The 57,671-nt window shown below is 45.5% G+C and carries 49 protein-coding genes (2 of these 49 cut by a window edge); 15 read left to right on the forward strand and 34 right to left on the reverse strand.

The window, feature by feature from the left end:
- From sufD to coaD, 8 genes are all read right to left on the reverse strand, one after another.
- A protein-coding gene (sufD, locus tag ABVC65_RS00320; protein WP_353582309.1) for a Fe-S cluster assembly protein SufD crosses the window boundary here: on the reverse strand, positions 1–1,031 show its 5' portion. It extends 247 nt beyond the left edge of the window; the window shows 1,031 of its 1,278 coding nt (coding positions 1–1,031); its start codon is at positions 1,029–1,031; its stop codon lies off the left edge, out of view.
- Positions 1,031–2,575 carry a Fe-S cluster assembly protein SufB gene (sufB, locus tag ABVC65_RS00325; protein ID WP_004125320.1) on the reverse strand — a complete coding sequence of 515 codons (1,545 nt, stop codon included), beginning with the start codon at positions 2,573–2,575 and terminating at the stop codon, positions 1,031–1,033. Before sufB ends, sufD begins: the two co-directional genes overlap by 1 nt.
- A gap of 143 nt (positions 2,576–2,718) precedes the next feature.
- Positions 2,719–3,756 (reverse strand): tyrosine recombinase XerC, encoded by a 1,038-nt coding sequence (locus ABVC65_RS00330; protein ID WP_116692579.1) that lies wholly within the window; start codon positions 3,754–3,756, stop codon positions 2,719–2,721.
- A gap of 42 nt (positions 3,757–3,798) precedes the next feature.
- Complete coding sequence (gene rnc / locus ABVC65_RS00335) at positions 3,799–4,719, reverse strand: ribonuclease III (protein ID WP_353582310.1); 921 nt, start codon at positions 4,717–4,719, stop codon at positions 3,799–3,801.
- A 521-nt stretch (positions 4,720–5,240) separates the two neighbouring features.
- Positions 5,241–5,435: a 50S ribosomal protein L32 gene (gene rpmF, locus ABVC65_RS00340; RefSeq protein WP_004113441.1), complete on the reverse strand. Its 195-nt coding sequence runs from the start codon at positions 5,433–5,435 to the stop codon at positions 5,241–5,243.
- Positions 5,436–6,046: 611 nt separating this feature from the next.
- Positions 6,047–6,688: a YceD family protein gene (locus ABVC65_RS00345; RefSeq protein WP_004121121.1), complete on the reverse strand. Its 642-nt coding sequence runs from the start codon at positions 6,686–6,688 to the stop codon at positions 6,047–6,049.
- 2 nt (positions 6,689–6,690) lie between these two features.
- Positions 6,691–7,620: a hypothetical protein gene (locus tag ABVC65_RS00350; protein ID WP_353582311.1), complete on the reverse strand. Its 930-nt coding sequence runs from the start codon at positions 7,618–7,620 to the stop codon at positions 6,691–6,693.
- Positions 7,621–7,708: 88 nt separating this feature from the next.
- On the reverse strand, positions 7,709–8,263 hold the full coding sequence (coaD, locus tag ABVC65_RS00355) for a pantetheine-phosphate adenylyltransferase (RefSeq protein WP_032838957.1): 555 nt from the start codon (positions 8,261–8,263) through the stop codon (positions 7,709–7,711).
- A 317-nt stretch (positions 8,264–8,580) separates the two neighbouring features.
- On the opposite strand from coaD, the gene ABVC65_RS00360 reads away from it, so the two are divergent.
- A complete protein-coding gene (locus tag ABVC65_RS00360; RefSeq protein ID WP_353582312.1) occupies positions 8,581–9,990 on the forward strand; it encodes a nicotinate phosphoribosyltransferase in 1,410 nt (469 codons plus the stop codon).
- On the opposite strand, the gene ABVC65_RS00365 is transcribed toward ABVC65_RS00360, so the two are convergent.
- Entirely contained in the window at positions 9,987–10,334 is a 348-nt protein-coding gene (locus tag ABVC65_RS00365; RefSeq protein WP_004113460.1) for a DUF3039 domain-containing protein, read from the reverse strand. The genes ABVC65_RS00360 and ABVC65_RS00365 overlap by 4 nt on opposite strands.
- Positions 10,335–10,473: 139 nt before the next feature.
- On the opposite strand from ABVC65_RS00365, the gene cysS reads away from it, so the two are divergent.
- The 7 genes from cysS to trmD all read left to right on the forward strand — a co-directional run bounded on the left by cysS (position 10,474) and on the right by trmD (position 17,937).
- Entirely contained in the window at positions 10,474–12,054 is a 1,581-nt protein-coding gene (gene cysS, locus ABVC65_RS00370; protein WP_353582313.1) for a cysteine--tRNA ligase, read from the forward strand.
- A gap of 72 nt (positions 12,055–12,126) precedes the next feature.
- Positions 12,127–13,827, forward strand: a complete 1,701-nt coding sequence (ffh, locus tag ABVC65_RS00375; RefSeq protein WP_004117337.1) for a signal recognition particle protein — start codon at positions 12,127–12,129, stop codon at positions 13,825–13,827.
- A gap of 51 nt (positions 13,828–13,878) precedes the next feature.
- On the forward strand, positions 13,879–14,961 hold the full coding sequence (locus ABVC65_RS00380) for an endonuclease/exonuclease/phosphatase family protein (RefSeq protein ID WP_353582314.1): 1,083 nt from the start codon (positions 13,879–13,881) through the stop codon (positions 14,959–14,961).
- Positions 14,962–15,810: 849 nt separating this feature from the next.
- Positions 15,811–16,272 (forward strand): 30S ribosomal protein S16, encoded by a 462-nt coding sequence (gene rpsP / locus ABVC65_RS00385; protein WP_004114571.1) that lies wholly within the window; start codon positions 15,811–15,813, stop codon positions 16,270–16,272.
- A gap of 2 nt (positions 16,273–16,274) precedes the next feature.
- The gene (locus tag ABVC65_RS00390; protein WP_004113470.1) at positions 16,275–16,508 is read left to right on the forward strand and encodes an RNA-binding protein; all 234 of its coding nucleotides are present in this window, start codon (positions 16,275–16,277) and stop codon (positions 16,506–16,508) included.
- A gap of 8 nt (positions 16,509–16,516) precedes the next feature.
- The gene (rimM, locus tag ABVC65_RS00395; protein ID WP_004114567.1) at positions 16,517–17,101 is read left to right on the forward strand and encodes a ribosome maturation factor RimM; all 585 of its coding nucleotides are present in this window, start codon (positions 16,517–16,519) and stop codon (positions 17,099–17,101) included.
- A gap of 32 nt (positions 17,102–17,133) precedes the next feature.
- A complete protein-coding gene (gene trmD / locus ABVC65_RS00400) occupies positions 17,134–17,937 on the forward strand; it encodes a tRNA (guanosine(37)-N1)-methyltransferase TrmD (protein ID WP_353582315.1) in 804 nt (267 codons plus the stop codon).
- A gap of 319 nt (positions 17,938–18,256) precedes the next feature.
- Here trmD and ABVC65_RS00405 read toward each other — a convergent pair whose 3' ends face one another.
- Entirely contained in the window at positions 18,257–18,844 is a 588-nt protein-coding gene (locus ABVC65_RS00405; RefSeq protein ID WP_353582316.1) for an RsmD family RNA methyltransferase, read from the reverse strand.
- A 225-nt stretch (positions 18,845–19,069) separates the two neighbouring features.
- Here ABVC65_RS00405 and ABVC65_RS00410 point away from each other — a divergent pair, with 225 nt between their 5' ends.
- A complete protein-coding gene (locus ABVC65_RS00410; protein WP_004113476.1) occupies positions 19,070–20,008 on the forward strand; it encodes a nucleoside hydrolase in 939 nt (312 codons plus the stop codon).
- Positions 20,009–20,036: 28 nt separating this feature from the next.
- Positions 20,037–21,458, forward strand: a complete 1,422-nt coding sequence (locus ABVC65_RS00415) for an MFS transporter (RefSeq protein WP_353582317.1) — start codon at positions 20,037–20,039, stop codon at positions 21,456–21,458.
- A 190-nt stretch (positions 21,459–21,648) separates the two neighbouring features.
- On the opposite strand, the gene ABVC65_RS00420 is transcribed toward ABVC65_RS00415, so the two are convergent.
- The 18 genes from ABVC65_RS00420 to infC form a co-directional block, all read right to left on the reverse strand.
- Complete coding sequence (locus ABVC65_RS00420) at positions 21,649–22,797, reverse strand: PfkB family carbohydrate kinase (RefSeq protein ID WP_101886566.1); 1,149 nt, start codon at positions 22,795–22,797, stop codon at positions 21,649–21,651.
- A 253-nt stretch (positions 22,798–23,050) separates the two neighbouring features.
- The gene (locus tag ABVC65_RS00425) at positions 23,051–25,438 is read right to left on the reverse strand and encodes an ATP-dependent DNA helicase RecG (protein ID WP_353582318.1); all 2,388 of its coding nucleotides are present in this window, start codon (positions 25,436–25,438) and stop codon (positions 23,051–23,053) included.
- 362 nt (positions 25,439–25,800) lie between these two features.
- Positions 25,801–25,995 (reverse strand): 50S ribosomal protein L28, encoded by a 195-nt coding sequence (gene rpmB, locus ABVC65_RS00430; RefSeq protein ID WP_004105392.1) that lies wholly within the window; start codon positions 25,993–25,995, stop codon positions 25,801–25,803.
- A 144-nt stretch (positions 25,996–26,139) separates the two neighbouring features.
- Complete coding sequence (gene fni / locus ABVC65_RS00435; protein WP_353582319.1) at positions 26,140–28,629, reverse strand: type 2 isopentenyl-diphosphate Delta-isomerase; 2,490 nt, start codon at positions 28,627–28,629, stop codon at positions 26,140–26,142.
- Positions 28,626–29,765 carry a diphosphomevalonate decarboxylase gene (gene mvaD / locus ABVC65_RS00440; protein ID WP_353582320.1) on the reverse strand — a complete coding sequence of 380 codons (1,140 nt, stop codon included), beginning with the start codon at positions 29,763–29,765 and terminating at the stop codon, positions 28,626–28,628. Before mvaD ends, fni begins: the two co-directional genes overlap by 4 nt.
- A gap of 66 nt (positions 29,766–29,831) precedes the next feature.
- On the reverse strand, positions 29,832–30,989 hold the full coding sequence (gene mvk / locus ABVC65_RS00445; protein WP_353582321.1) for a mevalonate kinase: 1,158 nt from the start codon (positions 30,987–30,989) through the stop codon (positions 29,832–29,834).
- Positions 30,990–31,787: 798 nt separating this feature from the next.
- Positions 31,788–39,509 (reverse strand): peptidase, encoded by a 7,722-nt coding sequence (locus tag ABVC65_RS00450; RefSeq protein WP_353582322.1) that lies wholly within the window; start codon positions 39,507–39,509, stop codon positions 31,788–31,790.
- A 765-nt stretch (positions 39,510–40,274) separates the two neighbouring features.
- A complete protein-coding gene (gene rplI / locus ABVC65_RS00455) occupies positions 40,275–40,721 on the reverse strand; it encodes a 50S ribosomal protein L9 (RefSeq protein WP_004121179.1) in 447 nt (148 codons plus the stop codon).
- Between the two features lie 16 nt (positions 40,722–40,737).
- Entirely contained in the window at positions 40,738–40,986 is a 249-nt protein-coding gene (gene rpsR, locus ABVC65_RS00460) for a 30S ribosomal protein S18 (RefSeq protein WP_004105399.1), read from the reverse strand.
- 207 nt (positions 40,987–41,193) lie between these two features.
- Complete coding sequence (ssb, locus tag ABVC65_RS00465) at positions 41,194–41,868, reverse strand: single-stranded DNA-binding protein (protein WP_004125246.1); 675 nt, start codon at positions 41,866–41,868, stop codon at positions 41,194–41,196.
- A gap of 94 nt (positions 41,869–41,962) precedes the next feature.
- Entirely contained in the window at positions 41,963–42,259 is a 297-nt protein-coding gene (gene rpsF, locus ABVC65_RS00470) for a 30S ribosomal protein S6 (protein ID WP_004112977.1), read from the reverse strand.
- Positions 42,260–42,463: 204 nt separating this feature from the next.
- Positions 42,464–43,480, reverse strand: coding sequence for a ribose-phosphate diphosphokinase (locus ABVC65_RS00475; RefSeq protein WP_004121184.1), 1,017 nt, complete (start codon positions 43,478–43,480; stop codon positions 42,464–42,466).
- A gap of 67 nt (positions 43,481–43,547) precedes the next feature.
- A complete protein-coding gene (locus ABVC65_RS00480; protein WP_004121187.1) occupies positions 43,548–44,570 on the reverse strand; it encodes a ribokinase in 1,023 nt (340 codons plus the stop codon).
- A 64-nt stretch (positions 44,571–44,634) separates the two neighbouring features.
- Positions 44,635–45,999 carry a PFL family protein gene (locus ABVC65_RS00485; protein WP_353582323.1) on the reverse strand — a complete coding sequence of 455 codons (1,365 nt, stop codon included), beginning with the start codon at positions 45,997–45,999 and terminating at the stop codon, positions 44,635–44,637.
- Between the two features lie 13 nt (positions 46,000–46,012).
- Positions 46,013–46,306: an ACT domain-containing protein gene (locus tag ABVC65_RS00490; RefSeq protein ID WP_004125242.1), complete on the reverse strand. Its 294-nt coding sequence runs from the start codon at positions 46,304–46,306 to the stop codon at positions 46,013–46,015.
- Positions 46,307–46,689: 383 nt separating this feature from the next.
- A complete protein-coding gene (gene rplT, locus ABVC65_RS00495; protein WP_004114536.1) occupies positions 46,690–47,073 on the reverse strand; it encodes a 50S ribosomal protein L20 in 384 nt (127 codons plus the stop codon).
- A 56-nt stretch (positions 47,074–47,129) separates the two neighbouring features.
- On the reverse strand, positions 47,130–47,324 hold the full coding sequence (gene rpmI / locus ABVC65_RS00500) for a 50S ribosomal protein L35 (protein ID WP_004112988.1): 195 nt from the start codon (positions 47,322–47,324) through the stop codon (positions 47,130–47,132).
- Complete coding sequence (gene infC / locus ABVC65_RS00505) at positions 47,305–48,039, reverse strand: translation initiation factor IF-3 (RefSeq protein WP_013399724.1); 735 nt, start codon at positions 48,037–48,039, stop codon at positions 47,305–47,307. Before infC ends, rpmI begins: the two co-directional genes overlap by 20 nt.
- 301 nt (positions 48,040–48,340) lie before the next feature.
- Here infC and ABVC65_RS00510 point away from each other — a divergent pair, with 301 nt between their 5' ends.
- The 5 genes from ABVC65_RS00510 to ABVC65_RS06550 all read left to right on the forward strand — a co-directional run bounded on the left by ABVC65_RS00510 (position 48,341) and on the right by ABVC65_RS06550 (position 52,118).
- Positions 48,341–49,078: a thiamine diphosphokinase gene (locus ABVC65_RS00510; protein ID WP_004121210.1), complete on the forward strand. Its 738-nt coding sequence runs from the start codon at positions 48,341–48,343 to the stop codon at positions 49,076–49,078.
- A gap of 175 nt (positions 49,079–49,253) precedes the next feature.
- The gene (gap, locus tag ABVC65_RS00515) at positions 49,254–50,309 is read left to right on the forward strand and encodes a type I glyceraldehyde-3-phosphate dehydrogenase (RefSeq protein ID WP_004117281.1); all 1,056 of its coding nucleotides are present in this window, start codon (positions 49,254–49,256) and stop codon (positions 50,307–50,309) included.
- 100 nt (positions 50,310–50,409) lie between these two features.
- Positions 50,410–50,910 (forward strand): Cys-tRNA(Pro) deacylase, encoded by a 501-nt coding sequence (gene ybaK, locus ABVC65_RS00520; RefSeq protein WP_353582324.1) that lies wholly within the window; start codon positions 50,410–50,412, stop codon positions 50,908–50,910.
- 71 nt (positions 50,911–50,981) lie between these two features.
- Positions 50,982–51,941 (forward strand): aldose 1-epimerase family protein, encoded by a 960-nt coding sequence (locus ABVC65_RS00525; RefSeq protein WP_353582325.1) that lies wholly within the window; start codon positions 50,982–50,984, stop codon positions 51,939–51,941.
- A gap of 102 nt (positions 51,942–52,043) precedes the next feature.
- Positions 52,044–52,118 carry a 50S ribosomal protein bL37 gene (locus tag ABVC65_RS06550; RefSeq protein ID WP_369803150.1) on the forward strand — a complete coding sequence of 25 codons (75 nt, stop codon included), beginning with the start codon at positions 52,044–52,046 and terminating at the stop codon, positions 52,116–52,118.
- A 455-nt stretch (positions 52,119–52,573) separates the two neighbouring features.
- Here the strand turns inward: ABVC65_RS06550 and ABVC65_RS00530 are convergent, their stop codons facing one another.
- The 6 genes from ABVC65_RS00530 to ABVC65_RS00555 form a co-directional block, all read right to left on the reverse strand.
- Positions 52,574–53,383 (reverse strand): zeta toxin family protein, encoded by an 810-nt coding sequence (locus tag ABVC65_RS00530; RefSeq protein ID WP_353582326.1) that lies wholly within the window; start codon positions 53,381–53,383, stop codon positions 52,574–52,576.
- Positions 53,384–53,401: 18 nt separating this feature from the next.
- Positions 53,402–53,875, reverse strand: a complete 474-nt coding sequence (locus ABVC65_RS00535; protein ID WP_004125429.1) for a helix-turn-helix transcriptional regulator — start codon at positions 53,873–53,875, stop codon at positions 53,402–53,404.
- Between the two features lie 131 nt (positions 53,876–54,006).
- The gene (locus ABVC65_RS00540; RefSeq protein ID WP_353582327.1) at positions 54,007–54,276 is read right to left on the reverse strand and encodes a hypothetical protein; all 270 of its coding nucleotides are present in this window, start codon (positions 54,274–54,276) and stop codon (positions 54,007–54,009) included.
- Positions 54,277–54,540: 264 nt separating this feature from the next.
- The gene (locus ABVC65_RS00545) at positions 54,541–55,539 is read right to left on the reverse strand and encodes a lipid II:glycine glycyltransferase FemX (protein ID WP_353582328.1); all 999 of its coding nucleotides are present in this window, start codon (positions 55,537–55,539) and stop codon (positions 54,541–54,543) included.
- Between the two features lie 70 nt (positions 55,540–55,609).
- Positions 55,610–57,286: an energy-dependent translational throttle protein EttA gene (gene ettA / locus ABVC65_RS00550; protein ID WP_004122991.1), complete on the reverse strand. Its 1,677-nt coding sequence runs from the start codon at positions 57,284–57,286 to the stop codon at positions 55,610–55,612.
- 133 nt (positions 57,287–57,419) lie between these two features.
- A protein-coding gene (locus tag ABVC65_RS00555; protein ID WP_004122989.1) for a DUF3180 domain-containing protein crosses the window boundary here: on the reverse strand, positions 57,420–57,671 show its 3' end. The gene runs 258 nt beyond the window's last position; the window shows 252 of its 510 coding nt (coding positions 259–510); its start codon lies beyond the right edge, outside the window; its stop codon occupies positions 57,420–57,422.

A 57,671-nucleotide genomic window follows, 5' to 3' on the forward strand; every position in this document is an offset into this window, starting at 1 on the left:
AAATTCGGCTCCGAATCAGCAATCGCGCCAGGAGTTAGCACCAAATTTCGGTTCAACTCGTACGAATCCGTGCCAGGAGCTTCTGGCTTAATCAGCGCGTTTCCAACCCACGTAGAATGCGCTCCTTTGCCGTAAAGCGCGCCCTTATACACTACTCGCGACTTGCATTCTGGGTGATTGTGCACAACCATCGTGCGATGCTCAACATGCTCGCCTGGGTCCACAAAATACATGCCAAGCATGTTCAAATCGCCCTTTTCGCCGCCAAAATCCTGATCCATGCGGATTCGCACAACGTCTCCGCCAAGAGTGACCATCGTGTGGCGCAAAGAAGCACCCTCACCCACGTGAATCCTATGATTTCCAACGTGCTTGCTGCCTGAATCCCACTCTTGAATGAACGTTGTAGAAACATGCGCATGCTTTCCAAGAATGATTTCCACGCCTTCTGCAAGCTTTGCAACTCCCGTGTGTTCTACGATAATATCCGCGTTTGTTCTGGGATCAGCTTCAATCACTAAGTGCAAAGCGTCTAATGATTTCGCAGCGTCTAGCGATTGCAAGTTATTCACATGAATTTGCAATATTACTGGCTTTGTAACTTCGCCACAAACATGCAAAACGTACGCCGACTTTGCAGAATTCCACGCAACAGCGGCCACGCGATCCGAAGTCTTCATTTCAGTGTGCGGAGCCTCACTTTTCGGCAAAATTTGCAGCGTTGCCTGCGAATCGCCATCAACGCCTTTTAGCGCTACTGTAACGTTATTAGACGGCTCAAAGCTCTCAAAAAACTCGGAAATTCGCTCAACTGGCGTATATCGCCAATCTTCCTGCTTTCTAGTTGGAATCGCAAAGTCTTGCACGTTAAAAGAGCGCACGGATTTATCTGCACTAGAAGGCATTGCAGCAGGAATTGCGTAAGGATCGTTAGGGTCTGCCACAGGAATATTAATTTCTTTTTCCGTCATTTTATTGCCTAAATTATCGCTCAAATTATCGCTCAAATTCTTTTTCAAATCTTCGCTCATCACCCCACGGATCCTTCCATTTGCAATTCCACAAGACGATTAAGCTCCAAAGCATACTCCATCGGAAGCTGGCGACTAATCGGCTCCACAAATCCGCGCACAATCATTCCCATAGCCTCTTTTTCTTCAAGCCCTCGACTCATCAAGTAGAAAAGCTGATCTTCGGAAACCTTGGAAACAGTTGCCTCGTGAGCCATAGAAACGTTATCTTCGCGCACGTCAACATGCGGATAAGTGTCAGATCTCGAAAAATCGTCAACAAGCAAAGCATCGCACACAACCGAAGAGCTGGAGCCGCTAGCACCCTTAACAATCTTCACAAGACCTCGGTAAGCTGAGCGTCCACCGCCGCGCGAAATCGACTTAGCAACAATCGTGGAACTCGTGTGCGGAGCCAAATGAATCATCTTTGCACCCGTATCCTGATACTGACCGCGGCCAGCAAAGCTCAAAGACATAGTCTCCGCTTTTGCATACGGCTCGGCGAGAATACAAGCAGGATACTTCATAGTAGCCTTGGAGCCAATGTTTCCATCAACCCACTCCATTGTGCCGCCTTCGCGCACGTAAGCTCGCTGAGTTACCAAGTTATACACGTTATTTGACCAGTTTTGTACAGTTGTATACCGCACTCGCGCATGCTTTTCCACAACGATTTCAACGTTTGCAGCGTGAAGAGAATCCGTGGAATAAATCGGAGCCGTGCAACCTTCAACGTAATGCACGTATGATCCTTCGTCTGCAATAATCAAAGTTCGCTCAAACTGACCCATGTTTGGCGTATTAATGCGGAAGTAAGCCTGAAGCGGAATATCCACATGCACGCCTTTTGGCACGTATACGAACGAGCCGCCACTCCAAGCCGCTGTGTTAAGAGCCGCAAACTTGTTGTCGTCAACTGGAATCACAGTTGCAAAATACTTTTTTACAAGCTCCGGATACTTTTGAACTGCTGTATCCGTATCCACAAAAATCACGCCTTGAGCTGCTAAGTCCTCGCGAATCGAATTGTAAATAACTTCCGACTCGTACTGTGCTGCAACACCTGAAACTAAGCGCTTTTTCTCCGCTTCTGGAATGCCAAGCCTATCGTAAGTTTTGCGAATATCTTCTGGCAAATCATCCCAAGTTTTCGCTTGATCGTGAACTGGGCGCACGTAGTACTTAAAATCGTCTGCGTCAAAACCGCTTAAATCCACACCCCAATCAGGCATCGGCTTTTGCAGAAACGCGCGATAGCCTTGCAAACGAAGGTTTAGCATCCACTCTGGCTCGTGTTTGTCGGCAGAAATTGCACGAACAACCGACTCATCAATACCCTTTTTAGCAGCTTCGCCTGCAGCATCAGAATCATGCCAGCCATAATTGTACTCACCAAATTCGGCAACGATTTGCTCGTCTTGGCGAATTTTCTCTTCATTTACGCGAGCGCGATCTGCCACATACTGGCTCATTTCAACGTCTGCGGCGCTGGATTCGTTTTGATTCGCTACATTCTCATTCAATGATGCGCTTGATTCAGGCTTATTTGAATCATCAACCACTGTTTTACCCTCCTATCAAGCTTATAAGTCGATTATACATTTAGCCACGCAACGCACGCTCCGAGATTTTTGACTTTGCGTCATTTTGCCACCAAACGTGACTCAAATCACATCTTTGCATTCTCTGCATAAACATTGTCTTACTACGCACGCGGGAAGGCTTGCGAGTAACGCTGTTTAAGAGCCTGAATAGAAACATGCGTGTAGCGCTGCGTTGTGTTAAGCGATGAATGCCCCAAAAGCTCCTGAACCTCGCGAAGGTCCGCTCCCCCGTTGAGCATATGCGTTGCAGCACTGTGGCGAAGTGCGTGCGGCGCCACATCGGGCACGTTTGCAGCCGCAGCGGCAGCGTGCACAATATCCCTAACAACGCGCTGATCTATACGTTTTGCGCGCACGCCCAAAAACAACGCTTGCGAGCTTGCGGCAGATTTTTCTTGCAGCGCATTTCGCCCACAGTCAAGCCACTTTTTACACGCTTTTGCAGCAGGAACACCGAATGGTACTACACGCTGCTTGTTTCCCTTACCTGTAACTTTTACAGTGTGATTTTCAAAATCCATATCTTGCACATTAAGACCCGTAAGCTCCCCCACTCGCATGCCCGTGGCATATAAAAGCTCTAAAATCGCAGCGTTTCTGAGTGCGATTGCATACTCTTGTTTCGTTTTTATTTGCGATTTTAGTGGCGTATTTTCTTGATGCTCGGTTGCTGGCGACTTATCCACAGCATAATCTTCAGAACGATCCTCAGCGCAATCCAACAATTTTTCCGCCTGCGCCTCGTCTAAAACCGTAGGAAGCTCATTAGCAATCTTAGGTGTATTAAGAATTTGCGCAGGATTCGCACTAATTAAACCAACGTGTGTAGTCCATGCAAAAAAACCGCGCACGGCTACCACTTTGCGAGCCAAACTAGAGCGCGCGTGATTCTTATTAAGCCAATACATCCATTGGCGCAGAACGCTTGTAGACACAGAATTCAAATCAGAAAAATCGTTTACACCACACCATTCAAGGCATTGCAAAACATCTACCCTATATGCGCGAAGAGTGCGACTTCCAAGGCCTTTATTTGAACGCAAATAATCAATATACCGATCGGATAAGTCGCCAGCAACCGTTGATGATACTAAACCATTGTCAAATAATAAATCATTATTATTACGACTGCTAGCCATAGAACCGCCTCGAATCGCCTATATTACAGCAATCAGAAAAATCTAATTACCGCTTTCTCCGCTAGACTTACGCCTTCTATCCAACATATGCCACGCTTTATCCGCTGCAGCAAGCTGAGCCTTGCGTTTACTGGAGCCGTCCGCCTCGCCGAGCAGCTCATCGCCGTTTTCGTGCACCAAAACCGCGCGCGCATGGAACACGGGCGCATAATCTGGTCCAGAAACAGACATTCGATACTGAGGCTCATCAAGCCCCATCTCGTGCGCCAAAACAGTAAGCGAAGTCTTCCAATCCAGAGCAGGACCTTCTGTAAGAACCTCCGCCAAAGTGTCGTCAATCAAACGATGCACTACAGCGCGCGCCTCGTCAATACCATGCTCAACAAAAGTCGCGCCAATAAGCGCCTCAACAATATCGCACAAAATCGAGTCTTTTTGAGCGCCGCCATGCTCCATCTCGCCATGACCCAAAAGAATATACGGCCCAACGTGCAACTTATCTCGCGCAACAGCGCTCAAAGCCCACTCCGAAACAGCCTTAGCGCGAAGCTTAGCCAACTGACCTTCCGTCATATCTGGGTGCGCAGAAAAAAGCGTTTCTGTAGAGACAAGCTCCAAAACAGCGTCTCCCAAAAACTCTAGACGCTCGTAGTTTTTAGTGCCTGGATGCTCGTGCGAAAACGAGCGATGAGTGAGCGCCTCCACAAGTAAATCTGGCGAAATCGTAGTACCGAGCGCGCGTAAAAGCTCCTGAGTAGGGTCTCCATCATGCGTATGTCCGTCTTTAGAACGCGTAACACCTATGCTGCTAGTTCTAGCATTTTCTGGATGATTTGGGTTCTGATAAGAGCGATTTTGAACGTCATTTTTATCATTACTTTTTACATCACTTTTTACATCATTATTGCCATAATGCTGATCTTTTGTATTGTTCCCACTCATATTTTCAACATTATAGCGCATGCGTTGAAGTCGTTGATTTACAACTATTAGCCACGAAATACTACAAGTTTATGCAGATTACGCTAAGAGTGGTGGAGATTCGAGATTTTTCGCAGCGAATGAAGCGTATCGCTCGCGCGGATTAGCCGCGCTCACGCCTTCGCTTGCGTTGAAAGCACCCCACAAGGTTGGCTCTGTGACTAAGGCTCAGGCTCACGCCTTCGCTTGCGTTGAAAGCACACTGTGCTTTCAACCTTAAGCAAGCTCAGCGCTCCGAATTACTTTTTCGCGCTACGCTCTAAGCGAAAAGGCAGGTCGTCGCGCCTGCATTTGTTTACCAAAACAGCAAAAAAGGGAACAAACGTGGGAAAGTGTTCTTGCGTTTGTTTACCAAATCGACCAAAACGTAAACAAACGCGGGGAGATGTTCTTGCGTTTGTTTACCAAATCGCACTAAAAGGGAACAAACACGGGAAAAACACAACGCAAAAACAAAAAACCCTGCCACCCGTCGATGGCAGGGTTCTTTTTTAAAATACAACCTACTTGGTGTGCGCAGAGCGAATTGCTTCGCGATACACGCGACCGCGGAAGTTACCGCAGGTTGGGCAAGCCATGTGAGACAACGCTGGCGAACCGCAGTTCGGGCAGGTAATAGTCTGCACGGCAGAAGCCTTCCAATTGGCGCGACGCGAATGAGTATTAGCGCGCGAGGTCTTGTACTTTGGCAGTGCCATAATCTTTCCTCTATTTCGTTCAACCGATTGAGCTTAAGCGTTCTGTATATTACAGCAAGCGCCATACATTATTCAGAAACACACTACATGGCAGGTCGTCGTTCGCGCGTTACAGCGCTCTATTCCTCGCGGCTATTAGTAGCCGCTCGGCTGATTTGGCATGTAAAGTCCACTGGACTTTACATTTGAGCCAAATCACGCTTTGAAGGAGCTTGAAATGCGTTATGCAATTTCAAGCTCAGTCAAAGCGCAAGTAAGGTAGAGATTCGAGATTTTTCGCAGCTAGCGAGGCGAGCCTCAGCGCCGAAGGTGGTGACTCGCCGAGAGAGCAAGAAAAATCGAGAGTCTCGGTGATTAAGCAATACGCAATTGTTCAGACTTGTAAGAGGGCTGGGTGATTCTTGGTCGAACAGTATAAGAGCGGCAGCCGATACCAAATAATCCAATGACACACGCCTACAAACAAATTTAAACCAAAAACAAAATCAAAGCCAAATCGGAACAACCGCAACAACAGAAAACACGTAAGAGGCGGAGCGTTGTGAGACAAGAAACACCCAGCCCTCAGCAACATTAAGCAGGAATCGCGCAACACCAAGCAAGGATTTTATTCAGGCAGATTGTTGTGCTTCAAGCTTTGCCTTAAGACCTTCAAGCGCTGCAAAACGAATATCCGTAATATCGTGATGATGCTCTGGATGTTCGTTCAAGTTTTCTCCGCACTGCGAGCAAAGACCCTTGCAATCTGGCTCACACAAAGGCTTAAGCGGCAGCTCACTAACCATTGTGTCTCGAATCAATGCCTCGATATCGGCAAAGTCGCCTCCGCCAACCAGCGGATACACGTTTCCAGAATCGTCGCCCTCGTCCCAAATATCAGCGTCTTCTAAATCATCATTATCGCCATTAGCTCTATTAGATTTAGAATTATTGAAACGCGCACCGCCCTTGCTTTCCACCTGCGCAAAGAACGCGCACACATCAACACTCCAATCCCTATGCAACGACATCAGGCATCTAGAGCATTCTGCGTGTACGCGCGCTGTAATCGTGCCCTGAAACATAAGCCCGTCCACTACGGAATCAAAGTTGCCGTCTACTGTAACATCGCTCCCTGGCTTCACGCCAATAACGCTGTCTCCTATACCTTCTGGCGCTGGAAACACACGATGTAACTGCATGCTACTTCCTGCTCGTGCCGCCATTTGCGCAACTGGTACCGCCCATAAAGACTGGGAGGGATGCGATGCCATTCTTAGTTCCTTTCTTCGCTTTCGTTTACAACTTCTCCATTAACTTGTCTGTTAATCTCGTCTTGCACATGCGCCGCCGCACGCCTGCGTTCTTCTAGAACTCGCTGACCCGCCTGAACATCCTGCTCTAGCTTGTCTAACTGCTGTTTTAAGCCTTCCATAACCGTAGCACTGTACTGATCCGCACCACGCGTGAGTTTATCAGCCTTTGCCTGCGCCTCGTTTACGATTCCTCGCGCCTGATTTCTTGCAATGGCAACCACGTTTTCTTGACCAGCCAAGAATTTAGCCCTCTCTTGTGCTTCTTCAACCATCTGAGCAGCCTGGCTTTGTGCAGAACTTACGATTGAATTTGCTTGAGCCTGAGCTGTGCGCAAGCGTCTTTCTGCCTCTCGCATTAATGCACTCGCGCGCTCAAGTTGCACTGGTAGCATGTCTTTTAACCTAGATAAGTAGTCGCCGAATTCTTCGCGATCAATCTTCGCCATTCCAGCAGAAAACAGCACGCCCTTTGCTTCATTTAACGTGGTTTCCATTGTGTCGATTATGTCGTAAACCGTTGTGAATTCTTCACGCGACTTTGTTCGCACTTCTTCGCTTACTGTTTGCGGATTCGCGGTTTTAAACACGTTTTCTTCTTCATCTTCAAACTCTATTGCACCACCGTCTTCGCGTTCACGCAAATCTGGCATTGGGAACAAGTTTTGCGCATTATCGCCAGCAACCGCAGAATCAGCAGAAGAATCGCCAGCAACCGTAGAATCGCCAGCATTATCATCGTTAGTCTTATTTGCCGCAGGTACTGCGTCGTAAGCTTCAAAAGCAGCACTGGGCGAATCATCGTTGTTTGCAATCACTGGATTTAATGGCAACTTTTGGCTGCGATTTGCCGATACTTGGCTTTCCATTGTGTCGTCTTCGTTTTCGCTCATTTTGTCTCCTTCGCTAAGTAGCTGCTCTCTGTTTCTCCTAATAATTTTATTTTATTATTTTAATTTTATGACTTTATTGTACGTATTTTTATGATATTGCACTTGTTTTAGAAAAAACGTTCTGTAAAAGTGGAACCACATTATCTGGTACCATTCCAGAAACGTCTCCGCCGTGACGAGCAACATCTTTTACAACGGAGCTAGAAACATGTTCCAAAATAGGGTCTGCAGGAAGGAACATGGTTTCTATCCCAGCAAGCTTGCGATTAACCAGCGCCATTCCAAGCTCCGCCTCATAGTCGCCATTTTGACGCAATCCTTTAACTATTACGGTTGCGCCGACTTTTTTGCAATAATCTGTGATAAGACCATCTGTGGAGGCAACAACTATTTTGCACGCTGGCGACTGTGATGCTCCGCATAAAGGTGGAGCAAATTTCCCGACTGGAAAATCATCTTTTAGGTTTTTAACAGCATTGCGAATAATATCCACACGCTCCGATTCGGAAAACATTGGCGTTTTTGCCGCGTTAACAGCCACCAAAACATGCACTTCTTTAAAGAGATGCGTACAACGTTGTATCACGTCTAAGTGTCCGGCTGTAACGGGGTCATACGAGCCTGGGCAAACAGCTATAGTCATATTTTCAGGTTACCACGAGTCTGACACGAGTCAGGCATGAGATAGATATGAGCTAGGCATGAGCTAGACATGAGCCTATTTTTCCTGCTTTTGTTTCTTTTTCCCCGCGTTTGTTCCCATATTTGACGTTTTGATAAACAAACACGGGCAAAATACGCAGCTCGAGGTCGTCGATTCGCTGCGAAAAATCGAGAATCCCCACGCACTAATCGTAGATAGGCATAGGACTATGATTGGCTGCAGGTAAAAGTCGCGTATAAAAGTCGTAAAGAACGCGCTTTAAGTTTGATTATTAAAATCGCAAGAAAGGATTGAAAATGCTTGATTCTTTTGATTTCTCAAAGTCTGAAGCAAAGTCCGAAGTAAAGTCTTACACAAACTCTTCCGTACTCATGACAGACATGTACGAGTACACAATGCTCGACGCAGCACTAAAAGACGGCACAGCAGACCGCAAATGCGTTTTTGAGATTTTTACGCGACACCTTCCTCAAGGCCGACGTTACGGAGTGGTAGCAGGCACAGGCAGAATCCTAGAGGAGCTAGCGCGATTCCACTTTAGCGACGATGACTTGCGATTTTTGCAAGACCGCAAAATCGTTAGTAAAGACACCATTAAATGGCTAGAAAACTACCATTTTAGCGGCAAAATACGCGGTTACAGAGAAGGTGAAATGTTCTTCCCAGATTCGCCGATTTTGCAAGTTGAAGGCACTTTTGGCGAGTGCACGTTGCTAGAAACGTTGCTACTTTCCGTGCTTAACTACGATTGCGCAGTGGCGAGCGCCGCCGCACGCATGGTTTCCGCGTCTGCTGGAAGGCCGTGCATGGATATGGGTGGCAGGCGTACAAACGAGTGGTCGGCTGTGGCTGCTTCTCGCGCGGCGGTAATCGGCGGTTTTAAAGGCACGGCAAACCTGCTTGCGGCAAAGCTTTACGGGCTTAAGGCGATTGGAACGGCCGCGCATTGCTTTACGCTTGTGCACGATTCGGAGCGCAATGCCTTTGAGTCACAAATTGCAGCACTCGGAAAAGGCACAACATTGCTTGTAGACACGTACAACGTAGAAGAAGCTGTTAAAACCGCCGTGCAAGTTGCTGGTGCGGATCTTGGTGGTGTGCGCATTGATTCGGGCGATTTGTGCGTTATGGCTCGTCGCGTTCGCGCACAGCTCGACGCATTGGGTGCTAAAAATACTAAAATCACGGTTACGAACGATTTGGACGAGTATGCGCTTGCGTCTTTGCAAAATGCACCAGTTGATTCCTACGGCATTGGAACAATGCTTGTTACGGGTTCGGGCGCGCCTACTTGCGCAATGGTTTATAAACTCACAGAACGTGAAGGCGCGGATGGAGTTATGCAACCTGTTGCTAAGAAGTCTAAGAATAAGGCAACTGTTCCAGGGCGTAAGCTTGCGTACCGTTCCTACGATTTTAGCGTCGATGTGAATGGTGGCGTGGCTAGCAATGGCGTAGCCGATTGTGAGCATGTAATTTCTGGCTCGGAGAGTGCGCTCGCTGATTTTAAGCCGCAAGATTCTTGGGAAGATTTGCTAGTTGACTACGTGCAAAATGGAGAATTTAATACAGAGTTTATGGGTCATGACGCGATCATGCGCGCACAGGACTATTGTGCTAAAGCACTTAGCAGACTTCCGATTTCTGCTCAAAGTCTTATGCGTGGCGACCCTGCGATTCCTACAGAAATCAACGTTTTAGGCTAAAAGCCCAGATTGTTCATCTCTTCGTAGATTTTTTTGCACTCTGGGCAAACAGGGTAGTCATTAGCTTCGCGCTTTGGAATCCATACTTTCCCGCACAGTGCTACAACTGGGCGGCCAGTTAGTCGCGATTCGATTACGCGATCCTTGGAAACGTAGTGTGCAAAGCGGTCTGCATCACCACCATCGTCCATTCGCGCTGATTCATCTACCTCTGGCTTTTCAAGTACGCTCGTGCTTGTGCTAGACCCAGAATCTGGGAGGCTTTGTGAATCGTCTTCCATAACAGCGTTCAAATTAGCAGCGTTTGGATCTTCGCTATACTTTGAATCATTTGAAAACGTCATTGCATCCCTTTCGTACAAATCGCGCTTTGTTGATTGCGACTCATGTTTATACAAGCATAAGTCATAATCGCAACAAATACTCGAATCGACAACCTCGAGCTTAACGCGTGAGTTATTAGCTAAACATATAATTGAGATTATGCTTGAAAATACGAACAGAACTCTTACAGCAGCAGCGGCACGATTGCGCCTATATAACACGGCAACGCACAACACTAGCGAGTTTACAACCGTTACTCCTGGCCACGTTGGCATGTACGTGTGCGGCGCAACCGTGCAAAGCTCGCCTCATATAGGTCATATTCGCGCCGCAATCGCCTTCGACGTTGTTCGCCGATGGCTTTTGCGCCTTGGCTACAACGTTACTTTTGTTAGAAATGTTACAGATATTGACGATAAAATCATCAAAAAAGCTAGCGAAAATGGCCAAACATGGTGGCAGCGCGCCTACATTTACGAGCGCGAGTTCACTAAAGCTTACGACACTCTTGGCGTTATGCCGCCAACAGTGGAACCGCGCGCAACTGGTCACATAAACGATATGGTGGAGCTTATACAACGCCTTATTGATCGCGGTCATGCATACGCAATAACAGACGCAAATGGAAATCCTACTGGAAACGTGTATTTTAGTGTGCCAAGTTGGCAAGATTACGGCGCGCTAACGCATCAAAATGGTAATTCAGACGGCAGTAATAGCGACGACAAAGCCGACAAATACAATCCAGTTGACCCTGCTGACGCAAGCCCAGATAAGCACGATGCTCGCGATTTTGCACTTTGGAAAGCACCTTGCGATTTTGACCAAAAAGACGCGCGCTGGAACACGCCGTTTGGAGCAGGACGCCCAGGTTGGCACATTGAATGCTCGGCAATGAGCCACCGCTATCTTGGCGATGCTTTCGACATTCACGGCGGCGGACTTGACTTGCGCTTCCCACACCACGAAAACGAGATGGCGCAAACACTTGCTGCTGGATGGAAAAGCGCAAACGTGTGGATGCACTCCGCGTGGGTTACATCTAAAGGCGAAAAAATGAGCAAATCACTTGGAAACGGTCTTTCTGTTCCATCTGTTTTGGCTCAAAAATCCGCGTGGGTTGTGCGATACGCGCTAGGCGGCGTGCAATATCGCGCAATGCTTGAGTGGTCAGATCAGTCTCTGAACGAGGCACAATCTGCTTATGATCGCATATCTAACTTCCTCGAGCGCGCAAATCGCGTAATCGAAAATCAGCCAGATTATGCGGAAGTTCAAAGCATTGATGCAGATAATCTTCCAGAAGATTTTACTAAAGCTATGAACGACGATATTAACGTTTCGGGCGCACTGGCTGCGATTTTTACTGCGATTCGCTCTGGTAACGCGCTTTTGGATGACTATGCGCAAAATCAAAACGAAAATCAAAGCAACGGCATTAAAAGCCTTATTAGGACTTGTGTTTTGCAAGTTCGCGCAATGCTAGACACTCTTGGACTAGACCCTTACTCTCCACAATGGCGCAATCTTTCGCAAAAATCGCAAGATTTAGGTGCGAATAATGGCGCAAGCGCGGAGCATAAGGTTCTTGAATCTTTGATTGCAAATCAGCTTGAACAAAGGGCGATTGCACGCGCAGCTAAGGATTTTGCACGCGCAGACGCGATTCGTGACTCTTTAACCGCTGCTGGCGTTGTAATCGAAGATTGCGCACAAGGGTCATCGTGGCATTTGTCTTAAGCAAAAGCAATGTAAACATAATAAAAAGCAATACAACAAAACATTCCAAACAACCTGTAGAATAGAGCAATTATGGCAGCATTTAGTTCGTTAACAGAAAGACTTTCTGGCGCATTCAAACACTTGCGCAGAAAAGGGAAATTATCCGACGCAGACATCGACGGCACGATTCGTGAAATTCGCCGTGCGCTTTTAGACGCAGACGTAGCTCTAGATGTTGTGCGATCATTTACCGCTAAAATTCGCGAGCGCGCACTAGGCGAGGAAGTTTCTAGCGCGCTGAATCCTGCTCAGCAAGTTGTGCGAATTGTAAACGACGAGCTTACAAACGTTTTGGGTTCAGGCGTTGATAGACCGCTGAACTTTGCAAAATATCCACCAACTGTAATCATGCTTGCTGGTTTGCAAGGCGCTGGTAAAACAACACTCGCTGGAAAGTTGGGCTACTGGCTTAAGGATTCGGGTCATACGCCTTTGCTTGTTGCGGCGGATTTGCAACGTCCTAACGCTGTTACGCAGCTTGAAGTTGTTGCAGAGCGTGCAGGTGTGGCGATTTTTGCGCCAGAGAGAGGCGTGCAAAGTGACGGCGGTAGCGAAGTTGTTTCGGCTGGTTTAGCCACTGGAGACCCTGTTAAAGTTGCGCGAGATTCCATTGACTACGCGCGCGCAAAAATGTACGACACGGTTATTATCGATACCGCTGGTCGCCTTGGCGTGGACGATGCTCTTATGCAGCAGGCGCGCGAAATTCGCGATGCTGTTAATCCGCAAGAAATTCTGTTTGTTATAGACGCCATGATTGGTCAGGACGCTGTTCGCACCGCTCAAGCGTTTAACGAGGGCGTTGACTTTACGGGCGTTGTTCTTTCTAAGTTAGATGGCGATGCACGAGGCGGCGCTGCATTATCTGTTGCAAGCGTTACAGGAAAGCCGATTTTGTTCGCTTCTACTGGCGAAGGTTTGAAGGATTTTGAGATTTTCCATCCAGATAGAATGGCTTCAAGAATCCTCGACATGGGCGATATTCTAACGCTTATTGAGAATGCGCAAAAGCAGTTCGACGAGGAAGAGTCTCGAAAAGCTGCCGCTAAAATATCTGAAGGAACTTTTGGACTAGACGACTTTTTGGATCAGCTTCAGCAGGTTAAAAAGCTTGGTTCTATGAAGAAGATTCTTGGTATGATGCCTGGAATGGCAGCGCACAGGCAGGAACTTGAACAGTTTGACGACCGCGAGATAGACCGCACAGAGGCGATTATTCGTTCGATGACGCCTAAAGAGCGCAAAGACACCAAGATTATTGATGGTTCTAGGCGCGCGCGCATCGCAGCTGGCGCAGGCGTTCCAGTTTCTGCAGTGAATGCGCTTTTGCAACGCTTTGAGCAAGCAGCTAAAATGATGAAGCGCATGAGCAATGGCGGCGGCGCAGGAATGCCAGGAATGGGCGGAATGCCTGGGTTTGGCGGTCCTGGCGGAAAGTCGAAGCGTAAAGACAAGAAGAGCAAGAAAAAGGGTGGAAAGTCTGGTAATCCTATGCGTCGCGAGGCCGAGGAGCGCGCGCTTAGAGAACGCTTGTCTGGAAATTCTTCTGCGAATAGTGCAAATGATGACGCGAATGGCGAGTCTGCTTTTATGAAGAAGAAGCAGGATTTGCCTAATAATTTGCCAGAAAATCTTCAAAATCTTATGAGTGGCGAAGGCGACTTTGCTGACGAAATGCCTGATTTACCGCCTAATTTGGGCGGCGGACTCGCAGGTCTTTTCGGCAGATAATGCAGATAATGTGAAGAACGCAGATAACCATATAATACGAATAATCAGTAGATGATTTACGCTATTTTACTTGCGATTTTACTTGTTGCACTTGTTTTGCTTCTAGCTTGGCAGCTACTTAGGTGGCTGCCAGCTGGAGCGGATAGACTAAAGCCACTGCCATATGTTATTGCATTGCTTCCAATTGCGCCGTTTTGCGCTGCGCTTGGGCTAGTCGCCAGCGCTGTGGCTGCAGTTGCAACACGATCGCAAAATGAATTTTATAAATCTTATTTATTTTTGTGCGTAGCATATACGCTGTTATTCGTAATCTCTTTAAAATCGTATACGCCGTATTTAGCAGTAAGATTGCTGCGAATAAAACAGGAAAAATCGCCAGAATCATCACTAGAATTATCACTAGAAAAATCGAGAGAAATCCGCGTTATGACGCTTAATTGCAGATATGGTCGCGCAAACGCAAGTCAAATAATAAAGTTAGCAAAAACGCATAAAATCGATACGATTCTTTTACAAGAAGTAAGCAAAAAACTTGTAAAAAACCTTGAAAAACTTGGGATTAAACACGATTTTGCGCATGTGCAATTGGGAAGCGCGAACGGACATGAAAATGGCGGCTTTAACGCGATTTATACGCGACTAAGCAATGTTAAATCTTTTGGTAAGTCTATTAAGATTGATGCAGCAAACGTGCCAATTGTTACGGCGGTTACTTGCGACTCATCCGCGGAAAATCTTTTAATAACATTCGCTTCGGCGCATCCAAAGTCACCTATGCGCGGATGTGCTGCTTGGAGCAGCGGAATAATGGCTCTTGCAAAAATCGGAGAAAATCATAATGAAAACAACGTCAAAGACGTCAAAAAAGTCACAATAATCGGCGGAGACTTAAACTCCACTCCAGACCACCCAAGCTTTAGAGCGCTACTAAAATCAGGCTTTTTAGACTCATCAATGCAAATCGGCAAGCGACTAAAGACTTGGCCAACGTGGCAAAAATGGCCGAATCTTGCACTTGACCATGTGCTAGTAAAATCAACAGGATGCACAGCTAAAGCCACAGAGCAACGCGCGATTCGCGTGGATGGAAGCGACCACTTTGCGTTAATCGTTTGCGTTTCAATCCACATCTAGCTCTATTCCTCACGGCTATTAGTAGCCGCTCGGCTGATTTGGCACATAAAGTCCACTGGACTTTATGCTTGAGCCAAATCACGCTTTGAAGGAGCTTGAAATGCGTTATGCAATTTCAAGCTCAGTCAAAGCGCTTCTTCACGCGAATAACTATGCTCTTTGCATACAATACCCCACTAAGTCAGGTAGAGATTCGAGATTTTTCGCAGCGAAAGAGGCGAGCCTCAGCGCCGAAGGTGGTGACTCGCCGAGAGAGCAAGAAAAATCGAGAATCTCAGGCGATTAAGCTATACGCAATTGTTCAAGCATGTAAGAGGGCTGGGTGATTCTTGGTCGAACAATATAAGAGCGGCAGCCGATACCAAATAATCCAATGAGCCGCCACTACAAACAAACTTCAACCCAAAAACAAAATCAAAGCCAAATCGGAACAACCGCAACAACAGACTACACGTAAGAGGCAGAGCGTTGTGCGAATCGACGACTTCGAGCTGCATAGCGCGCGAGAAGTCACCTCGATTCGCTGAGCCGCTTAAATGTAAAGTCCAGTGGACTTTACATGCGGCGAAGACGTGAGCGCGGCTAATCCGCGCGAGCGCAGAAACACCCAGCCCTCAGCAACAGTAAACAAGGAAAATCCGCTCACATCTTCGCTTGACTTTGTACCAAAATCGACACAAATTACGTACATTATTAGCAAAATGCATAGTCCACACAATCAGCCATAATAGAAAAGTTATTCGCGTGAATCGAAGCCCTCTTATCGACCACGCGAGGAACAGTGGAACTCGCAAGGAGTGCCCCACACCCGAGCGAAATTCTACGACTCTAGTTATAAGGAGAGCCATTTTGGCAACCAAGATTCGTCTTAAGAGATTGGGCAAGAAGTTCTACGCCTTCTATCGCGTTGTAATTTCTGATTCACGCAACAAGCGTAACGGCAAGTCCATCGAAGAGATCGGCATCTACGATCCAAACAAGCAGCCATCTTTGATTCAGATTAAGTCTGACCGCGCACAGTACTGGCTTGGCGTTGGCGCACAGCCAACCGAACCAGTGTTGAAGCTGCTAAAGATTACTGGCGATTGGCAGAAGTTCAAGGGTCTTGAAGGTGCAGAAGGCACTTTGAAGACTGGCGAAGCTGGTCCAGACGCACAGGCTCGCGTTGAGGCTGTAGAAGCCGAAGCTCAGAAGCTTAAGGCTGCTAAGTCCGAAGCCGCTGCAAAGGCTCAGGCTGCTGCAGAAGCCGCTAAGAACGAAGCTGAAGAAGCTCCAGCAGCAGATGCTGAAGCCGAGGAAAAGGCTGAGTAATTATGCTGGCTCAAGCTGTGGAACATCTCATTAAAAACATCGTTGATTTTCCAGATGACGTGTCCGTGCGTTCTCACGAAAACGCTCGCGGCGAACTCTTGCGCGTGCGCGTAAATCCAGAAGACATCGGTAGAGTTATTGGAAGAAACGGTCGTACCGCTAATGCCATTCGTGTTGTTGTACAGGCTTTAAGCCGCCACAACGTTCGCGTAGACATTATGGACGTACGTAAGTGAGATTGAACGTGGCTAAAAACCAACTTTTTGACGACCCTCAGCAAGGTTCAAACAACCTACTGAGGGTTTGTCGTATTGGAAAAGCGCAAGGACTAAAAGGCGAAGTCACTGTCCAAATTTTTACCGACGAACCTTATGAGCGCTTTAAAGCAGGCAATGTGCTTTACACGCAAGACGGCGAGCGCGAGTTTACAATCGAGTCTGCGCGAACGTTTAAAAGCCGTTGGATTTTGCTTTTTGAACAAAGTCTAAATCGCAACGATGCAGAGGCCTTAAACGGCTTGGAGCTTTACACTAAGGCTCAAAGCGCGCAAGAGTTAGAGCAAGAAAATGCTTGGTATATTAAGGATTTGGTGGGTCTTAGCGCGCGCATTTGTGAGAATAATTCACTTGGAGTTGCGCCGCGTGAAATCGGCAAAGTCGTAGACGTTATTGATGGTGCTCAATCATTGCTTAAAATCCGACTTTCAACTCCTGTTGGCGATGATAAAACTGCGCTAGTGCCTTTCGTTCAAGCACTGGTTCCAGAAGTTAATCTTAAAGAAAAATATTTAACTTTAGATCCTCCAGGTGGATTAATCCCAGGAATCTAAAACACATGATTTAAGCTTAAAGGCTTTATAAAATGCAAATCGACATAATCTCCGTGTTCCCTGAATATTTTCGCATGCTAGATCTGAGCTTGCTTGGTAAAGCGCAAGATAATGGCTTGCTTAAAATCAACGCGTATAATCTTAGAAAATGGACGCATGACGTTCATCAATCGGTTGATGATACGCCAGTTGGTGGCGGCGCTGGAATGGTTATGAAGCCAGAAGTGTGGGCGGAATGCCTTGATGAGCTGCTTTATAATGGAGATGACGCCGATAATGACGATAACGGCACAGTTCTAATCTTCCCAAACCCTTCTGCCCCACTGTTTTCGCAAAAAGACGCTACACAATTAGCAAGCGCAAAGCGACTCGTATTTGGGTGCGGACGCTATGAAGGCTATGACGCGCGAATCCCAGAATACTATAAATCGCGCGGAGTAGATGTGCGCGAATATTCCATTGGCGACTACGTTCTTAACGGCGGCGAAGTGGCTGTTAGCGTTATGCTAGAGGCCATTACGCGCTTGATTCCAGGCTTTATGGGTAACCCAGAGTCGATTGTTGAAGAGTCGTACACTGGCGCGGATGCGATTCTTGAGCATCACCAATACACTCGTCCCACAACTTGGCGCGACATTAGCGTGCCTGCGATTCTTACTTCGGGCGACCACGCTAAAGTGGATCGATTCCGCAGAGATGATGCACTAGCGCGCACGAGCCAGATTAGACCAGATTTGATTGAGAAACTTGATTGCAAATCGCTTAGTAAGCAGGATAGAAAAACTCTGATTAGCCTTGGGTGGGAGGTTTCTGGCGATTCACCAAAACGCGTGTAAAATTTAGCTGCGCTAGCGCGGTTTCTTGTTTGATGTTGCGTGAGGGCTGGGTGTTTCTACGCTCGCGCGTTACATCGCGCTCACGCCTTCGCCGCACGTAAAGTCCACTGGACTTTACGTTTAAGCGGCTCAGCGAATCGAGGTGACTTCTCGCGCGTTATGCAGCTCGAAGTCGTCGATTCGCACGCAGGTTAGCTGCGCTATTCCGAACGGCTATTAGTAGCCGTTCGGCTGATTTGGCATGTAAAGTCCACTGGACTTTACATTTGAGCCAAATCACGCTTTGAAGGAGCTTGAAATGCGTTATGCAATTTCAAGCTCAGTCAAAGCGCGTAGCTTGAATGAACATTACGATAGTTTCGCCATAGTTGCGCGTGTCGAAAATCTCCCACCCAGCACAAATCTTAGGCGCAACACTGCGCGCGCTACGCTCTAAAACAATAAGCGTGTCAGCTGCGGCACTTACAACGCCCCTACTAACCATATTCTCAATCAAAAGCTCAACTTGCTCTGTCTCTAATGCGTACGGCGGATCTACAAACACCAAATCGAAAGCTTCGCCGCTGTAGTCTTGTACGAACTGCTCTGCGCGTCTTTTATTTACGCGAGCGCTTAAATCTTCACTCCACGCGCCTTGACTTTGTAGTACTTTAACAGTTTTTGTTATTAACGCCGCCGCAGCAGCGTTCGCCTCTACGCACACGAGTTCTTTTGCGCCCCTAGAAATCGCTTCTATGCCTAACGCCGCGGTTCCAGCGAATAAGTCGAGTACGCGAGCGCCATCGCATACTCCCCATGAGTCGAGCCTAGAAAAAATCGCCTCTTTTGTGCGATCTGTTGTTGGTCTTGTACATGACTTTGCGGCGCATAATTGTGTGCCTTTAAATCTTCCTGCAATTACGTGCATGTTTCAAGCATATCATTTTAAATTATTTAGACTTGTGTCGAATTTTGTTATTGATATACTTGGAACGGTCATTTGTTTATTTATATAAACAAATGTTGCTTAGCACAGGTTTCTGACGATTTATCCCAAACTACGCTAAACAATGAAGTTTGCTAAAAAGCCTAAGCATAAAATATATAAATCCCAACTACAACTGACATATAATTAAACAACTAAGGAGCTAAAATGACCACAATCATTCTAGATTGCGATCCAGGTCATGACGACGCTATGGCTATTCTGCTAGCGCTTGGCAATCCAAACATTGATTTGCTTGGTGTAACAACAGTCGGCGGAAATCAGAGCCTAGAAAAGGTGACTTACAATGCGCGAGCAACGCTAGAAATGGCACATGCTACAAATATCCCTGTGCACGCAGGCTGCGACCGCCCAATGATCCGTCCTCTAGAAGTTGCTGCTGCTGTTCACGGAGAAACCGGCCTGGATGGAGTGACTTTGCCAGAGCCGACTCGTCCTTTAGATGAGGGACACGCAGTAAACTGGATTATTGACACAATAATGAGTCATGAGCCAGGCACGATCACACTTGTACCAACTGGACCTCTTACAAACATCGCTATGGCAGTTCGCTTAGAGCCACGAATCGTTAGCCGAGTTAAGGAAGTCGTTCTCATGGGCGGCGGCTATCACGTTGGCAATTGGAGCGCAGTTGCAGAGTTTAACATTAAGGTAGATCCTGAAGCCGCTCACGTTGTGTTTAATGAAGATTGGCCTATTACAATGGTTGGTCTTGATTTAACTCATCAGGCACTTTGCACTCCAGAAGTACAAGCTAGGATTGACGCTATCGGTACGCCTCTTTCTGCTTTTGCAAGCGGATTGATGGACTTCTTCCGTAAGGCATACAAGAACAACCAGGATTTTATCGACCCACCAGTTCACGATCCTTGCACGGTTGCATATTTGATAGATCACAGCGTTGTACAAACTCGTAGATGCCCTGTAGACGTTGAGATTAAGGGAGATTTGACGCTTGGCATGACGGTAGCAGATTTGCGTGGACCAGAGCCATCGGCTGACAAGTGCCATACTCAAGTGGCAACTAAACTCGACTTTAACAAGTTCTGGGATTTGATTATTGACGCTTTAAAAGAATTGAAATAATTGAGGTAATTGAAAATAGAGGTTAATTATGACTGAGGTTTCATCTAAAAAACCATCTATGCTGGATAAGGGTGGACGATCAATCGTAGCGCTTATGGTAGCGCTGCTTGTCGCGATTTTCGCATTCCAGCTTAACGCATCTATGCTTTCTCCAGCTCTAGCAACAATGACTCGCGAGCTTAAAACAACGGATTCTCAAATCGCCTTAACGCAAACAGTATTCTTTACTGCAGCAGCATTATTCTCGCTGTTCTTGCCGCGTTTAGCTGATCTTGTTGGACGAAAAAAGGTTCTTACTGGGATTTTAATCTCCACTATTTTGGGTTGTGCAGTGAGTGCTATTGCGCCAAACGTAACAGTTCTTATGATTGGACGAATCCTTCAAGGAGCAAGCGGACCAGTTGTGCCAATGTGCTTGATTATGCTTCGCGTGCGCGTTAGCGAAGAAAAACGCTACGCAAAGCTAATGGCAATTCTGACTTCTGTGAACGGCGGTATTGCAGGCGTTGATGCGCTTCTTGGCGGCTGGCTTGCAGGAAACTTTGGCTTTAGATCCGTATTCTGGACTATGGCAGCCATTGGTATAATCGCTGTTCTTTTGGTTGCTTTCTATGCTGAAGAATCCCATGCTCAAGATACTCCAAAGATGGATTGGGTTGGAGTTGTAACCCTTGGCATAGCATTCCTAGCAGCATATCTTGCTATCAACGAGATTGGTAAACTTGCTGGCGCTAATTTGAGTCTTGTAGCAGGTCTTGTGATTCTTGCAGCAGTATTCTTTGTAGTGTTCTGGAACGTAGAGGGCAAAAACTCTGCTCCTCTTGTTTCTACAAAATATATGAGTCAGCGTCGCACTTGGGGCTTGCTTTCTTGCACACTTCTTACTATGACTGGCGTATTTGCAATTATGAACGGCGTTGTTCCACAGCTAGCTCAAGACGCTAAGGCTGGCGCTGGAATGGGTGCGGACATCGTAAGCTTCGCAACTCTTACCCCTTACGCAATCATCGGCTTCGTGTTTGGACCTGTTGCGGGTATGCTTGCTGCAAAGTTCGGGTATCGTCTGGTGCTGCGTGCTGGAATTCTTGTGAGCGTTCTTGGCGTGGTATTTGGAATTTATGTTGCAGCCTCGCCTTCTGTTTGGGCGCTTGTAGTGCTTTCTTTGTGGCTTGGTATAAGTTATGCTGGCGTTGCAAACATTATGCTTAACGGTCTTGGAATTGTGCTTTCGCCAAAGGATAATCCTGGATATTTGCCTGGAATGAATGCTGGCGCGTTTAATCTTGGTGCAGGCTTGAGCTTTGCGATTCTTTACGCTGTTATGACTAATTTTGTACAATCTGCTGGAGCATCAGCTGGATATATTGCTTCGATGGTTGCTGGAATCGTGCTACTTGCTTTGGCGTTTGCATGCTCGTTCTTGATTCCTAAGCCAGAAGATTGCGAGTGATTCACTAATCAATCACCAGAAAATAACAGAATAAACTAAGACCGCAGTTTTTTAGCTGCGGTCTTTTTATATAAAAAACGGAAATTCTCACGACTTTGTAGTGCGTTTGTACCACGACACGCCGTAAAACCGGTACAATCGCACTACATAGGTTGAATACAATACGACAAGCAAGGTAGAGATTCGGTATTTACACGCGCTCGTGAATGTTTTCCATTCTCTCCATTACAAGCTCTGGAGTCATCGACTCGTGCACAGCTTCTACCGATTCCGTGTTAAGAGCTGCGGCGGCTACAGCGAATCGCCCTGTCTTTGTGTTATCAAAATGATTATACCTAGCGTAGATCAACGCCGCTGTAGCAGCATCGCTTGATCCATTGTCGTTGCCAACCGCGCGCACGCCTTCTCCACCGTTTCCGCGCGCAACAATCATTCTTTGTACACGTTTTAGCGGTACGGGATAGAACGCTACTCCCTCGTCCGCTACGCCATACGCTACTCCCTCGCGCCCCGAGTTAACAAACACATGTCCAACTCCGCGTTTTAGCAATACCTTAGCGCATCTTACTGCAGATTTTTCGTCTACCGCACAAATGCCTGTTAACGCCTGCGATTCGGCTGTGTCTAATATGAGTGTGTCTATGCAGTGTAGTCTGGAAAGTATTCGTGGAGCTTTTGCGTCGGTTATTGCGCGCACCATTATTGGTCTGTGATAGTTGTCGCACACCCATTCGAAGGATTTTTGTGAAATGTTGGTGTCTAGTGCAACTATGTCTGCGTTTTCTATTATCGATATTCTTTCGCGCAAGAAGTCTGGTGTCATGTAATCGTAGATGCTCATATCGTCTAGTGCTAAAAGCCTTTGCCCCGATGCGTCTCCTACATACATGTATGATGCTGTCATTGCGTCTGGTAGCTGCTTTGAGTATCCTATTTCTAATCCGTTTACAGACGCGTCGACTTTGAATAATTCTCCGTTGTGGTCGCCGCCGTACACGGATACTAGGCTTACTCGTGTGTTCATTCTTTCTAGTGCCACGGCTATGTTTCGTCCGACTCCGCCTAGCGCGTATCGTACTTTTGCAGCGTTTGAAGTGTAGTCCATTAGGTCTCCGCACGCGATTCCCAGAACGTCCATACTTATTCCGCCTATTACTGTTACGTAGCTAGGTGGTGTGACTATATATCCTTTTCCTCTAAGGTATCCTTTGCGAATAAGATTGGAAATGTGTGCAGCTACGCCTGATCTTGTTATTCCTGCTAGGTCTGCAAGTTCTTGCTGACTAATCATAGGGTTCTGTTGAATCCACGATAGAATTTGTTGTTCGCGCTCAGTCATCTTTGCCTCATCTCTCGCGATTTTACCTTTCTATATATCTAGGATATTCAAAAATTGTTTTTTTCGCACGTTTATTGTGAAAATATATTATTTTTTATTATATTATTTTTTTATTTGGCGTTTATTTTTTTTATTTGGCGCCTGGGTGCTTAATCGTTATCAGCCGCTTTTAATAGTGCTTTAGCCTATTAAAAGCGATTTTTGTACAAAACTACTTGGGCAATTTGTGTTTCATGAATCTTATTTCATTAATCTAATTGCTTAGTATTGCTGTGCTGCTACCTTGTGTAAAGTCTAAAACTTCTCCAGCGGTTTGTGGATGTTCTAGTAGGGTCGGGTCGTGTTCTAGTAGCGTGTTTGCGTCCTCTCTTGCTTCTGCAATGATTTTTGCGTCTTTTACTACTCGTAATAGTTTTAGACTGGATTTTCCACCTGACTGACTGTCTCCTAGAACGTCTCCAACGTTTCTTAATTCTAGGTCTTTTTGGGCTATTATGGCGCCGTCTAACGAGTTTTCTACTACTTGTAAACGTTCAGCTGCTAACTGGTTGTTTGGTGCGTTTGACACTAGGAAAGCCCAGGATTGTGTGCCTGAACGTCCCACTCGTCCTCTGAGCTGGTGTAGTTGTGCTAGTCCGAAGCGGTCTGCGTCGAAAATCACTATACAACTGGCTTTTGCTACGTCTACTCCTACTTCTATAACCGTTGTGGAAACTAGGATTTGTACTTGTCCACTGTCGAATTTGTGCATTATTTCGCGTTTTTCTTCGTCGCTTGTACGACCTGTTAGTTGTGCGAATTCTACGCCTTTGAATTGTGGTAGGTTTTGTAAGCGTTTCGATATTTGTAAAACTGTGTGTACTTCTCGCTGAGCAATTTGTGTATTTTGTGAATTTTGTGAATTTAGAGTGTATGAGTCTTGGGTCTCTTGGTAGATCGCATCAGCATTATTGTAAGTATTGTAAGTATTATCGTTGTTTTCTTCACTGTCTTCACTGTCTATTCGAGCACATACAACGTATGCTCGCTCTCCTGCATCGATTCTAGAGCGAATGTGGTAGAACATGGATGCCATCTTGTGCGAGTCTTCTTCGTTTATTACAAAAGTGCGGATTGGTTTGCGTCCGCCTGGAAGCTCTGTTAAATAGGATGCGTCTAGGTCTCCAAACCATGTCATTGCTGCGGATCGCGGTATTGGTGTGGCTGTCATGACTAACAAGTGTGGAACCGCGTTTCCGCTTATCTTGTGTAATAGTGTGTCTCGTTGTTCTACGCCAAATCTGTGCTGTTCGTCGATTATCACCAGCGCTAGGTTTGTTGGTTTAAAGCTTGCGGAGAAAGCTGCGTGCGTTGCCACAATAATCTCTGGCTCTCCACTTGCTACTTTTGCTAGTGCACTTCGTCTGCTGGCTAGCTTCATTCCGCCTGTTATGAGCGTTATTTCAACGTTTATCCCTGCACGCTCAATCATCTGTTGTAGGTTTGTGGCGTGCTGTGATGCTAATACTTGTGTTGGGGCTATTAGTACCGCTTGGTGTCCTGATCCTACGGCTTGTAGCATTGCGCTCATCGCTACTATTGTTTTTCCAGAGCCGACTTCTCCTTGCAAAAGACGACGCATTGGTTTTAATAACGATTCGCTGGTTGCTTGCGATTCGCCTTGCATATCTGCTGTTATTTCGCTAATAACGTTTTTTTGTCCTTCTGTTAGCTCGAATGGTAGGCTTTCTTCAAAGTGTTTTCTTAGCTCGCTGTTTTCGCACGTGTATGCCTTATTTTCCCCTGATTTTTTGCGTGATTGCAAAACTGCTATTTGTGATATGAATGCTTCTTCGTAGCGCATTGTGTGTATTGCGTTTTCAAAGTCGTTTTTGTTTTGTGGATTGTGGATTGATTCGAATGCTGCCGCGCGGTGCATTAGGTTTTTACTGTTTATGACGAATTGTGGCAGAACGTCTGGCAAAACATCTGAAAGAATATCTGTATCGGGAACATTAGGATCGCCAGAATCGCAAGTCTTAAAAAGTCGCAATAATCCTAAAATCGTCTCGTGAATATGTTCACTAGATATTCTCGAATTTGCGTGGTAAATCGGTTGTGGCGCGCAAAGTTTTTCAATCCCATCTTCTACACTTTGCACAGCAAAATCATCGCTGCTTTGCATGCGCGCATCAGTATTATAAGCAGAATCATCGCTTTCAGCACTCTTTGCTCGAACAGTTAGAATCTGCGGATGTGTAAACTGTAGTCTCCCATTGAACTCGCCGCTTGTGCCTCCTACAACAACGGTTTGTCCTACTGCAATTCTGCCACTAACCCATTGCACGTATTGTCTGTTCTTTGAAAAATACACAATCTGTGCTTGTGCCGCATCTTGCGCCACGTTTACTTCTAGCCGATATCCTCGTCGCGCTGCCATTTGCACTATGTTTATAGATTGTATTGTCGCTGAGAACGCTACTTCTTGACCTGGCAAAATTTGGCTTAAATGCGCGCGTTTTAGCGGATTTGTGACTCTAAACGGGTAGTATGTTAGCGCGTCTTTTACTGTGATTACGCCTAGTGATTTTAAAGCAGACACGCGTCTCTTATTGCTTACGATTGATGATATTGCTGTGTTTAGTGTTATGCGTGCTGCCATACTTCGATTATAATCGTTGCGCTACGATTTAAGCGAAAAGGTAGGTCGGAGCGCAAGTGAGGTGGAGATTCGAGATTTTTCGCACTGAATGAGATGAACCTCAGCATCTTTGATGGTGATTCATCGAATGAAGAAGAAAAATCGAGAATCTCGGTGATTAAGATATACGCAAAAGTTTTAGATATTCAGAAGGTTTGATGTATTTCTATACGAGCAATAAAAGAGGAGCGTAGCGACGGGACTTGCGAGGAGAGAAATACTCAAACCTCGCGCAACAACAAGTAAGGGAAATCGTTCGCGCGGTCTAAGCGCGAACAAAAAAGCCCCGAGCACTGCTCAGGGCCTTACATCTAACACGCGATTCACGCCTCAACGCGCTGAACCTTGCCTGCCTTAATGCATTTTACGCACACACGAAGGCGAACATTTTCGCCATCAATGGTGGTGCGAACCGGCTGAAGGTTCGGGCGGAAGGTGCGCTTATTGCGGATGTGCGAATGTGAAACGCTGAAACCGGTTTGCGGTCCCTTGCCACATACTGCGCAACGAGCTGCCATAATTGGACTCCTATTTTCTTTGACTTGCAAGTCTTGCGTCGCTCACCCACGCAAACCGCCCACGCGACTAACCGACGCTAAATCGCATAAACAAATAAGCATGCTTGAACGCACAACTACACAAGTATATCACTACGCCCGACATTAAAGCGCACAGGGCTTATCATCAATCAAAATCCGCGAATTTTCGCGCAAATCCTCAATATTCTTGCATCCAAGCAACGCCATAATCACACGAATCTGCGCCTTCCAAGACTCAATTTGCTCAACAAGCGCATCTTCTCCTTCGTTAATAAGCGTGTGCAAAAATTCGCCAGCAACTCCAGCAGCGCTTGCACCAAGCCGCAATGAGCGCACAACATCAAGAGGTGTACGCACTCCTCCGCTTGCAAACACTTGCATTCGCGCACTATCGCAAGAATCCGAGCAATCGCGCGGCTCGCACAAAATCTCATCGCATTGCGCTATGTCTAGCAACGATTCGACAGTTGTAAGCCCCCAAGAATCGAGGAACTCGTAGTCGCTTTTACGCCCACGCCTTGCGTTTTCAATCGCAACAAAATTCGTGCCTCCGCGTCCGCCAACGTCCACCGCACGCACGCCCACATTTTTCAACCGCAGCACATCCCGAGCGCTCATTCCGCACCCAGTTTCTTTAACAACAACTGGCACTTTCATTGAATCAAGCTCGCGCACAATGGCCTCAATATTGTTAAGCCACGCACTAAAATCGCGGTCTCCTTCGCTCATCACAAGCTCTTGTGCCGCGTTTAGGTGGATTTGCAACGCGTTTGCTTGCAAAATTTCTACAGCTTTAATCGCCTGCTCAGCGCTCACTCCTGCGCTTACATTCGCCATTACAAATCCATTCGGATTAAAGCGCCGAATCACGCTAAAAGTCCCTGCAAGCCGCGGATTTTTAAGCGCTGCGCTTAGCGAGCCAGAAGCCATTGCCAAGCCAGTTTTTGCAGCTACCCTCGCTAGCGACTCGTTTATATTTTCGCCTTTTTTGCTTCCGCCCGTCATTGCGTTAATATACAGCGGAGTATCCCATTTTATGCTTTCGTCAAACACGCTCACACTTGTATCTACATCGCTTAATGCCAATTGCGGCAGCGCGTTTGGAATAAACCGCACGTGTTCAAAACCAGATTCCGCGTGCGCATCGTATTGTTCGCACGCAAGTTTTATGTGATCGTCTTTGCGTTGTTCAATAAGCGAGAGGTCGCTACTTTCATCAAATTCTGCGACTTTCAGATTAAGTGCCTCAATACCGCTGTTTTGCCATTCTTCTTCAATGCGAGCAAACACAGCATCAAAATCTTCCGCGCGCGCAATCGCGATTCCGCAATCTCCTCCGCCTGCTCCACTTGTTTTGGACGGCAATCCTGCACCATTGGCAACTTCTATTAGCCGCGTAAGTTTTGGCGTTTCGATTAGTGTTCCCGTGATTTCGCCAAGATCTTTTAGCAGCGCACGATTTCGCGCAAATCCGCTTAACAACGCATCTATGCGCCCATTTTCTAGCGCATTTGCGATTTTTTGCACGCATTTTTCGCTTTGTACGCAAAAATCTTCGTATGTTTTAGCGTAAGTCTTAGCGCTTGTTTTAGCAGGATTGTGCGCGGTTAAATCGCCAGATTCCACTCCAGCTTTTACGCTTCCAACGAGCTCCGCGCTGCTGGCGGGACTCCCCGTCCACCCAACTAAGAGTCGCAAGCCTGCGCCTACTTTTAATCGTTTTACTTCAAATCGCGGCCATTTTTTTCTAAGCAGCTTGTGTAGGCTTGAGTCTCCACTTTCAATCATTTCTATTTCTGCTTCAAGCCATTCGCGATTGTACGCGCGGTACATTACCCATCCGCCGTATGTGCTTGCTGCCACGTCTCCGCCGCTTCCTGACTTTTTTACTAGCGAAGACGCAATTATGGCTAGCTTGCACAATTCTGGCGTTGTAAGCGTTAATCCGTACCATTGGCACAGCGCTCGCACAGCCGCCACCGTTACGGCTGCAGATGATCCAAGCCCGTATTTTTTGCCTGTTTTTTTATCGTCTAAATCACTTTCTATTTGTAGATTGTATAGGTTTATGGCTGGATTTCCTTCATCTAGTAGAACGTTTTTTACTTCTTTTGTTTCGCGCGCAAAATCGTCTACTATTTGCATTGCGGAAAATACGTATGAATAGATTTTTTTTAATTTTTTTATTTGAGAATCTTGGTTTTGTTCATCGCTGGTTGCTGGCGACTTTTCCGCTGGCAAGTAGCAAGCATCCGTTGAGTCTTTTGCGCTCACATTTATATCTTCTGCATCTTTTTCGTCTAAAATAAATTCCCTGCCGAAGATTCCACGCTTCCAATAAAGAGGCTTATAGTTTTTAGACTCACTCGTGATTTTTCCGTAAAATGTTGGTAAATCTAATTTTTTAAGATTAGTTTTTTCGGATTCGTTTTTATTAAAGTCGCAGCTGTTATACGTTTTTCCATGACTATCGCGTATTAGTAGGTTGTCATCGTCAACTGTAACTTTTACATAACGATTCACAGCTGCTACGATTGCAGCGCATCCATCTACAACAGCGTATTCGCCTGCTATGTAAAGTTTTCCAGGCGCTAAAGCTTGCTCATTAGTCATGATTCTCTCCGTATGCTAACGCCACTTCCTGGGCGTGCAATAACAAACTGTGGATTGGATTGCGCAAAGCTGCTAAATGACGGCGATTCCTGCGACTCGCGCAAACGCTTAATCTCACTCAACACGCGCAATCTCAACTCGTTTTTAACTCGCAAAACTTGCTCCGCGCTAGTTAAAACTTTAACATTCGGACCAGCATCCATTGTAGCCCAAACTGGAAATCCGCTTTCATCGCGCATTTTTCGCACAACGTTAAGCACAACATGCGTTTCATCTGTTAAATAGTTTACGCTTTCAGCAGCCGCGCGCATTGCGTCGTGCATTCCTAAAGCGTTTCTCTCCGACACTTCTCCCAATGCTTGAATATCACAATTTTTGATAGCTGATAACGCCGTATCTAGGTCTTTTTTGCAGTTCTTGATCCAGTCTGCGTAGATTGGTGATGTTTCTACTGTGCGTCGCATTGCTTCACGGCTTGAAATCTTCTTTTTACTAGAGTTTAAAATAACAGCTACCATTGCAAGTTGAAGCTCTTCTGGTGTTTCGATTGGCTCTGCGTAAGACGTTTCGTCGCTTGTGCCAGCGTTCCATAATACTAATCCGCCGTAAATCGACCTGCATGCTGATCCAGATCCTTTGCGAGCTAGAATCGACAAGTTGCGTGGGCTTAGTTTTAATCCTGCGGCGTATGATGCTGCAGACGCAAGTGCCGCAAAACCAGATGCGCTAGAAGCTAATCCTGCGGCTGTTGGAACTGTGTTTACGCTTACGACTTGTGCTTTGCTCTTAATTCCAGCCATTTTTCGCACAATATCTAGCATTTTTACTATTCGCGTACGCTCTGAACTTTGAAGTAAATCGCCTGTAAAGTTTACTCCGTTTAAACAAATCGAGTCTTCCTCTAGGCAATCATAAAATCGCACTTTGGTTGTTGTGGAAAATCCGTCTAAAGTCAGAGATAATGAGGAAGCATATGGCAAAATCAGAGCTTCATCTTGTTTTCCCCAATATTTGATTAGCGCAATATTTGCGTTTGCTGTAGCTGTAAAAGCGGCTCCGCGATTACTGTTATTAAACGCATCAATATCATCAAGCACATTAAACGCTATTTTTGGCTCAATTTCAACGTTTTCCACGCGTATCCTTTCTTAAGTCTTTAGTTTTTAAAGCGCTTTTAAAGCATACTAACGCATTTGTTTTGATTATTGCCCGATTTCTACAATCCACGTTCTAGCTGCTCCAGCGTTTTTAAGCGCTATGCTTACTTTAGACGCATCCTCCTGACTTTGCGCAATGGCTATAATGCATCCGCCTCCGCCTCCGCCTGTAAGTTTTGCTCCTAGAGCACCATTTTCGCACGCATTTTTAACTAGAGCATCTAAAAATGGCGTACTTATGCCTAATTCCGCAAGAATTTTGTGGGCGCGAGTCATGCTCGATCCAATATTTTGTATATTGCCAAACTCTAAATCATGCTCTGCGTTAAGAGCGATTTGACCAAGCTCTTGCAAAAGTGCGTTTACGATTTTCGGCTGACTATCGCGTTTTTTGCGTAATGCTTCTACTGTTACTTTTGTTGTTCCTTTGAATCCAGAATCGGCTAGTACAATCCAAGCGCGTATTGTTGGGCTTATGGTCATTCGGCTAAATTTGCCATCCAAGAAGCGAACTGGCTGTTGCAGCATAGCACTAGTTGCTGTAGCGTCTAATCCAGATGCTTTCCCATGCGCAACGCGTTCTGCGTCTTGTGTAATCTCGAATAGTTTTTCATCGCTGGCATCAATACTGTAGTAGTCGAGTATTGCGCGAATCACTGCTCCTGCTGCTGCCGCCGAAGACCCCAATCCGCGCTCTGGTGGAAAATCGCAAGCGGTTTCTATTCGCAATGCTTCGCCTTGCCAATTGGCGAAACGTAATGCCTCTTGTATTGCGGTTTTAATCGATGCGAATCGCGCAGGTGCGCTGCGTAAAAGACCATCAAATCCTAATGCTTTAAGTGTTATGAGGTTTTGCATCTGGCAGCTAAGGTCTCCTGACGAATCGCATAATTCTGCTCTTTTGCCTTCGTCTGCGCTTGTATTTGTGTCGTTGAATGCTCGTGCACTTGTTACTGTTGCGTGCATCTTAAGATTTTGCAATGGAAGCGCTACTGCGCTGTACCCATAAACAACCGAGTGTTCGCCAAAAAGAATCACTTTTGCGCAAGTTGTGCCTCTGCCGACGCGATTTTTTGCGCGCTCACTCACGAGCATATTATTGAACTCGTTATTGCGCTCACTCTTATGCTCACTATTGTGCGCATTCTTGCTCTCGCACGGATTGGATGCGTGTCGATTCGCTACAGTGTTGCACTCAGTCACTAATCCTCCTTTGCGACACATCTGGCTTACTTGTTGGCACTGCTCAATTATTGGCACTGCTCAATTGATGACACTACTCAATTACTTGCATTGCTTAATTATTGCATTGCTTAATTGTTGCATTGCTTAATTGATGCGCGTTTAAGCTTATTTGCCCAACTTTTATAATCTAGTCGCTAAAGCGATTAAACACCACGATTTGCGCTATACGCACACAACACATTCACATTTCCTGCGTTTGTTCCCATATTTGGCGTTTCGATAAACAAACTCAGGAATATCACTTGCTCGTTATAGCTCATTATTCCTTATTTGTTGTTGCGCGAGGGCTGGGTGTTTCTTGTCTCACAACGCTCTGCCTCTTGCGTGTTGGTTATTGTTGCGGTTGTTCCGATTTGGTTTTGATTTTGTTTTTTGAGTTGAAGTTTGTTTGTAGTGGTGGCTTATTGGATTATTTGGTATCGGCTGCCGCTCTTATACTGTTCGACCAAGAATCACCCAGCCCTCTTACATGCTTGAACAATTGCGTATCGCTTAATCACCGAGATTCTCGATTTTTCTTGCTACTTCAGCGAATCACCATTTCATGCTGAGGTTCGCTTCATCCGCTGCGAAAAATCTCGAATCTCCACCTTACTTGATGCAGCACGCACCAGCGTAGAAACACCCAGCCCTCGCGCAACAGTAAATAGGAAAACCGCGCAACACCAAATAATTAATGGCTTGAAGAAACTATCCCCAAGCCATTAATTCACATTACTCCAATCGTAGCAGCATCACACACCGCTACAGATTAAACTAACGAGCCGAATGCCTCCTACGCTTAGACGCAGCACCAGCCACTCCGAGTCCAGCAAACACCGCAGCGAAAGCAGCAAACACCGAGGAGCTAGCGCCAGTATTAACGCCACTCACGTCACCACGCTTGAGATTCATTCCAGCAGAGTTACGCGCTGCGAGCATTCCATCACGCAAAGCTGCACGCGCAGCACGCAAACGAGCCAATGCCGAATCAACCTGCCCCTGAGTAGCATTAGCGTCCGCTAACACTAAACGAGCATAATTCAAAGCCGCATTAAACTCACTCACCAAGCTAGAATCAGCCACTACACCATTAGCATTAGCCGAAACATCACCAAGAGCTTGATCAACCTCAGCCTGCAAAACACTCTTATCAACAACATTATTAACACTAGTAGTATTCGAATCGTTAACACCAACACCAGTATTAACATCGGTATCGGTTCCAAAATCATGGTCAGAACCACTACCGACACCACTGCCACTATTAATAAGCCTGTTATAAGAATCAATCAACTTTTGCTTAGCAGCACGAAGCCTACGAAGAGCCTGATCAACCTGAGCTTGTGTAGCATTAGGATCCTTAAGCACACTATTCGCATCATTCAACGCCTGCTGATACTCTGCCAGATCAGCAGCCTTACCAATAATGAACGGAATCGACTTACGGAAATCAGAATCCTTACCAGCCTCAGTGTTCAAATCAGACTTATCAGTCTTATGAGAATCAGCAAGCTTCTTCTTAGCATCCTGAAGCTTCCTCAAAGCCTCATCAACCTGAGCCTGAGTTGCGTTAGGATCATCGAGCACAGAATTAGCTTCGTCGAGAGCCTTCTTATAAGCCTCAGCCTCTGGGCTTCCTGCAGCATTCTGATACTCAGGAGACTTAGTGAAGTCAGAATCCTTACCAGCTTCAGCAGTCAGATCAGTCTTATCAGTCTTATAACCATCCGAAAGCTTAGACTTAGCATCCTGAAGCTTCTTCAAAGCAGCGTCAACCTGCGCCTGCGTTGCATTCTTGTCACCGAGAACCTTGTTAGCGTCTTCCAAAGCCTTCTTGTAGGCGTCAAGAGCATTCTTAGACGCATCATCACCCTTAGCCTGAGCATTCTGATACTCAGGAGTCTTGGTAAAGGTGTCATTAGCATCCGCCTCAGACTTCAACTTAGAAGAATCAGTCTTATAGCCGTCAGTAATCTTCTTCTTAACGGCTTTCAAGGCATCTAGGGCGTCGTCAAGCTCTTTCTGAGTTGGAGCCTTATCCATTCCTTGAGGCAGCTGATCCTTTGGCTTGCCAGTAGTGCGGTCAAAGGCATCAAGGAGACCCTTAGCAGCCTTAAGCTTCTCATTATATTCATCAAGAGCCTTCTTGGCAGCGTCATCACCCTTAGCAGTCGCGTTCTTGAACTCAGGAGTGTTCTCAAACACGTCGGTGCTGGTGTCGTCTTTGCCGTCCTTAGACTTATCAACTTCTTGTTGCAAGTCATGCGGACTGGTGACGTAGTTCTTAGTAATCTTATCCTTAATTTCCTTCAGATTCTTAAGGGCATCGTCAACTTCCTTCTGAGATGGGATGTCCTTTTCACCAGGCTTTGGCTTACCATTCTCATCGAACTTGCCAAGAAGATCATTAGCTTTCTTTAGAGCATCTTGGTATGTTTGAACATCTTTTTTGCCGTCAGCATCCGTCTTAGCAAGCGCATTCTTGTACTCAGTAGAGTTTTCGAACTTATATTTGTCTTCCTTTTCTCCGCCGTCGTCCTTAAGCTCTTTTGTTTCTTTCTTAAGAGCGTCAACTTTGGTCGTAAAGGTGTCATCGATAGCTTTCTTAGCCTGCTTCAAAGCTGCAAGAGCATCGTCAACCTGCTTCTGCGTTGGCTTTGTATCTGGGGCAGCGTTTGGATCAGGGTGATTCACCTTGTTTATAAGATCCTGTGCAGCCTTGAGCTTCTCGTTGTAAGTTTCCAGCTTCTTGGTGGCAGAGTCCTTACCAGTTGCAGCATCGCCAGTTTCGGATTGCTTCTTATACAGAGCATTCTTGTACGGAATCGACTCCTCAAACTTAGGAGTTACAGGCTTGCCGTCTTGATCTTTATCGCCAACTTCGTTCTTAAGCTTGTCAGCGTTGGTCTTGTAGTTTTCAGCAATCTTCTTCTGAGCACCCTTAAGCTGCTTAAGCAATGTGTCGACCTCACGCTGAGTAAGGTTGCCAGCATTCTGCAGCTTTTGGGTTATCTTTTCCACAAGCTTGGTAAGACCAGGATTCTCATCAGTACCATCCAAGTCCTTACCAGCTTGTTCATGATTTGCATTGTTAGCGTCAGCCTTGATTGCTTCAGCATTCTTATACTCAGGCGTCTTCTTGAAGTCACCATTTGCATATTCTTTTGCTTCGGTGAGCTTAGAAGTATCTGTCTTGTAACCATCAGTAATAGCTTGCTTTGCCTTCTTCAACGTTTCGAGAGCATCATCAATCTGCTTCTGAGTTGGACGCTCACTAAGCGTATCCGAATCCTTCTTAGCAAGTAGATCACGCGCATCCTTCAACGCCTTCTTATAAGCTTCAATATCAGACTTCGCCTGCTGAACATCAGGATCAGTATCTGGCTTAACATTTTGCTTGTAAGATGCATTTTTGAACTCTGGAGAGTCCTCAAACTGGCCAGCGGTTGGAGCGGTTGCATCAGCAGCTTGAGACTTCTGTGCTTCCGCGTCAAGCTTCGTGGTGTCAGTCTTGTAGTCATCAAGATTCTTGCGTGCTTTATCAAGAGCATCAAGTGCATCGTTGATGTCTTTTTGAGTTGGCTTTGCGTCTTGCGGCGTATTTGCATCACCATGCTTCTTCAAAAGCTCCTGAGCTTTTGTCAAAGCTTCATCATACGCCTTCTTGGCTGCAGCAGCCTTAGTGTTCTTATCCGTATCAGGAACAAGCTTGCCGTCCTGCTCCTTCATGAAGTGAGGATTAGACGCATTGCGATACGCATCAGAAGTTTGCGTGCCTTCTGTAGGTGCAGTACCCTCTGTATCGCCATGCTTCTTTACGCTTTCCTTAAGCTTGGTGGTGTCGGTCTTATACGTGTCAAGAGCCTTACGCTTCTCGTTAAGCTTCTGAAGCGCGTCGTTCACTTCCTTCTGCGTTGCAGCAGGATTCTTGAGCAAGTCTTTAGCTGCGTTAAGAGCGTCACCATAGTCATCTACAGCCTTCTTGGCGGCATCATTCTTGGTAGTATCGGCAGTAGTGCCGTCTCCTTGTTTGTAATCAGGCTGCGAAGCATTCTTATACGCAGGGTTTTGATGCGTGGCCGCGTCCTCGTTGACCGACTTAAGCAGCTCGTCGGTATTAGTCTTAAACTTATCCAGACCTTTAACGGCATCATTAAGCTTTGCGAGGAGCTTTGTTACATCCCTATTTAAAGGCTGACCCTTAGCGTGCGCTTGCAACTTCTTAAGCGCATCTTTGTTGGTCATGTCAATGTTTTTATCTGGAATAACGGACTCTGGGATTTCGCTACCGTCGTCACCCTTGTCCTTATCCATATTATCATTGAAGGCCTTTTGCAACTCCTTAAGCGCATCGTCGTATGCTTTCGCTGCATTCTTAGCATCCTCAGTTGCGTCAGTAGCAGAAGCATTCTTATAAGCAGGGCTTGCTTTAATAGCCAAGCTGTGAAGCAGCGCCGCAGAAATCTTGCTGGTGTCGGTGGCGTACTTATCGATTGCCTTACGGGCTTCAACAAGCTTATCCTTAGCCGCGTCAACCTTTTTCTGATCTACGGTGCTCCCTGGCTTCTTTAATTCATCCATCAAGTCTTTTGCAGCATGATAAGCGTCGTTATAGTCTTTGAAGTCTTTTGCGGCTTGAGAATCTTTGCCCTTAGCTTGCGCTTCATCAAAGGCATTGAAGTACGCTGGCATCAAATAACCGCTGAAGTTGTCCACAAGTGCCTGCGCAAGATCAGTTGCTTTTGTTTGATAAGTTTCAGCATAAAGTACCTTTTCAGCATCTTCAAGATCTTTCTTAGCCTTATCTACATCGGCCTTTGTAGCGTTCTTGTCACCAAGCACTCTCTTAGCTTCTGCAAGCGCCTTATCGTAATCCTCAACAGCCTTTTTAGCAGCCGCGTCAGTGTCTTTCTTCGCGGCGGCGTTCGTGTAGAACACGCTATGCTTGTTAGGATCTTTTGGATCAGGGTTATCTAAAGTCTTTTGAACGGCAGCGTCAAGAGGAGCCTTGTTGGTTGCGTTCTTGTCGAGCGCATCCTTAGCTTCCTTAAGCTTCTTGATAGCCTCGTTCACTTCCTTCTGAGAAGCGTTTGGATCGGCGACTACCTCACCAGCCTTCTTAACAGCGTCGTCGTACGCCTTGCGCTGTTCAGGAGTTGAGTTCTGGTAGGTTGGGTCGGCGGTCTTAAGTTTCTCTGTAGGATCAGTCTTCTTTGCATCTCCCGTGTTTACCTTGCCATGCTGAGCGATTGCATTATTCAACTCATCCTTGTTGGTGCTAAATTCATTAAGCTTTTCGCGTGCAGCATCAAGCTTAGCCTTGGCTTCGTCAACAGCCTTTTGAGTGGCGTTGGCATCATCCTTTAACTTATTGGCTTCAGCAAGCGCGTCATCGTAAGCCTTCTTAGCCGCTTTGGCGGCATTGTTCCTGGCTTCGTCAGTCTTGCCTTCAGGCGTCTTAAAGTCGGGATTAGTAACATTCTTGTACTTGTCACTAGCCTTTGTACCAGTTGTAGCTTGTTGACCTTCAGCAGGCGTGCCATCGGCTTCAATCGAGGCGTTCAGCTTATCCTTGTTGGTGTCAGCACCATCAAGCTCGGCACGAGCCTTATTAAGGTTAATCGTCGCGTTATCAACTTCAGCCTTAAGCTGTTCAGATAACTTATCGTCTGTGGTATTACCAACTTTTGTAAGCGTATCCTGAGCAACCTTCAACGCATCATCATACGCCTTCTTCTTAGCGTCCGACGCGTTGTAGTACTTGGACTCGGTTGGAATATCCTTGCCTTCAACAGTTTCAGTCTTATGCTCGCCAATCGAATCCTTAAGATCCTTAGTCTTATGCTTCGTTTGAGGCATAAACACTATATTGATGCCCTTAGGGTTGTTGCGCAGATTATACTTGCCTTCGCCGTAAATGTTGTTGTAGTGATACTGCGAATATGGCTCAATGAACAAGCGGCCGAGCATATACTTGTCTTTTTTACCAGCAATCTTTACTGTCTTGCTGTCGGCGTCAAACGTAAAGTCTCCTGCGCTTGCCTGCTCATCGCCCATTTTCTTATCGGAATTACTAACAGGTTGCGAAAAACGGCCATAACTACTGCCATTAAGCTTACTTAAGTTAAGCACGCCAATAGGATTGCCTTTATCATCAACCGCATAACCGGTATGCGAGCGCGGATCCTTGCCACCTTGACCTTCGTGCGCAACAGTTTTGTACTCAGACCCAAGAAGCTCTGTGCGCATCTGCGGATTGTCTTTCTTCAAGTCTTCTTTGATGGTAGCTTTCAGTAGACCTAAGACGTCTTCAGTATTAAACGTCTTGCCGCTATCTGAATCGTAACGGTAAACAAGCGTCTTGCCATCTTCCATCCAAGCAAGACCTTCATCGCTTGCGCGACCATCAATCTTGTTCTTGTTTGCTTCCCAGCTAAGCGTGTAATCGGTGCGCAAATTCACCAAACGAGTGAGCTTGTTATGCTTTACGTCTGAATCGAACTTTGCAATCGCTTTGTCGGTTTTAATGGTTACATGAATAGTGTTTTCACTATCACCATTAGAAATACCCTGGTTGCCAGTACCAGATGCTTGCAGGTTGCCTCTATTCCAGTCGAGCGTAATCTGATTTGCATAATCGGTATCGCTTAAACCAAGTGCATTATTGCCTTTGTTTGCTTCGTAAATGGCCTTCTTAATTGCATCTTCTTCTGCTGTGGTGAAGCCCAAAGGATTGGAGATAATAACCGCCTTAGTTGTAGAGCCTTCATCATCGCTTGGAACGGCATACTCGCCAGCTTTGAGATTCTTGAGGACGAGGTCTTTCAGATCAATTTTGGGAGCGTCGTTTTCGTCCACGCCGTCGAAGCTGATGACCGCTTGGCCCTGGTCATTGAACTTGACTTTGTCTTGCGTCACGTGATTGAGCTGGGCGAGCTTCTTGCAAATATCCGCCTTTTGGTCATCTGTGAGCTTTTTGATATCCACTTCGTCTACGACGGGCTTGTCGATGCGCGTGTCGTAGCGTGCAACGGTAAGTGGCAAATCATCAGAAGTATAACCAGTGTCGGTTATGAGATGAGTTTTGAGTGTTCGTACCATAGGTGTGTACGTTGTTTCGGTATCGCCCGGTTTCGATGTTGTTCTATTAAAGTTAATAACATCAGTTGGAATGTATACACGCTGAGCGTTAATAATCACCTTGTTTTCAGCGGTATCTGGCGTCTGAACAAATGCACCGTTCGCTCCCGTGTTTCCACCAACGCCCTTAGACGTACTTGCGGCTTGAATTTGCTCGCGAATTGATTTATTACCAGTTGCTTCGGTAGGAGCATCAATGGCTTTTTGAAGCTTCTCACGAATTTGTTGTGCAGTAAGTTCTTCGTTATACTTCAGCACAATTGACCCAGCTGTTTTAGGCGGAATAAGTGTTGCTGCACGTGCAATATTAGTCTTGTACAGCAAGACTTCGTCTCCACCATCTTTTTTACCGTACACATAAATGCAACGGTTTGCAGCGTATGCTACACCGCTGTTAAGATTGCCATCTCTAAAAAGAGGTGTCATTTCAAGCTTTGCAGAGCCGTCAGTATTCGGGGTAAACGTATATTCACCAGAATAAGATTGATGCAGCCCCGTATTTCCAGAATAGTATTCAGCAGCATTTCTACCTTTATCGGTGGTCATACTATTGTTTTGAGCAGGGAAAATGGCAATACTGCTAATATTGTATCCATCTTTTGGCTTTGCAAAGTTGAAAGTAACAGTGTTACTTTGTCCGCTTTTAATATACGTATTATTAGACGATCCCCATGCGTACATATTCGGTACGCTATTTTTTGTATCTTCGGAAATATTTATTTGATTCGAAACGGAAGGTTCTGGATTAGCTTCGCGATCTGTGCCAACAACAGGTTCACCCTGCTTCTGATTTTCAGCACTCAAATCACGCTTTTTACGACTCTTTGCGACATTTTCTGCAGGAGTGCTATTTTCTGCAGTATCCTGTTTTGCATCTTGATTATCTACAGACGCAATGCTCTCAACCTTCGACCTAGCCTCAGTCTTAGTAACATCAGTATTACCGTCGGTCTTTGCTACAGCCTGCTCAGCTGGTTTAGTCTGCTCCTTCTTAGGTTCTTCCTTAGCTTCCTTAGATTCTTCCTTCTTAGCTTCTTTCTTCACTTCACTGTTAGGAGTCTCATCCTTAGAAGCCTCATTCTTCTTAGTAGCCTTAGAATCATCAGAAGTCTTAGAATTACCCTTATTAGCATCAACTAAATTCTGCTCCTTTGCAGAATCATTCGTATTAACAGGCGCAACATTAGCCTCAGCAGCCATCGCAGGAGTTGCGCCAAAAGCAATCGCAGCGCCAGCGATTACGCCAGCAGCACCAGCCGAAAGAGCAGCCACCTTACGAATATCAACAGTCTTTGCAGACTTATCTTTTGCAGAACCAAATGTCTTGTCAGCATGTTTAGCAGATTTTGTAGTCATGTTCTCCTCTTTCCGTGAGATTAATTCGATTTACTTGATATTGCTTTGCGCGCCAACCTTGGCTCCCAAAGCCCTATAGTTTTTAACAATAGCTTTACAAAGTCTTATAGCGTACATCTATAATGATGTAATCACCCTTTGATAAATCATTATAACATTTTAGAAAAAATTTTGAAGACAACTAACAAATGTTTATAGCTTCGGGGGATACATACCCCCCCCCCCAAGCCTTTTATTTTAAGGGTTTTTGCGAAATAATTTTTTCAAAAATTCTTGCGATTCTGGCGAGTCAACCGCCATTTTTAGCTCACTCATCTAAACATTTGTATATGATACAAATCACATTTTTAGACCCTCTGCAGCGCGCTTTTTTCTTTTACCCTGCGTTTGTTCCCATATTTGGCGTTTCGATAAACAAACGCGGGAATACCCCTCGCGAGTGTAGAAACACCCAGCCCTCACACAACATTAAGCAGGAATATCGCTGCGCGGATTAGCCGCGTTCACGTCTTCGCCGCGCAGAAGCAGTGCTTCTGCTTTGAGCGGCTCAGCGCTCCGAATTACCTTTTCGCGCTACGCTCTAAGCGAAAAGGCAAGTCGATTCGTAATAAAAAAGCTCCGTGTGAGTCACAGCAAGTAAAACTCGCCACAACTCACACAGAGCCAATGCTTAAGATCAATCCAAATGGATTGCTTCCCAACGCAAATACAGCGCAAATCCTACAAAACTCGCAACACTCGCGTGGGAAGCTGGAACACGTTTAACTACTCAGCTACAACCTTAACAGTAAAGGAAGCAGTGATTTCTGGGTGAAGAGCCACAGTTGCTGGGAATTCGCCAGTGGTCTTGATTGCAGCAACGCTAATAGCGCGTGCTTCAACAGCGGCCTTTGGAGCCAAAGCAGCAGCAATCTTATCGGCGGAAACACCACCGAAGAGCTTGCCAGATTCGCTAACCTTAGCAGCGATTTCCACAACAGTGCCTTCGATTGCTGCCTTAGCTGCAACAGCCTCTTCACGAGTGGCAACAGCCTTAGCCAAGCGAGCGCGGCGCATTGCTTCAATCTGGGAAGCAGCACCCTTATTCCATGCAAAAGCTAAGCCTTGTGGAATCAAGTAGTTACGTGCGTAACCAGCCTTAACAGTAATAACGTCACCAGAGTGACCCAAGTTTGCAACGGTCTTGGTGAGAATAACCTTGGTTTCTGCCATGTTCTTATCCTCTCAATCAGCGACCAGTGGTGGCGTATGGGAGCAAAGCCATTTCGCGAGCGTTCTTAACTGCCTTCGCGATCTTGCGCTGTTCCTGTACGGTTACACCAGTAATACGACGGGAACGAATCTTGCCGCGGTCCGAAACGAACTTGCGCAGCAAAGCAACGTCCTTGTAATCAATTTCAGTAATCTTGGCAGCCTTCAAAGGATTTGGCTTCTTTTTGAAAGGCTTGACCGGTGGTTGCGGCCTCTTACGTGACATAGGATGTCCTCTCTCAAATGCGTTATAAACGTTTATTTTTGTTTATACGCTAAACTGATGTTTTTAAGTTTATAAAAGTCAATTTTTAGTTAGATTTTAAATCAAATTCTAAATTATATTTTAGATTAGACTTGCAAACGCCTAACCAGATAGTCGCAAGCAACCGCGGATTAACCGCCATTATCTTGCCTAGTAAACTAGTAAAAACTAGAATTCTGGTTCTTCGTCTGATCCTCCAAAATCGGAAGTAGCTCCAAACGTAGCAAACCCGTCGTTTGAAGGAGCCGAAGCGCTCCACGGATCTTCAACGTTCACACCCTGATTAGAAGCATTCTGCATAGGAGAACCAGAATTAATGCCAGCAGCAGATGCCGCATTATTCGCATAATTCGCGCCTCCAGCATATCCTCCAGTGTATCCGCCAGCAGCAGCGTTAGCATTAGCGCCACCAGCGTATCCACCAAAGTCTGATCCTTGATTGAATCCACCATTGTTTCCCGCAAAACCGCCTCTAGAGCTCAAACGATTAACTTGAGCGGTAGCAAATCGCAGGGATGGTCCAATTTCGTCAACCATCAAATCGATGCTGTATCGCTTTTCGTTGCTGTTTTTATCAACGTAGTTGTTTGCACGCAACCTACCTTGAACAATAACGCGCATTCCTTTTGCAAGGGTTTGTGCGCAATGTTCAGCTAAGTCTCCCCATGCAACACATCTAAGCGATAATGGTGTGCCATTTATGTAGCTATTTGTTCTTCTGTCAAAAGTCGAAGAATTAGACACAATTGTGAAAGAAGTTCTAACACTGCCGTTAGAACTGGTGGCAGTTTCTGGCTCTTTAGCCAAATTTCCGATCACCGTTATAACAGTTTCTCCAGCCATTGCAGCCTCATTCCCTACTTTAAGACTTTTCTTACTTTGAGATTTTAGAACAAAAATCCAACTTTATTTTGACTTTACTTTGCGTCTTTTGACTTTACTTTGCGTCCTTGCGAAGAATCTTCGTGCGGACTACAGACTCATTAAGATTCAAAACACGGTCAAGCTCGTCGCTAAGAGCTGGCTCAGCAGTGTAATTCACTACAACGTAGTTGCCTTCAGTCTTGCCATCAATCTCATAGGCAAGCTTACGACGACCCCAGTAGTCGGTACCGTCAACGGAACCGCCCTCTTTGGTGACAAGCTCAAGATACTGCTCGGTCAACTTCTTAAGACCGCGCTCATCAAGCTCTGGATCGGCAATGAACATCAGTTCATACTTATGTGCAGACATCACCCACCTCCTTCGGACTATTCGGCTGTGGCATTTCCACAGCAGGAGTGTGTTTGCAAATCGTTCGCAAATTAAGTTACTATGCAATATTACGCATTACTACGCAATATTTTTTGCATAATTTTTTGCATATTTAATTTTACGAACAACCTGCTAAGTCTACATCATGCTGGCGACTCATCACCGCGCAGCTAATCAACCACACTAATGAGCGTAAATATTTCTATGCTTCATGTCTTCCGGAAGTGCATTTCTAAGCGAAACAAGCGATCCAGACCTAAACACAGACCTAATTCCAGCAGCAAGAAGAGGCGCAATCGAAAGAACCGTCATATTCTCTAAGCGCTTTTCTTCTGGAACAGGAACAGTGTCTGTCAAAATGATTTCGCGAGCGCCGCAACCTTTAAGTCGCTCTACTGCAGGTCCCGAAAGAAGCGCATGAGTTGCCACCAAAGTAACAGACTTCGCGCCTGCTCCTCTAAGCGTGCGCACAGCTTCACAAATCGTACCAGCCGTGTCAATCATATCGTCTACAACAATGCAATCTCTGCCTTGAATATCGCCAATAATTCCGTGCGCTTCCGCGTGATTTGGCCTTGTTGTATCTCGCGTTTTGTGGATAAACGCTAACGGCAATCCGCCCAGCTTTGCAGCCCACTGCTCCGAAACTTTGATTCGTCCAGCGTCTGGGGAAACAATCGTAGTGTTTTCTAGGCTCATAGTGTTGCGAACGTAATCAATCAACACTGGCATTGCTGTTAAGTGGTCTACAGGTCCGTCGAAGAATCCCTGCTCTTGAGCCGCGTGCATGTCTACAGTCAAAATACGAGTAGCTCCAGCGGAACGGAATAAGTCAAACATAAGTCGCGCCGTAATTGGCTCGCGACCTTGATGCTTTTTGTCTTGACGCGAATACCCAAAGAAAGGTGCAACAACATTGATGCTACGCGCGGATGCTCGCCTTAAAGAGTCCACCATAAGAAGCTGTTCCATAATCCAATTGTTGATTGGATCGGTGTGCGCTTGTAAAACAAAAACGTCTGCACCTCGAACTGGCTGCGTAAAGCGCACATACATTTCTCCGTTTGCAAAATCGTAGGCAGTTGTTTCTAGAACGTCTATTCCAAGGTATTTTGCGGTTTCTTCAGCAAGTTGCGGATATGCTCTACCCGTTACTAGCATCATTTGCTTTTTTGGAGTGCCTTCAAGAATTGTTGACATATCTGCCTTCCCATTTGCAAAATCGGTAAAAACGCATACAAACCTAGTCTATCAGCATACGGCGCCACTACTCAAACGCACGAACCACCTGCTGCGCGCTGCCGTAAGACGATTGCGCTCCAAATCCTGTTGCTGCGTATGCAGAAACATATGTTGCCACTTGCGCGCTTTGAGCTAAACTAAATCCAGCGGCGAGTCCTGCCAAAACGGTTCCCATAAACGCATCACCGCATCCCGTGGTGTCTACTGCAGAAACTTTTTGTGGACATATGCGAACAGCCTTTTTACCATCTTCCGCATTGTAATCTAAAACAACAGAGCCTTCTGCACCAAGAGTTACAACTGCCTCGTCAAAGCCATACTCGTGCATAATGCGCGCCGCATCAAACCAGTCAAAATCATCCCAATTGCCATCTTCTGGCTCGCGAATTTTAAGCAATTGCGCCATTTCGTGCTCGTTTACAAGAAGTATGCTTGCGTTTTCAATCAACTCACTTGGAAGCTCGCTTACAAACGGCGAATTATTAAGTAAAACTTTTACACCAGCTGCGCGCGCGATTTTTGCAGCCTCCGTTACAGTTTCCATTGGGCTTTCAAGGCACAATCCTAGTACGCTTGCACTGCTAATAGCCTTCTTAACATCGTTTTGACTAATATAATCTACGCTTACTTTTGCATTAGATCCTGGAGCATAGACGATTGTGTTTTCGCCAGCTTTTGCATCTACTGTTATTACTGTTGCGCCACTTTTTATGCCTTCTACGCGCAAAATTTTAGATGTGTCTACACCTGCAGATTCCAGCGTGTTAAGAAGGAATTCTGCGTTTTCGTCGCTGCCTACAGCACCAAACATTTGCACATTCGCGCCGATTTTTGCTGCAGAAACGGCTTGATTCCCAGATTTTCCTCCTGGTAGTACTCGCAAATCACTTCCGTTTACAGTTTCTCCAGGATTTGGAAGACGGTCGGCAACTATTGTGTAATCTGCGTTCATGGAACCTACTACAGCAACACGATTCTGACTTTCGCCTATTTTTTTAAGAGCGGTAGCAAGATTCTCGTTGCTTAGTGGCGTAGTTTTTTCTATCATAGAAACCCTTTCATAAATATTCATAAATATTCACAGATATTCACACAATTTTAGACAACATCGCCTAATTCTTAAAGCTATGCACAGGCGCTGGAATTCGCCCACCGCGCGAAACAAATTCCTCACAGCTTGCGGTATTTACAGGCATGATTGGTGCATACCCCATTAAACCGCCAAAATTAGCCATTTGCCCAACGCTTTTGCCTTCCACTGGAATTATGCGTACTGCTGTGGTTTTTTGGTTTATCATGCCTATTGCCGCTTCGTCGGCTATCATTCCAGATATTGTTGCAGCTGTTGTGCTTCCAGGAATCGCAATCATATCTAGGCCTACAGAACAAACGCACGTCATTGCTTCTAGCTTTTCTATTTTAAGGCAGCCTGACTTTGCAGCAGCAATCATGTTTGCGTCTTCTGAAACAGGTATAAATGCGCCAGAAAGACCACCAACGTAGCTGCTAGCCATTATTCCGCCTTTTTTAACTTGGTCGTTAAGCATTGCAAGAGCGGCTGTTGTGCCAGGAGCACCAACAGTAGAAAGTCCAATTTTTTCTAAGACTTCGCCCACAGAGTCTCCAACGGCTGGTGTTGGCGCAAGCGACAAATCGATTATGCCAAACGGCACTCCTAGCCTTCTAGACGCCTCTTGCGCAACCAGCTGTCCGACTCGCGTAATCTTAAAAGCCGTGCGCTTAATTGTTTCGCACAAGAACGCAAAATCCTTCCCACGCGCTTCATCTAGTGCGCGCGAAACAACGCCCGGCCCCGATACGCCAACGTTTATCACAGCGTCTCCTTCGGTTACGCCGTGGAATCCGCCAGCCATGAACGGGTTATCGTCTGGAGCGTTGCAGAATGCCACGAATTTCACGCACCCGTAGGAGTCACATTCTGCAGTCGCCTGTGCGATTTGTTTGATTACTCGCCCAAGTAGCTCCACGCAATCCATGTCAATTCCAGTGCGTGTGGAGCCTACGTTTGCACTTGAGCACACAATATCTGTCTCGCTCAAGGCTTTTGGCAGCGACTCTATAAGCATGCGGTCGGCTGTTGTCATGGATTTTGCAGGCAGCGCTGAGTATCCGCCAATCAAATCTACTCCAACCTTTTTTGCTGCTTTGTCTAGTGCGTGCGCAATTTGCACAAAATCGTCTGGGCTTTTGCAGGCAGAAGCTCCAACTAGGCTTATTGGTGTTACGGTTATGCGCTTGTTTACAATCGGAATTCCGTAGTCGCGCTCAATCGCGCAACCTGTGCTAACTAAATCTTTTGCAAGACGCGTAATCTTGTTGTACACGTTTTCGCACACTTTTTGCACGATTGCGTCTGCACAGTCTAGCAGGTTTATTCCCATTGTTATGGTTCTAACATCGAGTTTTTCTTGCTCGATCATTGAGTTTGTTTCGCTCACTTCCATAATGTTTAGCATGGGTTTCTCCTACTCACACTCGGTGCATGTTTGTAAAAATTTCCGCGCGCTGGCAGTGTATGCGAACGCCGATTCCTTCGCCTAGTTTTGCTAGTTCTTCTGCTAATTCGCCAAATTCTACGTTTATTTCATTTACGTCTACAATCATCATCATGTTAAAGAAGCCGTTGACGATTGTTTGAGATATGTCTAGTATATTCGCTTTGCGGCTTGCTAAATGTGATGTTACTTTGGCTATGATTCCTACGGCATCTTTGCCTACTACGGTGATTACGGCTTTGTTTTCATCATGATTAGTGGTGTTCATAATCACTCCTATTGGCGATTTTTCTCTTTATCGAGCTTTTTATTTTTTATTTTTATTATTTTTTATTAGGCGCAAACCCTTGCCAATCGACGGTTGCTGGCGACTTTTCAGCACGACACCTGATCTGTTTCGCTCTAGCAAAGCGCTGGTTTTTGCTCAATGCTTATACTATTGCCCGTTATGTATAAAACGCAACATACCTAATACGTATGCAAAATGCTTATACAAAAAACCCGCCACAATGGGCGGGTTTAAGATAAAAACCTAGCTAAACTATCTATTTAGTTTAATCTATTTAATTTAATCTATCTAGTCTATTCTATTTAGTCTGACTAGTCAGTTTAGTTAGAATAGTCAGACCGAACAGGCTAAATCAAACTAAATCAGGCTTCTACTGGAGCATTCACATCAGCTGGCAAAGCAGCCTTAGCAGCTTCAACGATTGCCTTGAAGGTTTCAACGTCGCTAACAGCGAGCTCAGCCAAAGCGCGGCGATCCAATTCGATGCCAGCCAAACGCAAGCCCTGAATGAAGCGGTTGTAGGTGATTCCTTCTGCGCGAACTGCAGCGTTAATACGCTGAATCCACAACTTGCGGAAGTCGCCCTTGCGAGCCTTGCGGTCGCGGAAGTTGTAAGTAAATGAGTGAAGCAGCTGTTCCTTTGCCTTACGATAAAGACGGGAACGCTGACCGCGATAACCCGAAGCCCTATCAAGAACAACGCGACGCTTCTTGTGAGCATTAACTGCGCGCTTTACTCGTGCCATAAGTATTCCTCAGCTTTCTTAAAAAATCTTTAATTGCGTCTTCGCTTTACTGCAACTTACTTAGCCAGCAAGCCCTTGAGATTCTTGCTCTGTGCTGTAGCCAAAACTTTATCTGCAGACAAAGCACGACGCTTGCGAGCAGACTTATGCTCCAAGTTGTGGCGCATTGCGCTACCATCGTGCATTACCTTACCAGTGCCGGTAAGGCGAACGCGCTTGGACGCTGCGGAATTAGTTTTCATCTTCGGCATTGCTGCCCTCCTTATGATTCTGATCAGATTCTACAGAAGCTTGTGCTGCGACTGCTGCCGCATCCTGAGTTCCTTGCTTTGCTGCAAGACGCGCTGCCTGGCGAGCCTGACGTTCTGCGCGCGATTCAGCGCCTCTACGACGCTGCTCAGACTGAGTATGAATCTTCTTGCCCTTAGGAGCGAGAGTCATTATTATGTTACGACCCTCCTGCTTAGGGGCAAACTCAATAGTTCCACTTTCGGAAACCTCATCTGCGAGCCTACGCAATAGCTCAACTCCGCCGATAGGACGCGATTGCTCGCGACCACGCAGCATAATGGTGACTTTAACTTTATCGCCGCCATTTAGGAATCGAAGAACATGACCCTTCTTAACGTCGAAATCATGATCATCAATCTTGAGTCGGAAACGAATTTCCTTAATCTCAGCTGTGCTTTGATTACGACGCGCTTCACGAGCCTTAATCTTCTCGTTGTACTTGTACTTACCGTAGTCAATAAGCTTGGCTACAGGAGGCTTAGCAGTAGGTGCCACCTCGACGAGATCGAGGTTCGCTTCCTTTGCCAGGTTCAACGCTACCGAGGTCGCGATGACCCCCACTTGCTCGCCTTTCGGACCGATAAGGCGTACCTGGGAGACGCGAATCTCTTCGTTAATGCGTGGTTCGTCGCTAATGATGACTCCAATCCTTGTTAAAACAGTGGAACAGCACACCAAAAGGCAAAGATAAATTCAAGTTCACACATCAATCAAAATAAGCACGCAACCTAAATTCATAGTCGTGCGGCTTTGTGGCAATAAATAAATGCCACGTGACCGAAGTCATGAACCCGAAACCACTTTGGGCTTCCAGGTGGGATATACCACTTTCTTGATTACTCAAGCCAAATATCTATTCTACTTGGAGCCTTGACAATAATCAATGACAATAATCAACCGTGCTCAAAAATACTAAACAAATCGCAGCAAAACACGCAAAATAAACGCAATTCCACGCGCGCGATATTATGTGACTATGGAGCCTTTAAAGCGCTGCGTTGTTTTAGCAGCTGGAGATTATTACGACCATACGCGCGAACATGTTCCTGATCGCGCTTTAACTATTGCGGCAGATGGTGGCTGGGATCATGCGTGCAGACTCGGCTTGCATGTTGATGCTCTAATCGGTGACTTTGATTCTGTGCGCTTAAAGCTTCCAACAGACGCTGCAATTACGCGACTTCCCGCCGAAAAAGATGATCCAGATTTGCTTTCTGCTCTTAAAGTTGGCTGGGCTAAAGGTTCTAGAGAATTCCATATTTTTGGCGGCTTAGGTGGTCGCGTTGATCACACTATTTCAAACATTCAGCTTATGGTTCGCCTTGCAGTTAGGGGTGGAATAGGATTTTTGTATGGAGACGGCACGATTGTTACCGCAATTCACAACGGTTCTCTCGACTTTCCTGCATCCAATGGTCCCGAAGGTCGCATGGTGTCTGTGTTTTCTCACACACCTGTTTCTAGCGATGTGAACGAGGCTGGTCTTAAATATCAGCTTCAGCACGCAACTATGTATGGTGATGCTGTTCAAGGCTTAAGCAACGAGTTACTAAACGATACTCCTGCACATATCGACGTTCACGAAGGAACGCTTGTAATCACCTTCCCTATAGACGCTCCACTGCCTCAAGTCAGCTGGTTTAAACGACCAGTTGGAGATTTAGGTGATATAAACACTAACATTTCGAATGCTCTCGCTGTGCCATCAAAATAGCCTAAATAATCGCAAATTTGCGGTGTAGAGAGCAAAAATGCCTCGCAATGCGTCGTACATACCGCACATTAAAATGAACGTGTTAGTTTAAATAACGAAGACCAAAACGTATTGTTAAAAATCGCGAAAAATCGCTAGAACTATGCGTTAAGGTTTCACTCAAGGGAGATCCCATATGACAGTCAAGATTGGTATTAACGGCTTTGGACGTATCGGCCGTTTGGCATTCCGTCGTATTTTTGAGCTTCAGGCTCGTGGCGGTCAAGCTGGCGATATCGAAGTCGCAGCCATCAACGATCTGACCACTCCTTCGATGCTTGCTTACTTGCTTAAGTACGACAGCACTCATGGCACTTTCCGCCACGACGACGGCACCCCAGTTGAGGTTACCTCCACCGAAGACGCAATCGTCGTAGATGGCAAGACTTACAAGGTTTACGCTGAAAAAGACGCAAACAATATTCCATGGGTTAAGAACGATGGCGTTGAGTTCGTGCTCGAATGCACTGGTTTCTACACTTCTGCAGAAAAGTCCCAGGCTCACTTGAACGCTGGAGCTAAGAAGGTTCTTATCTCTGCTCCTGCTAAAGACGAAACCACCCCAACCGTTGTGTTTGGTGTGAACCAAGAGATCTTAAAGCCAACCGACAACATTGTGTCCGCTGGCTCTTGCACCACCAACTCCATGGCTGCAATGGTTAAGCTTTTGCAGGATAACTGGGGCATTAAGTCTGGCTTCATGACCACAATCCACGCTTACACTGGCACCCAGATGATTCTCGACGGCCCACGCGGCTCCAAGCCACGCAACAACCGTTCTGCTGCTTGCAACACCATCGAGCACTCCACTGGTGCTGCTAAGGCAATTGGCAAGGTTGTTCCAGAAGTTAACGGCAAGCTTCAGGGTCATGCTCAGCGTATTCAGGTTCCAGATGGATCTGTTACCGAGTTGACCACTGTTCTCGAGAAGCCAGCTACTACTGAAGAAATCAATGAAGCCTTTAAGAAGGCTTTCGAAAACTGCGAGTACTTCGGTTACAATGCTGACAGCATCGTGTCTTCTGACATCATCGGCGACACCCACGGTGGCGTTTTCGATCCAACTCAGACCGATGTTAACACTGTTGACGGCGTTACCTTGGCTCGTACCGTTACCTTCTACGACAACGAGTACGGCTTTACTGCTAACATGATTCGCACCTTGCTTTACTTCGCTGAGATTGCTGAGTAAAGTTAGCGAAACACAATAAGGCTAAAATAAAGCTATAAACCCCTTGCGGTGACTCATCGCAGGGGGTTTTCGCAAAGCATTTTGCACACTGGGGGTAAAAATGAGCAAAAAACATGCTACAACAGGCAAAGCAACGCCAGCAATCGCACAGTTAGAAAACGCTGGAATTACGTTCCGCGTTGTTGACTATGAGCACGATGCAGACCACATGGATGACGGGTATGGCATGGAAGCAGCGCAAAAATTAGGCGTAAATGCTGAACAAGTGTGCAAAACACTTATGGTAGACACTGGGGAAAAACGCGTAGTTGGGATTGTGCCAGTAAACGGTAGATTAAGCATGAAGGCGATTGCTAGCGCGGTACACGCCAAAAAAGCCAATATGACAAGCCCAGATGTAGCCCAACGCGAAAGCGGCTACGTGGTTGGTGGAATCAGCCCATTTGGTCAGCGTACTCATCACGAAACCGTTCTGGATGCTAGTGTTATGCACTTTGATGAGATTCTTGTTTCTGGAGGCAAACGCGGTCTTGATGTTGTTCTAAACCCAAACGATTTAGTCAGCTTGCTTAACGCAACCATAGCAGATATATTAGCTTAAGTAATACAATTTATATTAGAAGTATTAAATTATATTAGAAGTATTAAAACGTTTTCACATAGGGGTGATTTATGAAATCGTATTCGCTACCACCGAGAACAGGTAACCAATACACGATTTGCCACAAAGATTACAAGGCTACAATAACACAACTTGGGGCTGCACTACGCAATTTTACTTGGAGAAATAGTGATATTGTTGTGCCATTTGAGGCTGACGAGTTACCGCCTTGCTTCAATGGACAAATACTGATTCCTTTCCCAAATCGTGTAAATAAAGCGTCTTACAAGTTCCAAAACGCGTCTTATACTCTGCCTATCGATGAGCGAGATAGAGACACAGCTTTGCACGGCTACGGATACCGCTCATACTGGCAAACTTTAAGCGTTACACAATCAAGTGTGAGTCTTTTATGGCGATCACCAAATATAGAAGGATATCCTTTTGACATTGTTACCATAGCCACTTGGGAGCTTGACGATTATGGGATTCATTTAACGTTAAATACAACCAATCATGGCAATGATGATGCTCCATGGGCTGCCGCAATGCACCCTTGGCTGTGCAACGGATTACAAGGGCATGGAGACGAGATTGATCAACTAAACTCTAAGTGCAAGCTTAAGCTTCCTGCAAAAACGCATGTGCGCGCAAATGAACGTTTAATACCAGTTGGTACAGAAAGCGTGGACGGAACGCGATTTGATTTACGCGATAACCCATTTTTGGTTAATCAGCCATTTGATGATGCTTGGACTGATTTAATTAGGGATGACGATGAGTGGGCTACTGCGATTTTTACGCGCGCTGACGACTTACAAATAGCGGTAAAAGGCGATAAAAGCGTAACATCATTCCAAGTGTGCACTGCGACTGGTTTTCCTGCAGACAAGCATCCTTGCGGAGTTGCTGTGGAACCACAGACGGCGTATGCGAATGCGTTTAACACAGGAACAGACTTGACTGTTATAGCACCACAGGAAACTGTTGTTAACCAATTTAGGATTTCACCTCTGATTGAGAATATGTGATAGCTGCAGATATGTGACATCTGACGAAAGACAAAAGCTTGAACGTCTTGGCAATGTGCGATAATCCCTAAGGTTGTTCATTTTAATCGTTAGGAGTTTATTATGGGTATGCGTGGACGTAAGCGCAAGGCACGCCGCAAAAAGGCAGCAAATCACGGCAAAAGACCAAATGCTTAAGTCAGTGGTTTATTAACCTTTATTTTTGGTGATTTTAAGCTATTTTTTAAAAAAAAAGACGAGCATATTCACTTTTATTGTGAATGTGCTCGTTTTTTATTAACTACGCCGAGTTTTTCTTGGTATTTCAATGAAAACTCGAATTTTTAGATACACTTTTTGCCGACTACCTACTACCCCGTGTTTGTTCCCTTTTTGACCCATTTGGTAAACAAAAGCTGGAACACTTTCCCGTGTTTGTTTACGTATTTGGCGATTTTGGAAACAAACTCGGGAACACTTGCCCACGTTTGTTTACGTATCTGGTGTTTTGGTAAACGAAAGCAGGAACACTTGCCCACGTTTGTTTACGTATTTGGCGATTTTGGAAACAAACACGGGATAAAAGAAACGAAAATACTACAAAATAACCCACTCGCGCAAATCAGACGCGCTAATGCAAGTCTCTGCAAATTCTACAAACTTTTATCTATCAACTTGTCTAATTCCTTCAACCTATTCTTAGCGTGGCAAATCAACTTTTTCTCATCAATAGTTTTCTTGCCAAAGAGCACTTCCTTAAGAACACTAGCTGCTGTAATATTTGGACTATTTTTATACGAATCAGAATCATATATGCATTTTTCGTCTCGCTTGTAAATCTGAATTCTGTCAAATATTTTCGATTTTTCTAATTTCAACAAGTTATCTACTATATTGTTCACAATATTGTCGTGATGATCCTTAGGAGTTGCCCTAGCACTTTTAGGATCTTCCAAATACATTTCCCTGTAGCGAATCAGTGTACTGAGCCACGACAATTCAGGTTTTGTTGCAATAACAGCAAGAGAAACACGGTAACCGCGATCTATCAACATTTTTGCAGTGCTGCTAGGCACTTCAACACTGCGCAAAGTACCTTCAATTATGAGATTATACTTTTTAGAACTTAACTCATCAATTAGGCTTCTCACCATTTTTGCGGAAAAAGCACTCGTATATTTAACACTTTCTTTACCGTATTTATCAAGTAACTCGCAATAATGAGGGTGTTGAGTCCTATAGCTATCAGCATCAAGGATTATTATGTTACCGCTAAATTCTTTTTGTTTTACTATGTGAATGGTAGTTTTACCAGCACCACTTTGACCACCTAGTAAAACCGCCCTAGGATGCAAATCTGCATGCTTATACATTTGTAAAGAACGTAAATTTCTTAACAAACAGTGAGTAAAATACTCTTCGCTAAAATCTTCTATAACCATAGCAAAATCACACTTACCCATATTGTTTCTATACGATTGTTAACTATTTTTATTGCAACTTACGTATTCAAGCAAACGTTCTATGCCATCTAAATATCCAACATAACGATTTATATCTTCAAAATTTGTAGATGTATAAATCTTTGTATTAATTACATCTGATAAATCATCACTAATCGCAATCCACGCATTAGAAGAATCATCAAATTGTATATTCATACTATCCTCGTATTTATATAAACGAGCTAGTAAAAGTGCGCCACGCTCCTTTAAAACTTCAATCTTCATGTTCAAATCGTATTTATCAGATGCAGATAATTCTTTTTCATTTACGATATCAAAAAAAGAAACCTTGAATTTATCACAAATTTTATCTATTAGCCTAGTTGAAATAGCACTTGTACCATTTTCGTATCGCACAATGCTGTTACGAGATACTCCTAATGCTTCAGCTAACTCTTGTTGAGTTAATTTTTTTGAGCGACGTAGTGCTCGAATATTCACAGAAACCATATATACGCCCTTTTATAAAAAATCTGCAATAACAATTAATTCAAAATTAAGATTTAAGATTTATTTGTGATATAAGCATATAACAAAAAACGTTGAAGCACCAATTTTGGTGCAAAATCTTTACAAAATTTTTAAACTCTCACAGCACTATTACCGCCCTTAGCAAGCTCACCCTTAGCAGCCTTCAACTTCTTAGAAGCATTAACAAAAGCCTCACTGGCATGAGCAACATCCTGCTCAGCCTGATTAACCTTCTGCTTAGCAGTATAAACCTTAGCAATAGCCTTCTTCTGCTTCTCTGCCAAAGTTGGCTCTACTGAATCTGCAACAGCGCATTTCTCAAATGTATCCTTTGCAGCAAGATACTTAGCAAGAAGCTCATTTACCCCACCACTCTTCACTCTGCCTATTTCTTACCCCGCGTTTGTTCCCTTTTTGACCCATTTGGTAAACAAATGCGGGAACACTTGCCCACGTTTGTTTACTTATTTGGCGATTTTGGGAACAAACACGGGATAAAAGAAACAAAAGCAAGATAAAAGAAACAAAAACAGGCGAAGACGCAAGCTCGCGCTGTAGCACACGAACGACATGTGACACACTTTGCGCCAGATTCAATATAGCTCGCGCACTACAGCACTATAGAAATAGCAAATCTCAGGCAATCACCTATTAACGAACTTGCTGTATGCATCCTCATCTGCAACAATATCAAGCTCACCAATCCAAATGAACGGATCAGTGGCCTTGCAGAAACCATACTTAAAGAAATAAAGACCATCGCTAACATCAAGCGAGAACACCCCACCCATGTTAAAGTACTTCATTCCAAGCTCATGCGCCCACTGAATCAAATCCCATATAGACAAATACCCTGGGCTTACCTTGCCCTGCATGGTCGCAGTAGCACCATACATGTACCATAATTCACCGTTATAAGGCAAACCAATCATGCACGCAATAGTCTTACCCTCATAGTCCGTGCTATAAATCCTCATTTCTGGATAAGCCGCAAGCAACCTCTCAAAATACTCTTTAGGTCTGTATGTAATACCATGTCTTTTTGCCATAATCTCAGTAAGCTCATAGAACTTGTCAATATCTTCCTGAGAACGACTCCACCTAGATGTAACGCCAGCTTTTAAAGAAGCCCTTATATGCCTTCTTGTCATTGCACTAAACCCAGCAAGAAGATCATCCGTAGACTTACCCTCAAGGTCTAGCATCATCTCATAGCGAGGATTGGAGAAAGAGTGAAGTTTTTCCCCATCGCTCCTAAAAGTAAAGCCTTGCTCTCTATACATATTAACAAGATCTTGATCGTTTTGAACGCAAGGATCCATTCGCAGCAAAAACGCATTGTACTTTTCAATAAGGGGCTTAGCTTCTTCAATTAGCTTCTTAGTGGTTTCTATATCATAAAAATCACTTACTGGCCCATGAGGAGCATAGAGGAACATTTTATCATCAACAGCTTTTATGCCGAGAACAGACATCGCTGCCGTGATCTTACCGTTTTCTTCTAGATAAACATATTCACTAATCCAGTTGCTTTTCACATCTGCCCAACGCATGTCTTGCATAGCGTTTCCGTAAGGCGAATGCTTTATGAATTCCTCATACTCTTGGACTTTAGAAGAATCATTTTTATCAAGTATCGGCATTTGTTCTCCTTTTTAGCTCAATACGTGATTTTAATTCAGTTTTACTCTGATAACACGAGTTATACGCGACTTAGCGAGTAAGCTTACGATGCAAGCGATGAGGACGAGCAGCTTCTTCACCAAGGCGTGCAATCTTGTTTTCCTCATACGCCTGGAAGTTACCTTCGAACCAGTACCACTTTGCAGGATTCTCGTCATCACCTTCCCATGCAAGAATATGCGTGGCAACGCGGTCAAGGAACCAGCGATCGTGTGAAACCACTACAGCGCAGCCTGGGAAGTCAAGCAAAGCGTTCTCTAAGCTTTCAAGCGTCTCAACATCCAAATCGTTAGTAGGCTCATCTAGGAGAAGCAAGTTTCCACCCTGCTTAAGCGTCAAAGCCAGATTCAAGCGGTTGCGCTCACCGCCAGAAAGCACGCCAGTAAGCTTTTGCTGATCCGAACCCTTAAAACCAAAGCTTGCAACGTATGCGCGAGTAGGAATCTCAACGCCTGCAACTTCAATAAAATCAAGTCCGCCTGAAACAGCTTCCCACAAGTTCTTATTAGGATCCAATCCTGCACGATTCTGATCCACGTAAGAAATCTTTACAGTGTCTCCAACTGTAAGCTCTCCACCAGAAAGTGGCTCCAAGCCCACAATCGTCTTGAAAAGCGTAGACTTACCAACACCATTCGGACCAATAACGCCAACGATACCGTTACGCGGCAAAGTAAACGACAAGTCGTCGATAAGCACACGATCGCCAAAAGCCTTGTGAATATGCTTCGCTTCCAAAACTTGCGAGCCCAAGCGTGGACCTGCTGGAATTTGAATCTCCGAAAAATCAAGCTTCTTAGAATTGCGTGCCTCTTGCTCCATCTGGTCGTAACGCTCCAAACGAGCCTTATTCTTAGCTTGACGAGCCTTCGGCGAGCTACGCACCCAGTCCAACTCATTCTTTAAGCGCTTAGCAAGCTTTGCATCCTTAGCGCCCTGAATCTCCATACGCTTGGCTTTAGTCTCCAAGTAAGTCGTGTAATTACCCTTATAAGGGTAAAGCTGGCCGCGATCAACCTCACAAATCCACTCTGCTACATTATCCATAAAGTAGCGATCGTGGGTTACAGCAATAACAGCACCCTCATACTTGTGCAAGAACTGTTCAAGCCAAAGAATAGACTCAGCATCCAAATGGTTTGTAGGCTCGTCTAAAAGCAGCAAATCTGGGGCTTCAAGAAGAAGCTTGCACAGAGCCACTCGACGCCTTTCGCCTCCAGAGCACACAGAAACAGGCGAATCTGGATCTGGGCATTGCAAAGCATCCATAGCCTGCTCAAGCTGAGAATCCAAATCCCAACCATTTGCAGCATCAATCTCTGTTTGCAACTTACCCATTTCTTCCATCAACGCATCAAAGTCAGCATCTGGATTTGCCATCTCTTCGCCGATTTGGTTAAAACGCGCTACTTTTTGCGCAATCTCACCAAAAGCCATCTTAATGTTTTCGCCAACCGTCTTCGTTTCATCGAGAGGTGGCTCCTGCTGCAAAATTCCAACGGTATAACCTGGCGTAATCGAAGCCTCGCCGTTCGAGACATTCTCCAAACCAGCCATAATCTTCAGCAACGTTGATTTACCCATGCCGTTAGGCCCTACAACGCCAATCTTTGCGCCTGGAAGGAAGCTTAAGGTAACGTCGTCTAGAATCACGCGATCCCCGTAAGACTTGCGTGCCTTAATCATCTGATAGATAAATTCAGCCAAAGTAATATACCATCCTTAAAAATTGAATCAAAATTAAATTATTACAGCAGATTTTTAAATTTTAGATTTTGTGTTTATGTTTTGTATTTCGGTTTTATACTTATATTTTTAAATTTTATATTTTAAATAATTTTTAAATTGCAGCAGCTGACTGTGCTCTGTCGGAAGTACCACTTGATGCATCCGCACCATCTTCTGGAGGAAGTTGGCACATCCACTCACCCACAATACCAATAATCATGTCTACAAGACATACTATTCCAGCTATAATGCATTCACGAATAATGTTGGAATAGAGCGGAATATTTGCATGCGGCCAACACATGAATAGTTGCCCAGCATACCAGCCAGTTAGAATCGCTCCAGCCATTCCAAGCGCTTTTGC

Source organism: Gardnerella vaginalis, from assembly GCF_040427915.1.
Taxonomy (GTDB): domain Bacteria; phylum Actinomycetota; class Actinomycetes; order Actinomycetales; family Bifidobacteriaceae; genus Bifidobacterium; species Bifidobacterium vaginale_C.

Bases quoted from the DNA above. Each gene is read 5' to 3' on its own strand.
- rpmF (WP_004113441.1), bottom strand. From the start codon at position 5,435: ATGGCACTGCCAAAGTACAAGACCTCGCGCGCTAATACTCATTCGCGT.
- rpsR (WP_004105399.1), bottom strand. From the start codon at position 40,986: ATGTCACGTAAGAGGCCGCAACCACCGGTCAAGCCTTTCAAAAAGAAG.
- ABVC65_RS00410 (WP_004113476.1), top strand. From the start codon at position 19,070: ATGACCACAATCATTCTAGATTGCGATCCAGGTCATGACGACGCTATG.
- fni (WP_353582319.1), bottom strand. From the start codon at position 28,629: ATGACTAATGAGCAAGCTTTAGCGCCTGGAAAACTTTACATAGCAGGC.
- rplI (WP_004121179.1), bottom strand. From the start codon at position 40,721: ATGGCAGAAACCAAGGTTATTCTCACCAAGACCGTTGCAAACTTGGGT.
- rpsF (WP_004112977.1), bottom strand. From the start codon at position 42,259: ATGTCTGCACATAAGTATGAACTGATGTTCATTGCCGATCCAGAGCTT.
- ffh (WP_004117337.1), top strand. From the start codon at position 12,127: ATGGCAGCATTTAGTTCGTTAACAGAAAGACTTTCTGGCGCATTCAAA.
- trmD (WP_353582315.1), top strand. From the start codon at position 17,134: ATGCAAATCGACATAATCTCCGTGTTCCCTGAATATTTTCGCATGCTA.
- ABVC65_RS00345 (WP_004121121.1), bottom strand. From the start codon at position 6,688: ATGGCATCGCATCCCTCCCAGTCTTTATGGGCGGTACCAGTTGCGCAA.
- ABVC65_RS00350 (WP_353582311.1), bottom strand. From the start codon at position 7,620: ATGAGCGAAAACGAAGACGACACAATGGAAAGCCAAGTATCGGCAAAT.
- ABVC65_RS00365 (WP_004113460.1), bottom strand. From the start codon at position 10,334: ATGACGTTTTCAAATGATTCAAAGTATAGCGAAGATCCAAACGCTGCT.
- rpmI (WP_004112988.1), bottom strand. From the start codon at position 47,324: ATGCCGAAGATGAAAACTAATTCCGCAGCGTCCAAGCGCGTTCGCCTT.
- ABVC65_RS00380 (WP_353582314.1), top strand. From the start codon at position 13,879: ATGATTTACGCTATTTTACTTGCGATTTTACTTGTTGCACTTGTTTTG.
- ABVC65_RS00510 (WP_004121210.1), top strand. From the start codon at position 48,341: ATGGAGCCTTTAAAGCGCTGCGTTGTTTTAGCAGCTGGAGATTATTAC.
- ABVC65_RS00360 (WP_353582312.1), top strand. From the start codon at position 8,581: ATGCTTGATTCTTTTGATTTCTCAAAGTCTGAAGCAAAGTCCGAAGTA.
- ABVC65_RS00530 (WP_353582326.1), bottom strand. From the start codon at position 53,383: ATGGGTAAGTGTGATTTTGCTATGGTTATAGAAGATTTTAGCGAAGAG.
- ABVC65_RS00420 (WP_101886566.1), bottom strand. From the start codon at position 22,797: ATGACTGAGCGCGAACAACAAATTCTATCGTGGATTCAACAGAACCCT.
- ABVC65_RS00330 (WP_116692579.1), bottom strand. From the start codon at position 3,756: ATGGCTAGCAGTCGTAATAATAATGATTTATTATTTGACAATGGTTTA.
- gap (WP_004117281.1), top strand. From the start codon at position 49,254: ATGACAGTCAAGATTGGTATTAACGGCTTTGGACGTATCGGCCGTTTG.
- ABVC65_RS00480 (WP_004121187.1), bottom strand. From the start codon at position 44,570: ATGATAGAAAAAACTACGCCACTAAGCAACGAGAATCTTGCTACCGCT.
- rpmB (WP_004105392.1), bottom strand. From the start codon at position 25,995: ATGGCAGCTCGTTGCGCAGTATGTGGCAAGGGACCGCAAACCGGTTTC.
- ABVC65_RS00475 (WP_004121184.1), bottom strand. From the start codon at position 43,480: ATGTCAACAATTCTTGAAGGCACTCCAAAAAAGCAAATGATGCTAGTA.
- ABVC65_RS00425 (WP_353582318.1), bottom strand. From the start codon at position 25,438: ATGGCAGCACGCATAACACTAAACACAGCAATATCATCAATCGTAAGC.
- ybaK (WP_353582324.1), top strand. From the start codon at position 50,410: ATGAGCAAAAAACATGCTACAACAGGCAAAGCAACGCCAGCAATCGCA.
- ABVC65_RS00545 (WP_353582328.1), bottom strand. From the start codon at position 55,539: ATGCCGATACTTGATAAAAATGATTCTTCTAAAGTCCAAGAGTATGAG.
- ABVC65_RS00525 (WP_353582325.1), top strand. From the start codon at position 50,982: ATGAAATCGTATTCGCTACCACCGAGAACAGGTAACCAATACACGATT.
- rplT (WP_004114536.1), bottom strand. From the start codon at position 47,073: ATGGCACGAGTAAAGCGCGCAGTTAATGCTCACAAGAAGCGTCGCGTT.
- ssb (WP_004125246.1), bottom strand. From the start codon at position 41,868: ATGGCTGGAGAAACTGTTATAACGGTGATCGGAAATTTGGCTAAAGAG.
- ABVC65_RS00490 (WP_004125242.1), bottom strand. From the start codon at position 46,306: ATGAACACCACTAATCATGATGAAAACAAAGCCGTAATCACCGTAGTA.
- ABVC65_RS00405 (WP_353582316.1), bottom strand. From the start codon at position 18,844: ATGCACGTAATTGCAGGAAGATTTAAAGGCACACAATTATGCGCCGCA.
- ABVC65_RS00485 (WP_353582323.1), bottom strand. From the start codon at position 45,999: ATGCTAAACATTATGGAAGTGAGCGAAACAAACTCAATGATCGAGCAA.
- coaD (WP_032838957.1), bottom strand. From the start codon at position 8,263: ATGACTATAGCTGTTTGCCCAGGCTCGTATGACCCCGTTACAGCCGGA.
- cysS (WP_353582313.1), top strand. From the start codon at position 10,474: ATGCTTGAAAATACGAACAGAACTCTTACAGCAGCAGCGGCACGATTG.
- ABVC65_RS00535 (WP_004125429.1), bottom strand. From the start codon at position 53,875: ATGGTTTCTGTGAATATTCGAGCACTACGTCGCTCAAAAAAATTAACT.
- rnc (WP_353582310.1), bottom strand. From the start codon at position 4,719: ATGCGCTATAATGTTGAAAATATGAGTGGGAACAATACAAAAGATCAG.
- ABVC65_RS00450 (WP_353582322.1), bottom strand. From the start codon at position 39,509: ATGACTACAAAATCTGCTAAACATGCTGACAAGACATTTGGTTCTGCA.
- ABVC65_RS00415 (WP_353582317.1), top strand. From the start codon at position 20,037: ATGACTGAGGTTTCATCTAAAAAACCATCTATGCTGGATAAGGGTGGA.
- ABVC65_RS00390 (WP_004113470.1), top strand. From the start codon at position 16,275: ATGCTGGCTCAAGCTGTGGAACATCTCATTAAAAACATCGTTGATTTT.